This is a genomic window from Boseongicola aestuarii (genome assembly GCF_900184815.1).
GTDB classification, from domain to species: domain Bacteria; phylum Pseudomonadota; class Alphaproteobacteria; order Rhodobacterales; family Rhodobacteraceae; genus Boseongicola; species Boseongicola aestuarii.
This window is the reverse complement of sequence record NZ_FXXQ01000009.1, coordinates 56,807-112,633: the sequence shown is the minus strand read 5'-3', so window position 1 is coordinate 112,633 and position 55,827 is coordinate 56,807. Positions and strand designations below refer to the sequence as shown.

The window sequence follows — 55,827 nt, the reverse complement described above, 5'->3', positions numbered from 1 at the left end:
TCTTGCCGCCAAGGCCCGGCTCGATCGGTCGCACGGTCCCACAAGCCTTCGATAAACCCCAAGCGACCCAGCGTCACCCTTGCCTCCAACTGTCTGTTCCCGCTACGTAAACCAAAGTCAGGAAGGGGTCCCCATGTATACGCCCATCATCACAGGCAGCGGTGTCTTCACGCCGGCGAACGTCATTACCAACGACGAATTGGTCGCCAGTTTCAACGCCTATGTGGATCGTTTCAACTCCGCCCACCAAGACGAGATAGTCAAAGGAGAAATCGCCGCGAGGGTTCATTCCAACGCCGATTTCATCCGAGACGCCAGCGGCATCGAACAACGCTATGTCATTGATAAAACGGGCATCCTCGACCCGACCCGCATGTCTCCCCGTTTCGACGCCCGCCCCGACGAGGCACCGTCTCTCACAGCCGAGATGGGCGTCGACGCAATCCAAAAAGCCCTTACCCAAGCCCGCCGCGCCCCTTCCGATATTGACCTCATCTTGTGCGCCGCCTCGAACCACGAGCGTGCGTATCCTGCAATTGCCGTGGAAATTCAACAGCTTCTGGGTGCTGGCGGCTTCGCATATGACATGAACGTCGCCTGTTCCTCAGCCACATTCGGCCTGCAAACTGCAGCCGATATGGTGCGCACCGGTTCGGTCAAATGCGCCGTCGTCGTCAGCCCCGAGATCTGCTCCGCCCACCTTGAATGGCGCGACCGCGACTGCCATTTCATCTTCGGCGACGTTGCAACGGCTATCCTGATTGAGCGGGAATCTGATGGCATGACAGGTTTCCGCGTTCTCTCAACCCGTTGCGCAACGACCTTTTCGAACAATATCCGCAACAATAACGGCTATTTACGTCGTGCCCACGATCAGATGGAAGATCGCCGAGACATGCAGTTTATGCAGGAAGGCCGTAAAGTTTTCAAAGAAGTCCTGCCGTTGGTTTCACGCCACATCGCGGATCATCTCGACGCCGAGAAGCTTGAGGCCGGCGATCTGAAACGGCTCTGGCTTCATCAGGCCAACAAGACGATGAACGACTATATCGGCAAAAAAGTCCTCGGCCGCGAACCCGCCCTTGGCGAACAGCCCAATATTCTGCAGGACTATGCGAACACCTCTTCGGCGGGTTCGATCATCGCTTTCTCAAAGTATTCAGACGACCTGAACTCCGGCGACATGGGCCTCTTGTGTTCGTTCGGCGCAGGCTATTCCGTCGGGTCGGCTGTCCTGAAAAGGGTCTGAGACACGGTTAACGCGTCCGTCAGAACTCGTTAACGAATTTGGGTTATACAAGGCTTTGACACCTCTTGTTCAGATGCCCCGCCCGCGCTAGGCCGTTTGTATGGCAAAACTGTATTTTCACTATTCCACAATGAACGCGGGGAAATCGACGCTGCTTTTGCAGGCGTCGTACAATTACCGCGAACGTGGGATGCAAACCTATCTTTTGACTGCGGAAATTGACGGTCGCGCAGGTTCATCGATTATCGGCAGTCGGATCGGCATCAACGCCAAGGCCGACACTTACAATCCGCGCTCTGACTTGTTCAAGATGCTAAGCCGGAGACAGAAAAAAGGGCCTGTCGCATGCGTGTTTATCGACGAGGCGCAATTCCTGACCAAGGATCAGGTTTGGCAACTGGCGCGTGCCGTGGATGATCTGAAACTGCCAATCATGTGCTACGGGCTGCGTGTCGATTTCCGCGGCGAGCTTTTCCCCGGATCAGCCGCCCTTCTTGCTCTGGCTGATGAGATGCGCGAAGCTCGGACCATCTGCTTTTGTGGAAAAAAGGCAACGATGGTCGTGCGTCAGGACGAGGACGGCAACGCTATGGCGGAAGGCGAACAGGTGCAGATCGGCGGAAATGAAACCTATGTTTCGCTGTGCCGCAAACACTGGCGCGAGGCCGTCGGCGATCGTTTGACCAAGCCTTAACCCAGGCTATTCGGTGGCGTCTCGCTTGCAATCCATGCATTCAGATTCGCCACTGCCATAAGCCCCATGTCAATCCGGACCTCAAGCGCGGCCGTCCCTAAATGAGGAAATAAGGTAACGTTTTCAAGCGCTTTCAAGGCATCGGGCACGATCGGCTCGCGTTCGTAGACATCAAGCCCGGCGCCCGCAATCCGACCCGCTTGTAAAGCAGCGATCAGTGCCGCCTCGTCAATCACGTCCCCTCTGGCGATGTTCACAAGGACACTGTGAGGCTGCATTTTCGCAAGCAAATCCGCATTCACAAGGTGCCGTGTTTCGGGCGTAGCAGGAACGGCCAGAACAATGACGTCAGCCGTTGAACAGACTTCGGCCAATGTCTCAAGTTGCCGCGCCGGCACACCAAAATCCGACACCTTTGAGCGGTTGAAAAACACCACATCCATGTCGAAACCAAGCCCCGCACGCTTGGCAATTGCCTTGCCGATCCGACCCATCCCGACGATTCCGATCGTCTTGCCCGTAACATGCATGCCCAAAAGCTGGGTCGGATGCCAACCCTCCCATGTGCCTGCTCGCACGGATCGTTCACCTTCACCCGCACGTCTGCAGGTCATCAACATAAGCGTCATCGCAATATCGGCCGTCGCATCCGTGACAGCACCGGGCGTATTCGTCACCAACATCCCGGCTTCGCGCGCGGCGGCAACATTGATGTGGTTATACCCCACGCCAAAATTTGCGAGTATTTTGCATTTTGTATCAGACGCTTCGCGAATGACTTCGTCCGACAACGGATCCCCTAGGGTCGGCAAAATCGCATCATACTTGCCCAAAGCATCCGTCATCTCGCTCGGTGTCAAAGGCAGCGTTTCCCGCCGAACATCGACGTCGAAGCCCGCGTCGACGGCGGCGAGGACGGCGTCCGGGAGCGGGCGGGTAATCAGAAGCCTCTTCATCAGTACATCCGTGCGCCGACGGGCACGTCCATATCGGGTTTCAGCAAGACAACTTCACCGTCCTCATCCGGCACACCAAGTACCAAAACTTCCGACATGAACTTGCCGATCTGGCGGGGAGCAAAATTGACCACAGCCAACACCTTGCGCCCGGGCAGCGTCTCGACATCGTAGTGCCGCACGATCTGGGCCGAGCTTTTGCGCTCGCCAATCTCCGGACCGAAATCAAGATACAGCTTGATCGCAGGCTTGCGCGCCTCGGGAAACGGCTCGGCACGCAAGATTTCGCCAACCCGAATATCGACCTTCATGAAGTCCTCAAATTCAAGCGTCATACCCCAAGCTCCCGACTGCGGTCTGCGGCGGCCGCCACGGCGCGTTTCATCAAGGATGGAAACCCTGTTTCCGGATCCATCAACACCTCAAGTGCGGCCTGCGTCGTGCCGTTTGGGCTTGTCACGTTTATCCTCAGTTGCGTGGCGCTCTCGTCCGAGGACGCAGCCAAGGCTCCTGCTCCGGCAACTGTCGCCACGGCCAGTTCCATGGCCATTTCGTCCGACAGCCCTTGCTCCACACCCGCCGCTGCCAGCGCTTCGATCATGTGAAACACATAAGCCGGACCCGAGCCAGAGACGCCCGTGACCGCATCGATCTGATCTTCGCTCTCAAGCGCAACCGTTTTTCCGACCGCCGACAAAAGTGCCCGCGACAATTCAAGTCGCGCATCGCTGACATGCGCGTTGCGGCAATACGCCGTAATGCCCTGACCAATGGCAGCGGGCGTGTTTGGCATGGCGCGTACGACTGGCGTCTTGGCCCCGAACGCCTCCTCGAAGGCCGAGATCTTCGTGCCTGCGGCAATCGACAACAGCACGGTTTCGCCATTTCCATATGCCTTGATGGCCGGCAAAGCATCGCCCATCATTTGCGGCTTAACCGCTATGATTACAATCGACGGGTCCTTTGGAAGCACCCCGTTCACGTGCACGCCTCGCGCGGCGGCCCACATCGGAGCGTTAGGGTCAATCACATGAACACAGCTAGGGGGCAGCCCTCGGGTCAACCAGCCTTCCAGCATTGCGCCCCCCATCTTGCCACAACCAAGCAGAATCAATCCCCGCTGGGGCAAATCGCCGAAGTCCATGCACTCTCTCCCGTTTTGACCTTGAATACGGCAAAGGATCAGGCAGGAACAACCGCCTTTGAAGCCCCGCGCGCGGCACGTTCATTCTTCTTAAGTTCTTCAAGCACAAACTTTCCGAGAAACGCGCACCAAAAAAAACCGGGCCGCGCTGGCGACCCGGTCTCTTTGCTTGGTCCACTGGCCAGGGGGATTGACCGGTTTACACGTGAACCCAAGCAGTCTTGCCCCTGAAATCAGGCCGTGCCGTAGGCCTCGGCGATTGCCATGTTCATCGCCTCGGCGGGCGTCTCATCGCCCCATGCCACCAGTTGAAACGCCGGATAGAAGCGTTCGGCTGACAAGACGGCAGCACGGATCATGGTGTCGATTTGTTCAGGACCGGCCATCTGTCCACCTGCAAGAACGAGGCCATACCGCCACACCATGAGTTTTTGCGCTGCCCAATAGGAGAAAGCCCCCGCCCAGCACATGTCATTCGTCGCATTCAAAGTCTCATACAGCGCCCCCAGCTTCTCTTTCGGCGGGTCCATGTCGAACGTACAAATAAGCCGCAACGTCTCGTCATGAGACGACCACGCCAATGTGATGGAATACGTCCGCCACTGGCCTTCGACCGCCATTGCAATCTGATCGTCGGCGACGCGATCGAAGTCCCATTCGTGGTGTTCAGCCAGGTGTTCGACAATGTCGATTGGATGGAGTTCGTCTGTGGAAAAATATTGCTCGGAAAGTGACATTCGCGGCCTCATCTGCTCTGGCTGCGTGGCGTCTTCCGGCCACCACAGCTTGGTGCCTGCTCAAGGTACGGTGGATTAACCCACCATCCTTACGATATATGGTGTGCGCTATGGCAGAATCTGTAAAGGACTTTTTTGCGAAATAGCCGTGGATAAACCGCTATGCGGAGAATTTTCTGGGGATAACTCTGTCGAGGAATCAAAACGGGCGGCCAGGTGGCCACCCGTCATTCAAGGCATCCTCGATCCATCAAGACATGCCGAATGGAACGTTCAGGACTTGCCCGCACCTTCCAGTGCATCAAGCCGCGCCTTCAGCGCCTCGTTTTCTTCTCGCGCTTTTTGCGCCATGGCGCGCACGGCATCGAATTCTTCGCGGGTAACGAAATCGCGGTCGGCCAACCAGCGATCCACAAGCCCTTTCACGGCGGTTTCTGCCTCGTCGCGAGCCCCTTGAGCAACGCCCATGGCGTTCGTCATCAACTGCGATAAATCGTCTACAATCTTGTTGCGCGTCTGCATGGTGCCTCCGGGAAATGACTATGTGTCTCTATATGGGCAACACCTGCGCAATCGCAAGGTTGACGTCCCCGCCGTCCGCTGCCACTTCGTAAAAATCATGTTGCTCGCGATCCCGTTTCCAGACCTGTCACCAACGCTGATCGAAATCCCTCTGGGCCCGATCACCTTGCCTATTCGCTGGTATGCACTGGCCTATATCGCGGGGATCATCCTCGGGGTTTGGATGGCAGGCCGTGCTTTGGCCAGACCTACGATCTGGCAAAACGAAACACCCGCCATGACCAAAGAGCGGCTGGAAGATTTCACGACGTGGCTCATCATCGGCATCATTCTCGGAGGTCGGCTTGGCTACGTGCTGTTCTACGAACCTGTCTATTTCATTGAGAATCCTGGGGATATCTTGCGCGTCTGGACAGGTGGAATGGCCTTTCATGGCGGCTTCCTCGGCGTTCTTTTCGCGGGCCTGATCTTCGCGCGAAGACACAGCATTCCGATTCCCAAACTGGCCGACCTCGCCGCACTTTGCGCCCCGCCTGGCATTCTATTCGGACGTGTCGCTAACTTCATCAACGCCGAGCTTTGGGGCCGCCCGACAGACGCGCCATGGGCGGTGATTTTCCCCGGAGCGCGCGCTCAGGACTGCCCCGGCGTTGAGGGCGCTTGCGCCCGGCACCCATCGCAACTTTATGAAGCCGGATTGGAAGGCCTCGTGCTTGGAGTTGTCCTGATCTATCTTGCATTCGCACGCGGATGGCTAAAAACACCCGGCGCAATCTGTGGGCTTTTCCTCGCAGGCTATGGTGCCGCGCGCTTTTTCGTGGAGTTTTTTCGCGTCGCCGATGAACAATATATCACGCCGGAGAACCCTTTGGGCCGCGTGCTGTTTGTTGGCGATTTCGGACTGTCTATGGGTCAACTTTTGTCGACGCCGATGATCCTCGTGGGTCTGGTCTTCATTGTACTTGCCCGCCGCCGCGCATGACCCTGCTGGCCGACCGTCTTGCTCAGTTGATCCGGCAGAACGGGCCTTTGACCGTGGCTGATTACATGCGCCAGTGCTTGCTTGATCCGAACTTCGGATATTACACGACCCGCGAGCCCTTCGGCGCCCAAGGTGATTTTATCACCGCGCCCGAAATCAGCCAGATGTTCGGAGAGTTGATCGGCCTTGCACTGGCACAGACATGGCTCGATCAAGGTGCGCCAAACCCTTGCGCTCTTGTCGAACTTGGTCCCGGACGGGGCACGCTGATGTCCGATATCTTGCGTGCGACAAAGGGCGTGCCGGGATTTCTCGATGCTATCGATGTCCATCTGGTCGAAGCCTCACCAGCACTTCGCGCTATTCAAGAACAGACGATTACCACCAGGATTCACCATCACGATACGGTAGCGACGCTTCCGGACACGCCGATCCTGCTGGTCGCAAACGAGTTCTTTGATGCGCTGCCGGTGCGCCAATACGTCCGCAGCGGAAATGGCTGGAGAGAGCGCGTAATCGGCCTTGTCGATGGAGCACTGGCTTTTGGGCTTGCCGATCTTTCACACCCGCCCGTTTTGAAGCCGCGCCTGAGCGATACTACAGACGGTGACCTCATCGAGGTCTGCCCGTCAGCCGCTGCCATAGTCCGCGATATCGACTCGCGGATCGCGCAACATGGGGGCGTTGCCTATGTCATCGACTACGGCGACTGGCGGTCCTTGGGTGACACGCTCCAGGCGGTCCGCGCGCACAATAGGGAACCGATTCTTGAACGTCCCGGTTTAGCGGACCTGACAACCCACGTGGACTTCGAGGCCCTGTCGACTGCCGCAACGGGAACCAAAAAGTCACGTCTTTGCCCACAAGGTGTCTTCCTTGAAAGACTTGGCATCGCCGACCGCGCCCGCGCTCTTGCGCGGAACCTCGCAGGTGCGGCCCTCGATCAGCACATTGCCGCACATCGGCGCTTGACGCACCCCGACGAAATGGGAACCCTGTTCAAAGTGATGACCTTGTCGCCGATTGATGCCCCCCTCCCACCGGGAATGACCACGTGACGCTGGAAATACTGACATCGGATATGATCGCTCCAGTACAGCACGGGTTTTTTACCCGCCGTGGCGGCGCATCCTCCGGAGTATTCTCAGGCTTGAACTGTGGACAGGGCTCATCCGACCAGACCGAGATCGTGAGGATCAATCGAGCGCGCGTGGCCGCAGCGATGGGTGTCGAACCCGACCAATTAGCAACGGTCCATCAGATACACTCGGTAATTGTCGCGACGATCACCAATGCATCTGACACAAGAGGCATACAGGCGGACGCCATGGTCACGGCGACACCGGGACTGTGCCTGTCGGTTCTGACCGCGGACTGCCAGCCTGTCCTGTTCGCAGACACCAATGCGGGCGTCATCGGGGGGGCTCATGCTGGCTGGAAAGGCGCACTGAACGGCGTCTTGGAAGCCACTATAGAAGCCATGGTGGCACTCGGCGCAAGAACTGAGAATATCCGCGCAGCGATCGGGCCGTCTATCTCTCAGGCCGCATACGAAGTCGGCCCGGAGTTCTTTGAAACGTTCCTAGATGAAGCCCCCGAAAACAGCCGCTTCTTTGCGGGCGGAGATGGTAATCGGATGCACTTTGACCTGCCCGCCTATGGGCTGCACCGAATGCGCAAGGCAGGCTTGCGTGACGTCGAATGGATTCGGCATTGCACGTATGCCGATCCCGACCGCTTTTATTCCTATCGTCGCAGCGTTCACTCACAAGAAGCAGACTACGGTCGGCTGATCTCGGCGATCAGACTTTAACAATCGGTCCCAAACTACCCTGAATCTGCCACGCGATTGCCCCATTGCAGGCTGACACTGTTTTCAAATCAGCGGCGTCTGCGCATCGCTGACATAAGACGGAGACGGAACAATGAAAACCAAACCACGTTGGATGAAAAGCGTGATCGCAACTGCCGAGCAATGTGCCGTTTCGGTTTCATCGCGCGACCAGAAGATCACTGCCAAACCCAACCCTCGGCCAATACCATCCAAACACTCCTGACCCGGTTTGCGCCCAAAATGTGGCGCGGGCCTCGCACGACCCACAAATAACAAGACCGCTGCCAAAAGGTTGAAACATGAGCTATACACCGCCGACGCTGCCGCCATTTCCCGGAGAGACCCCTACACGCCGCGTCCACTCGGAAGCGCGCTGGACAGCCCGTCGGATCACCCGACCACGTTCGCAGTCCTTGTCGACCAAGCTCACGCGGCGCTTCGAGGTTGAGTGGCTGGCGGAAAACGGCATCCAGTCCGCGGTGCGCGTCGCGCCCGCGCTACCGGTCTTCGAGCAGGCCTTTGGTGCATTTGCACACGGCATTCTGGTTCAGACCACTCAAGGCCCTGTCGCCGTAGAAGATCTTGCTCCGGGTACGATGCTTGAATGCGCCGGCGGCCACACTGCACAGCTGTTATGGAAAGGCGCGATTACGCTTGTTCCCGGTGCGCCGTCCATGTCCGAATTGCCTGATCGCCTTTATCGGGTGATGCCAGATGCCTTCGGTCTTGGGCGTCCATCCCAAGATCAGACGTTTGGCCCCCACGCTCGCCGCTTCAACCGCGATCCGAAAGTGCGGGCAGCACTTGGTGCAGATACCGCTCTCGTGCCGCTCTCTGCCGCTGCCGACGGGATGTCCGTCATTGAAGTGAACCCGGTTGCTGCGACACGCGTTTACCATTTGGCTTGCGAGAAACACGAAACGATCTTCGCCGCCGGCATGGAGGTTGAAACCTATCACCCGGGGCCGGACGCGGCTCTGTCGCTATCAGACGAAATGATGCAGCATTTTCTGATGTTCTTTCCGTATATCCGCAATATTCGCGATTTCGGACGCCTGACGGCACCCAGAATATCGGCTGCGGAACTGGCGGCTATCGGCTAGGCCTTCTGGGCCAGTCGCTCTTCCAGAATATCAAACGGCACGCCCGGTGCGTCTTTCGCATCGCGGATCACCAGAGATGTCTTCACGCTTGCGACATTCGGTGCCGATGTGAGGGATTCCGTCAGGAATCTCTGAAATGTCGACAGGTCCGGCGCGACACACTTCAGGACGAAATCCACCTCTCCATTCAGCATGTGGCACTCACGCACCAGGGACCATCCCTTGCATAAATTCTCGAAGGCGACCAAGTCCGCCTCGGCCTGGCTTTGAAGACCGACCATGGCGAAAACCTGCACTTCAAACCCAAGCGAGCGCGCATCGACCGCCGCGTGATAGCCCTTGATAAAGCCCTGCTCTTCAAGCGTGCGCACACGTCGCAGACACGGCGGAGCGGAAATCCCGACACGCGACGCCAACTCGACATTGGTCATACGGCCATCGGCCTGAAGCTCGGCTAAGATCTTGCGATCAATTGGATCGAGTTTGACGCCGGGCATAGCCCCTCCTGATTTTCCATTATTTAGGCGCATACACGCCCTGTACGCAATAATATTTCAAAAGTGAGTAATTTTTTTAAAGGATACGGTCAAGGCGGTCAACTGTGTGCGATGCCTCTTTCGGTCTTCTGCCTGCACGTTTATATCGTTCGTGGTGCCATTCAAAGGGGATAGACATGGGCGATCAAAAGCACAGCCGCGTTCTGATTATCGGGTCCGGACCAGCGGGTTATACCGCTGCCGTATACGCCAGCCGCGCCATGTTGGAACCCGTTCTGGTACAGGGAATTCAGCCCGGCGGGCAATTGACGATTACGACCGAGGTCGAGAACTGGCCTGGCGACATCGAAGTGCAAGGGCCTGACCTTATGGTGCGCATGGAAGCGCATGCGAAAAGCGTTGGCACCGAGATTATTTCTGACCACATTCAGTCGCTTGACCTGTCAAAACGTCCCTTCACAGCCATCGGCGACAGTGGAACAACTTACAAGGCTGAAGCGATCATTCTGGCAACTGGCGCGCAGGCAAAATGGTTGGGCTTGCCGTCCGAGGAGCACTTCAAAGGCTTCGGCGTCTCGGCCTGCGCAACTTGCGACGGCTTCTTTTATCGTGGCCAGGAAGTTGCGGTGGTTGGTGGCGGCAACACAGCCGTAGAAGAAACGCTATTTCTCACGAACTTTGCTTCCAAGGTCACGCTCATTCATCGGCGGGATTCACTTCGCGCCGAGAAAATTCTTCAACACCGCCTATTCAAGAACCCGAAAATCGAGGTCATCTGGGATCACGAGATTGAAGAAGTCGTCGGTGCTAGCGACCCCCGCGGCGTTGAAGGCCTGCGCTTGAAACACGCGAAAACCGGCGAAATCAAAGAGATATCGGTTAGCGGCTTCTTCGTGGCGATTGGCCATGCGCCATCGTCCGAACTGGTAAAGGATCAATTGGAACTTCACAGCGGCGGGTATGTCGTGACAAAGCCGGACTCAACTGCCACGTCGATCCCCGGCGTTTACGCGGCGGGAGACATCACCGATCACGTTTACCGTCAGGCCGTTACATCCGCAGGCATGGGTTGCATGGCCGCGCTTGAAGTCGAGCGCTTCCTTGCCGAGCAAGGCGAAGACGAGACCGCCAACGCCGGCGAAAGCGTTCCTGCAGAGTAGCTTGGGTCAAAAGCAGGCGTCTTGGACCCTCGGCTTGTCATTCCGCTGATAAATTTTCGAAGATTAATGAAATCAAAACCGATTTGAAATTAATTGCTGACTTAACTTGAATTCGACGAACTCAAAGCGCTAGGTGCGCCCAGTCGGTTCTTTGGCAAAGCGAAAACATGCAAATCCCAAACCATGTCCCCGTACCCGAACTCTATGTTTCTTACGAAAGCGCGCAAAAGCTGAAGGCTGACGCAGGCGACATGCCTTCGTGGGACTTATCCCCCCGCCAGATTTGCGATCTTGAACTGCTAATGAATGGCGGTTTCAACCCGCTGAAGGGTTTCCTGAGCGAGGACGATTACAACAGTGTCGTCGACAACATGCGGCTTGCCGATGGCACGCTATGGCCCATGCCGATTACACTGGATGTCAGCCAGTCCTTTGCGGACAGTCTAGACGTCGGACAAGACATCGCCCTGCGCGATCAGGAAGGCGTCATTCTTGCTATTTTGTCGGTAAGTGATCGTTGGACGCCAGATAAATCTCGCGAGGCCGCGCAGGTTTTCGGCGCCGACGACAGCGCACATCCGGCTGTGAATTATCTGCATAACACTGCGGGGCCAGTCTATTTGGGCGGCGCGATCACGGGTATTCAACAGCCTGTTCACTATGACTTCAAAATGCGACGCGACACCCCGAACGAATTGCGCGCGTACTTCCGCAAACTCGGGTGGCGCCGCATTGTTGCTTTTCAGACCCGCAACCCCCTGCATCGCGCGCATCAAGAACTGACGTTCCGCGCCGCAAAGGAAGCACAGGCAAACCTTCTTATCCATCCGGTCGTCGGCCTGACAAAGCCCGGTGATGTGGATCATTTCACTCGTGTGCGGTGCTATGAGGCTGTGCTAGACAAATACCCGGCGGCCACAACGACGATGAGCCTTCTGAACCTGGCCATGCGAATGGCCGGGCCGCGTGAAGCGGTGTGGCATGGGCTGATCCGTCGCAATCATGGTTGCACCCACATGATCATCGGGCGCGACCACGCAGGCCCCGGAAAGAACTCGGCCGGCGCCGATTTCTATGGGCCCTACGACGCGCAAGACCTTTTCCGAACCCATGAGAGCGAAATCGGCATCGAAATGGTCGACTTCAAGCACATGGTCTATGTTCAGGAACGTGCACAATACGAAGCTGCCGACGAGGTGGCCGATGGCTCAACCGTTCTAAACATATCGGGGACCGAATTGCGCCGTCGCCTGCGCGAAGGTCTTGAGATTCCAGAGTGGTTCTCGTTCCCGGAGGTAGTCGAACAACTGCGCCGCCGCTATCCACCCCGCGCGCAGCAGGGCTTTACCGTCTTTTTCACCGGGCTGTCCGGTTCGGGAAAATCAACCGTGGCGAACGCGCTTATGGTCAAGCTGATGGAAATGGGTGGGCGCCCTGTGACGCTGTTGGACGGCGATATTGTGCGTAAGAACCTGTCGTCCGAGCTTGGCTTTTCCAAGGAGCATCGCGACCTCAACATCCGCCGCATTGGCTATGTCGCCAGTGAAATCACCAAGAACGGCGGTATCGCAATTTGCGCTCCGATTGCGCCCTATGAAACAACGCGCCGCGCGGTGCGCGAAGACGTCGAAACCTTCGGGGCCTTTGTTGAGGTGCATATCTCGACACGCCTTGAGGAATGCGAACGGCGCGACCGCAAGGGGCTCTATAAACTGGCCCGCGAAGGAAAAATTAAGGAATTCACCGGCATTTCAGACCCCTATGACGAGCCAGTGAACCCCGAACTTCGCCTGGATACCGAGAACTCTGAGGTCGACCACTGCGCCCATCAGGTTCTCTTGAAGCTTGAACAGATGGGCTTGGTGGCCGGCTAAATCGTCCCGTCGGGTGCAGTGATCGTGTCACGCACCATTTGCCAACAGTCTTCGGATGTTGCCACAATCAGACGGCCCTCTCGTTGAGTTGGGCGATACGGTTCACCGGTCAGCAGGCGCGCGATCCCGCCTGCTTCTTCGACAATCAGGCAACCCGCCGCGTGGTCCCAGGGGTTCAACACGGGCGAAACGCAGAAATCGACGATGCCGCGCGACAAAAGCCGGTACTCGTGCGCCGAGCATCGAAGGGCGTCGGTCTTGTGGAAATCAGCAAGTCGCGAAAACAGTCTCTGCCGTTCATCGCCATGAAAGAGATAGCTATGCACATAGCCCGTCGCCATGGCAGCTTTTGGCGCGCCGGCTTGTGAATATTGCAGGCGTGTTTCCGTCCCGTCGGCCTTTGCAAGACGCGCGCCCTGCCCGCGCGTTGCAATCGCCCAGTCATCACCGAGCGGATCGTAGATCATGCCCCAAACGGTTTCACCATTGTGGGAAATCGAGAGAATAACCGCGAAGGTCGCCAGTCCATTCGCAAAATTCCAAGTCCCATCCACGGGGTCAATAATCAGGCAGGTGCTGTGGTCGATTGCGTCCCGCACTTTGGCGTCTGCAGAAACAGCTTCTTCTCCAACCACGACCACATCCGGCAGGAGCGTGGCCGCAACCTCGGCCAGGCGACGCTCGGCTTCCCGGTCCGCGACCGTAACCAGATCGTCCATCCGTGACTTCGTTGCAATGTCCCCTTCGTTGAGGGATCTGAAACGCGGCAAGATTTCTTCGGCGGCGATCTGTCGGACTGCGGTAATCAGCTTTGACTCTGTCGTGGGCGACATGATCATGCCGCAAGCCCTCGCCCTTTCAACAAAGCTTCCGGCCCCGGCATCTTGCCGCGAAATGCTTCATAAAGCTCGGCTGCGTCTCTGGAGCCACCAGCGGAGAGGACATATTCCTCCAATCTTGCAGCAACGCCCGCGTCAAACGGGTCGCCCGCTTCGCGGAAGGCGTCGAAGGCATCGGCATCCATAACCTCGGACCACATATAGCTATAATATCCGCTGGAGTAGCCGTCGCCGGCAAACACATGCGCGAAATGCGGCGTTGCGTGACGCATCGCAATAGCGGACGGCATCCCTATACGGTCAAGGACTTCTGCCTGTCGCTGCATCGGATCAGTTGCCGGCTCGCCTTGATGAAAATCGAGGTCCACAAGCGCAGATGCAACGTATTCGACCGTCTGAAAACCCATGTCATAGGTTCCCGCAGCCAAAAGTCGCTCAAGCATCTCGCCAGGCATCGGCTCGCCCGTTTCAGCGTGAGTTGCAAATTCTGACAAGACTTCAGGGACTTCAAGCCAATGCTCAAAAAGTTGACTTGGCAGCTCGACGAAATCGCGCGCAACACTGGTGCCGGAGATCGTTTCGTAAGTGACGTCGCTCAGCATCTGGTGCAGGGCGTGCCCGAATTCGTGAAACAGCGTGCGCGCATCGTCGTAGCTGAGCAACGCAGGACGTCCTTGGGGCGGTTTTGCAAAATTGCAGACATTAATGACGACAGGCGCGACGTGCCCACCGAGTTTCCGTTGCGATCTAAGGGCCGAACACCACGCGCCGGACCGTTTCGAGCTTCGGGCGAAATAGTCGCCGATAAATACCGCCAAATGCTCGCCATTTCGAAGAATTTCCCACGCGCGCGAATCGGGATGATTGAGCGCAGCGTCTTTAAGCGGACGTGCTTCAATCCCAAAGAGGCGGTTCGCACACGCAAAGGCGGCCTCGATCATCCGGTCAAGCTGAAGGTATGGCTTCAGTTCACTTTCATCCAGATCGTGTTCTGCGGAACGGCGCTTTTCGCTGTAGTATCGCCAATCCCATGGCTGCAAATCGTCGTCAATTCCATCGGCTTGAAGCATTGCACGGAGGAGCTTTGCATCGAGCAAAGCGCTCTCGCGCGCGGGGGCCCAGACCTGCATCAACAAGTCCTGCGCAGCTTTTGGTTCCTTCGCCATTTCCGTCTCAAGCTTGAACGAGGCGAAATCCGCATACCCCAACAGATGCGCACGTTCAGAGCGCAGCCTCAACGTCTCGGCCACCCGCGCGCGATTGTCGGTCTCTCCGCCATTCGCGCAGCGTGACGTCCACGCGCGCCAAGCCCTTTCGCGCAACTCGCGTCGGGGGGAAAACTGCAAGAAGGGCACAATCAACGATCGAGACAATGTGATAACCGGACCGGATCGGTCTTTCTCAGAACCTGCAGCCGTTGCGGCATCTACCAGAAAATCGGGCAGTCCAATAAGGTCACTATCCGCAAGATCCATCACCCAACTGCGCTCTTCTGCAACAATGTTCTGTGTGAACTCAGTGCCAAGCGTCGCAAGTCGAGATTTCACTTCGGCCAGACGATCGCTTTCCGCCCCCTCAAGCCGTGCCCCTGCCCGAATGAAACTGCGGTGCGTCAGCATCAGGACGCGGTGCCGTTCTTCCGTCAACTCCAGCGAGTCCTTTGCTGCCCAGATGGCTTCGACGCGCTGAAAAAGTGCGCGATTGCGCGTAATTTCGGACGAGTACTCCGAAATTAGCGGCGAAAAACTGCGCTGAAGCGCCTCACGTTTTGGGTTCGCATCAGTCCCCGCGAGATTATAAAACACAGACAGCACGCGGCCCAGCGTCTCATCCGCCAGTTCAAGCGCTTCAATGGTGTTTTCAAAGCTGGGTTCATCCGGATTTTCAGCAATTGCCGCGATATTTGCGCGCGATTCTTTAAGTGCGGCCATCAAAGCCGGCTCGAAATCTTCGTCCGATATCACATCGAAGGGTGGCAAGGCGAAGGGTGTAGACCACTCGGCCAGAAGGGGGTTTGGCATTTTGACTCCTATCGGGTGTAGCCTGACGAATGGACATAATGATAGCTGTCACGCCGCGCCAGTGTTCTCACTTTTATTACCGCAAATCTTGCAGTCGTCCCGCCGATTGGCGCCAATGATCCGTGTTTCTGCAAAGAGAGCATCATAGATCAAAATCCGGCCCAAGAGCGTCTCGCCCGCGCCCGCAAGGAGCTTGATCGCCTCTACCGCCATCATGGATCCGATAACGCCCGGAAGCGGCCCCAGAACACCACCTTCGGCACAGGATGGTGCAAGACCTGCCGCCGGCGCCTCTGGGAAAACACAGGCATAGCAAGGCCCATCTCGCGACGGATCAAATAGGCTAATCTGTCCTTCCCATTGGGTAATAGCCGCCGAAATCAGCGGGACTGTCAAAGTGACCGCGGTTTCGTTGACCAGATACCGTGTTTCAGCATTGTCGGAGCCGTCCAAAATCAGATCGTATTCCGAAAAGAGATCCTGCGCGATTTCCGGCGTCAAGCGACGCTGATAGGGGCGTACTTCCACGAATGGGTTTTGCGCGCGCATGGCCTGCTCGGCGGAAAACACTTTCGGCATACCGATCCGCTCATCAGTGTGGATAACTTGGCGTTGCAAGTTGGAATTCTCGACCACGTCGTCATCAATCACGCCGATGGTGCCAACGCCAGCCGCGGCTAGGTATTGCAGCGCGGGGGAGCCCAGACCACCCGCGCCAACCACCAAGACACGTGCAGCCTTTAGCCGTTTCTGACCCGGACCCCCGATTTCGCGCAGGACAATATGGCGCGCGTTGCGCTCAAGTTCGGAACTGGTAGGGGCTTCTGTCGATTTCGGCTGATTTTCAAGGCGAACGCGGCTTCGGAGTTTCTTCAAGGCAATGGAATAAAGCCACGCGATACCCACAAGAAAACCGAGCGATACCCATTCGTTTATGGTCCCGCCCAGAGCGTCGCGCAAAGGGTGGCCATCCGGGAATACCGTGTGGACCAGCAGAACACCAACGTACAAAAGCACGATCATCAGGAACCGTGCATTGGTCGGCATACGTAGCATGTGTCCGATGCCCCAAAGCATTGCAGCCAATGCAAGAACCAGCGTCATCAGCTCTGCCCCGTCGAGCCAAAGCCACCTGAACCACGTAGCGTCTCGCTCAGAGTTTCAACGTTTTCGAAACGTGCCTGAACGACGGGAGCTATGACCATCTGCGCAATGCGATCACCATTCGAGATCCGGAAGTCGACCTGACCAAGGTTCACTAGAATAACTCCGACGGGCCCCCGATAATCGGCGTCTATCGTCCCCGGAGAGTTCACGAGACTAACGCCATGCGTCAGCGCCAAGCCCGAACGCGGACGTATCTGTGCCTCATAGCCTTCCGGCAAAGCCATCGAAAAGCCAGTAGGAACCAGCGCACGAGCGCCGGGTTCCAGAACGATTCCCCCCCGGCTTTTCAGTGGGAAATTTGCACGAATATCCGCTCCGGCCGCGTCTGCCGTTTCATAGCGCGGCAGGGCCACGTCAGCATCGAAGCCTTCAAGCCTCTGGATTTCCACGACGACATGCATATCACGTAAGTGCCTCGGCAATCCTTTGTGCCAAGCGACGTGCGACGTCATCTTTCGTGGCACGCGGCCAGCTTTCCGCACCGTTCGCATCAATGACGGTCACGGCATTCTCACTGCCACCCATGATTCCGGTTCCTTCAGAAACATCATTCGCCACAATCCAATCACACCCCTTACGCTCGCGTTTGCGCGTGGCATTTTCGACGATGTTATCTGTTTCAGCAGCAAACCCTACAACAAGTTCTGGGCGACCCTCGCTCATCTGCGAAACAGTCGCCAAAATATCCGGGTTTTCGGTTAGCGTCAGCGACGGAGGACCCTCGCCCTTCGCTTTCTTGATTTTTCCCGTCGCCGCTTCGCTCATCCGCCAATCCGCGACGGCGGCGGCAAAAACGCCGATGTCTGCGGGCAAGGCCGATGTCACCGCATTCAGCATCTCTTGCGCGGTTTCGACCTTTACGACGGTGACGCCCAATGGCGGCGGTGTGATTGCCGGACCGGTGATGAAGGTCACGCGCGCGCCCAAGCCCGCCAAAGCTGTTGCAATCGCATTACCCTGTTGGCCGGACGATCTGTTTGCGATGTATCGAACGGGATCAATCGGCTCGTGCGTCGGTCCCGAGGTGACAATTGCGTGGCGGCCCGCAAGAGGCCCATCTACCAGTAGCGCTTCGATCTGCGCGTAAATTTCCAACGGCTCGGCCATACGGCCCGGTCCGAATTCACCGCAGGCCATATCGCCTTCATTCGGGCCAATTCGGTGAATGCCGTCTGCTTGCAGAGTGGTGATGTTGCGCTGATTTGAAGGGTGAAGCCACATGCGCACGTTCATCGCGGGAGCGACGAGAACCGGCGTGTCGGTTGCGAGCAGAAGTGTGGAGGCCAGATCGTCGGCTTGTCCTGTTGCCATCTTCGCCATCAAATCCGCCGTGGCGGGCGCGACAACGACCAAATCAGCCGACCGACTAAGCTCGATGTGCCCCATCTCTGCTTCGTCTGTCAGATCGAACAGATCCGTATAAACCTTGTTTCCCGCCAGCGCCGAGACAGACAGCGGCGTCACGAATTGCTGGGCTGCGCGTGTCAGAACCGGTGTCACCTGGCCGCCCTCACGTTTGATCTGGCGGATCAGCTCCAGCGATTTATAGGCCGCTATGCCGCCACCGACGATCAGAAGAATACGTTTGCCTTGTACCATCTGCGCACTCCGCGTTTTGCCGGCCAAGTGATACGGGGGCGCGTTGAAAGGAGCAAGTCATGACGCAATCGATAAAAAAGGGGCCGGCAATGAGCCGGCCCATAAACGAGGAAATCGTCAGATGTCAGACAAAGAACTCGAAAACTTCCTTGGATTGAGCTTCAAGGTTCTTGCGCATTTTGCCGAAAGCCGCGGCTTCAAGCTGTCGTACGCGCTCTTTTGAGAGTCCGAGTTCGTCGCCGAGGCTTTCCAGCGTGCGAGGCGTGTCGCGAAGCTTGCGCTCGCGGACAATGAACCGTTCGCGTTCGTTCAGAGCCGACATCGCCTCAACCAGCCAGGTGCGCAGCGTTTCAATGTCTTTCTTATGCTCGACGCGCGCAGACTGCTGCGCATCTTCATCTTCAAGTGTTTCAATCCACTCGCGGCCTTCGTCATCCGAGGACTGGGTGGCGTTCAGCGAGAAATCTGAGCCGGCCAGACGGCCTTCCATCATCTCGACATCATGCAGCGGGACGCCGACTTCGGTTGAAATCATCTTCCGCATCTCATGGCGATCAAGCGCCTCGCCACGGGCGGCGGCTTCACGCTCCAAGCGGGCCTGAACGCGGCGCATGTTGAAGAACAACGACTTTTGCGAGCTTGTCGACCCGGTTCGCACCATGGACCAGTTCCGCATGACATGGTCCTGAATCGACGCTTTTATCCACCATACCGCATAGGTGGAAAAGCGAACGCCACGGTCAGGATCGAACTTTTCGGCGGCCTTCATCAAGCCAAGGTTGGCTTCCTGGATGAGATCGTTCATCGGCGCGCCATAGCGTCGGAATTTTGACGCCATCGAAATCGCGAGCCGCATGTAGGCCGTGATCAGCCGATGAAGGGCTTCTTCGTCGCGCTGGTCGCGCCACGCATAAGCAAGCTTCAGCTCGGTTTCGGCGTCCAGCAATTCAGCCTTCATCGCCTTACGTGAGAATGATTGATCGTTGAACCCGTCCAGCGCCATTCCAGTTCTCCCAGTATGCCGGTCACAACATGATGACCTGGTCTATTTGTCTCTATTTACGGCTCGATTTGCGGGTCGGATCACTTTTGGACTGAAATTGTTTGCAGGCCCTGAACAATTTGCATCGAAATTCGTCACTGGATTTTACGGGTAATTAACCAAACCACGGTCATATCGACGGCGGTCCTATTGATGATTGCCCGCTCCTATACCGTTGCCTTTGAAGGCATCGAAGTCCGCACAGTCGAGGTTCAATGTGCGCTGTCGCCCGGTGTTCCCTCATTTTCGATCGTCGGCCTTCCAAGCAAGGCCGTGACGGAAGCACGCGAGCGGGTGCGCGCCGCGCTGACCAGTCTCTCGATTGCACTTCCCCCAAAGCGCATCACCGTGAATTTGTCACCGGCCGACATGCCAAAGGAAGGGTCCTATTTCGATTTGCCGATCGCACTGGCACTTCTTGCGGCCATCGGCGTGATCCCGAACGACCAGGTCGAAGGACTGGTGGCGCTTGGCGAGCTTTCTCTGGACGGCGGTCTTGTCCAGGTCGCTGGGGCCCTGCCCGCAGCGCTGGCGGCAGCAGAAGCGGGTCGCGCGCTTATGTGCCCGAAGGCATCCGGTCCCGAAGCGGCCTGGGTTGGCGATGCCGCTGTCTATGCGCCCTCTACCCTTTCCGAGGCCATCGCTCATCTCAGCGGCAGTCGCCCGCTGGCTGTCGCCAAACCCGGCGAGATCACCGCCGGACCTGCACCGTTGGATTTGAGTGATGTCCTCGGTCAGGAGCGCGCCAAACGTGCGCTGGAAATCTCCGCCGCGGGTCGCCATCATCTGTTGTTGGTCGGCACACCGGGATCAGGGAAATCGATGCTGGCGGCAAGGCTACCCGGCATTCTACCCGCGCTCAGCCCCTCCGAGGCCCTTGAAACCTCCATGGTCCACTCTCGCGCAGGCATGATTGATGCCGGCGGCATTTCCAGACAACGCCCCTATCGTTCGCCGCACCATACAGCATCGATGGCCGCGATTGTCGGGGGCGGGAAAGGCGCACTTCCAGGAGAGATCAGCCTTGCGCACAATGGCGTGCTTTTCTTGGACGAGTTGCCTGAATTCCCCGGCAGCGTGCTGGAAACACTTCGCCAGCCCATCGAAACCGGCGATGTAACCGTCGCGCGTGCCAACGCGCATGTTAAGTATCCATGCAAATTTCTGCTGATCGCTGCCGCCAACCCCTGCAAATGCGGATACCTGCCTGATCCCGCGCGCGCCTGTGCCCGTGTGCCAGTCTGTGGCGAGGACTACCTTGGTCGTATCTCGGGACCATTGATGGATCGTTTCGATCTGCGGGTCGAAGTGCCACCAGTCTCATTCACGGATCTCGGTCGAGATGTGCCGACGGGCGAACCGTCCGAAGTCGTGGCTGCGCGGGTTGCTGCGGCACGGATGCGGCAGACTGCACGCTACGCCAACACGGATTTGCGCGTGAATGCCGATCTCAGCGGTGACTGGCTTGATGCAGTGGCAAAGCCGGAGAAGGAAGGTCAGGAATTCCTGCAACAGGCCGCTGAAAAGCTGGGCTTGTCAGCGCGCGGGTATCACCGGGTGCTGCGCGTCGCCCGAACCATTGCCGACCTTGCGGACGCAGGCGACGTGTCGCGCAAACACGTCGCTGAAGCCGTGGCTTTCCGGCTTGTCGGGCAACCGATCTAGGGTCCGAGTTCAGCTTCTTCGCGCTTCGATCGCATCCCAGATTGCGCCGGCAACGTTGATACCATCAAACCGCTCAAGCTCCTGGATACCGGTTGGAGAAGTTACGTTGATCTCGGTCAGGTAATTGCCGATGACATCGATACCAACGAAGATCTGACCCTTTTCCCGCAGTAGCGGACCAATGGCAGCGCAGATTTCACGGTCACGCGTTGTCAGTTCAATCTTCTCGGCGCGACCGCCGACATGGAGATTTGATCGCGTTTCGCCCTCGGCGGGCACGCGGTTGATCGCACCGATCGGTTCCCCATCGACCAGGATAACCCGCTTGTCCCCGTTTGAGACGTCCGGGACGAATTTCTGAGCGATCAGCGGCTCGTTGTTCATGCTGGTGAATAATTCGTGCAGGCTGACAAGGTTTCGGTCATAGGGTTCAAGTCGGAAAACTCCTGCGCCACCGTTGCCATAGAGCGGCTTCAAAATCATATCGCCGTGCCGATCCCTGAACTCGCGAATCGTGCGCAAATCTCTGGCAATCGTGGTGGGTGGCGTGAGATCCGCGAAATTCAGAACAAGGAGCTTCTCGGGATAATTCCGCACCCAGAACGGATCATTCACGACCTGTGTTGAGGCGGGAAGACGCTCGAGTATGTGAGTCGTCGTTATATAGCCCATATCGAACGGTGGGTCCTGACGAAGCCAAACAACATCGAAATCTGCCAGATCGACAGTCTGTTCCGGCCCAAGTTCCGCGTGATTTCCAACTTGTCGCCGCACCGTCAGTGGATGCCCGCGCGCAGTGACTCGCCCCTCATCGAGCGACAAGGCGTCGGGCGTATAATAGAAGAGCTCGGCGCCACGCGCTTGAGCCTCTTCCGCCAGACGGAAGGTGGAATCTGCATTTATGTCTATCGGACCGATTGGGTCCATCTGGATTGCGACGCGCATGGGAAGGCTTTCTCTGTGACCGTTGCGCCGCCTTCTTGACCGATCCGAGCACACACTGCAACGCACAGTCACTCTGCGCTCAGAGCGAGACGTTCTCTATGATCTCGCTCTCGCCGGATTCATTCACCAATGCCACGTCAATGCGGATTTCGGCGCCATTGCCCAACGGTATCGATGCGCAGAATTCCTCGGCTGCGCGTGCGATGCGCTGCATTTGTCGATCACTGAGACGCATTGCGGCCGTCGCAAAGTCACGGGCTTTCTTCACTTCAACGAAGACGAAAAGCGCACCCATCTGAAAGATAAGATCGACCTCTCCCGATTTGCTCCGCCACCGCCGTTTCACGACCTTCGCGCCGGCGTCACAGTAGACCCGTTCAATGCAATCTTCTGCAGCCAATCCGTTCATATAGTTGGTAAGTCTGCGCGCCTGAGCACTCATCAGGTTCCCCTTTGAGACACTGATTAGAGGCGTTATGACAAATTTCGGTTAATCCGGGGCCTGAAGTTCAAGACCAAGCTGATAGAGATCGCGTTTGGACAGTCCAAAGCGTTCGGCCACATCATTTGCCGCCGCCTTCAGTTTCTGCGTTTTCATCGCTTCGATCATCGCAAGCCGGACCTGCTCGGGATCGGCATCGGTCGTCCCTTTCGCAATGCAAACCACGATCTCGCCCTTTGGCACGACACCGTCGAAGTGTTCCACCAGAGTTCTCAATGTACCGCGTCTGACTTCCTCAAATCGCTTCGTCAACTCGCGACAAACGGCCGCTTCGCGGTCCGGCCCCAAAACATCCGATGCGGCTTCCAGCAAGGCCGAGACGCGCCGCGGGCTTTCAAAGAGAATCAACGTTCCGGCAACGTCGCGGAAGCTATCGAGAAACGCGCGACGCGCGGATTTGGCCGTCGGTGCAAAACCCGCGAAGACAAAGCAATCGCTGGGTAATCCGCTGAGGGACAACGCCGCCAGCGCTGCGGATGGTCCGGGCGCGGTTGTGACGGCAAGCCCGGCGTCAGCCATAGCGCGACCAAGCGAGTACCCAGGGTCCGCCACCAACGGCGTACCCGCATCTGACGCGTAGGCCACGGATTTGCCTTCCCGCACGGCTTCCAGCAATCGCGGGCGCATCGCTGCCCCGTTGTGATCGTGATAGGCCAGCACACGTCGTGCGCCGAGAGGCACTCCATGAATTTCCATCAGGCGGCGCAGAGTACGCGTGTCTTCTGCCACCAAGACATCTGCGGACATAAGAATATCAAGCGCACGTAGCGTGATGTCACGGGCATTTCCTATCGGCGTCGCCACGAAATAGAGCCCCGGCGAAAGCGGCACTTTCTGCCCGTTCCCTACCATGTGAGCCTCTGCGATTTACTTGATCGCCGTTTCTGCATAGGGTCGCGCACAATATTTCCACCGTTTTGGAGAACCTGTTCCATGGTCGCTTTTTTGGCTCTTCGCCGCAAGTTACTCTCCGGCTTTGTCGGGCTTTTGGCAATCGGCGCACTGATGGCCTGCGATGCCTCGCTTGGTTCAGGTCCGCTGATCAATACGTCGCGTCCGGTTCCGGTCGCGTTGCTTGTCCCAAAATCCTCGGGAACAGCAGCCGACTTGGCACAATCCCTTGAAAACGCAGCACGTCTTGCGGCCAGTGATCTTCAAAGCGTCCAGATTGATCTGCGCGTTTATGACACCGCCGGCACAGCTGAAGGCGCAGCATTGGCCGCAAATCAGGCCGTTGGCGATGGCGCGCGCATCATCGTGGGCCCGCTGTTCGGACAAGCCGCGTCGGCCGCGGGTCAGGCGGTCGCCGCGCGGGGCGTCAATGTGCTGACGTTCTCGAACAATCCGGCCATTGCGGGCGGCAACGTCTTCCTTCTTGGAAACACGTTCCAGACGTCAGCCGATCGCCTTGTGCGGTATGCGGCGTCGCAAGCAAAGGGCGATATCTACATTGTGCATGCCGATGACGGTGCCGAGATCACCGGCCGGGATTCCATTCAACGTGCGATCGCCGCAAACGGTGCCCGCCTTGCCGGAACGTCGTCGTTTCCTCTGTCTCAACAAGGTGTAATTTCCGAGATTCCGAACATTTCGCGCGCCTACCGGGAATCCGGTGCATCGTCGATCTTCGTGACTTCCGGCACGTCCGGCGCGTTGCCTTTTCTGGCGGAACTACTTCCGGAAAACGGAATTGATACCGAAGTCGCGCAGTTTATCGGATTGCAGCGACTGGATATCCCGACAAGCGCGCTTTCGCTGAAGGGTTTGCAGGGGGCCTGGTTTGCACTTCCTTCTCCGGACCAGACAGCGCGGTTCAATGCAAGGTATCAGGCCGCATTCGGGTCGCTACCCTCGCCGGTTGCAGGGCTGGCCTATGACGGCGTTGCAGCAATCGGAGCGCTTGTCGCCCAAGGCAACAGTGACGCTCTGACGCCTTCTGCGCTGACACAAGGTGCGGGTTTTGCTGGCGTATACGGTCCTTTCCGGTTCTTTCCGAACGGCACAAACGAACGCGGCCTCGCGGTCGCTCAAATCCAGAATAATCAGGTGATTGTCATTGACCCCGCCCCCAGAAGCTTTGGAGGCGCCGGTCTCTGACCAAGCGCCAGCGCCCGATGTAATGGCGCGAGACGACCTGATTGCGCCCGCTTCGGAGATCTTCAACGAGGCGGCTGTGCTAGCAAAGATCTCCAAGGCGCTTGAAGAGCGCGCCGATGGGGCGACCGTGCGTCAAGTCACTGTCACGACACTGAAGGCAGAAATATCCCACGGCCGCACCCTGATCGAAGATGCGTTCGAGCGCGCGCCCCTTGCTGCGCGGCCTGCGGTGGTGTCTTATGCCTATCTGACCGATGGTGTGATCCGGACGGTCCTGCATGTTGCGCAGACCTATCTTCATCCAAACCCCAACCCCACCGAAGGAGAGCGGATCGCCGTAATGGCGGTCGGAGGATACGGGCGTGGGGAAATGGCGCCATATTCGGACGTCGATCTCTTGTTTCTGAACCCATGGAAAATAACACCTTGGGCCGAGAGCCTGATCGAAAGCATGCTTTATATGTGCTGGGACCTTCACCTGAAGGTCGGCCATTCCAGCCGCACAGTGAAAGACTGCATTCGGCTTGGCCGGGAAGACTATACGATCCGTACTGCTCTGCTGGAGCACAGGTTCCTCGCTGGTGACCCGGGCATCGCCGATAAGCTTGCCAAGAAGCTCAAGTCGGATCTGTTCAAGAACACTGCCTCGGACTTCATTGAGGCCAAGCTTGCCGAACGCGGAGAACGTCACCGCAAACAGGGCGGTCAGCGGTATATGGTCGAGCCGAACGTCAAGGAGGGCAAAGGCGGGCTGCGTGATCTTCAGACACTGTTCTGGATCGGCAAATACATCCACGGCGTCCAGGATGCGGCTGACCTGGTGAAGGTCGGCTTGCTGCGCCAAGACGAATACGATGACTTCTTAGCGGCTGAAACTTTCCTGATGGCGATCCGCAATCATCTCCATATCGCTGCCGGGCGTGCGATGGATCAACTGACATTCGATATGCAAGTCGAGGTGGCCAGGCGGATGGGCTATGTCGATAAAGCCGGCCGTCGGGCGGTGGAAATCTTCATGCAGGATTACTTTCGCCATGCCACGACCGTTGGCGAACTGACGCGGATTTTCCTAACCGCGCTGGAAGCCAAGCACGTCAAACAAGCCCCCTCACTGGTCAATCTGTTTCGCCGTCGGCGAAAGGTGAACCCGCAATACTCGATCAAACAAAACCGCCTTACGGTCACGCGTTTGAAACCATTTCTGGCGGACAATCTGAACCTGCTGCGCATCTTCGACGAGGCGCTGCGAACGGGTTATCTCTTGCATCCCGATGCCATGCGGCTGATCTCGGCCAACCTGCATCTGATCGACGACACAATGCGGGCGTCGCCGGAAGCGAACCGGATATTCCTGGATATGCTGTTGAAGCGCGGCAATCCCGAGCGGGCTTTGCGGCGAATGAACGAACTTGGCGTACTGGCGGCATTTGTGCCCGAGTTTGCCCCGGTCGTCGCGATGATGCAGTTCAATATGTATCACAGCTATACGGTGGATGAGCATACGATCCAGTGCATCTCGACGCTGGCTCAGATCGAACGCGGCGAATTGGTCGAGGAATTGCCGGTCGTCAGCGGCATCCTCAAGCGCGGCGTGAACCGCAAGGTGCTTTATCTGGCCATGTTCCTGCATGATATCGGCAAGGGCCGGCAAGAGGATCATTCAGTCCTTGGCGCAAAGATTGCGCGGCGCGTTGCGCCTCGTCTGGGGCTCAAAGCGGACGAGGTGGAAACCGTCGAATGGCTCGTGCGCTATCATCTCTTGATGTCCGACATGGCTCAGAAACGGGATATTTCCGAACCGCGGACCGTGCGGGATTTTGCCAAGGGCGTGAAAACGCAAAAGCGACTGGATCTGCTGACGGTGGTGACGGTCTGCGACATTCGCGGGGTCGGCCCAGGTGTCTGGAACAACTGGAAGGCACAACTCATTCGCGCGCTGTACCGGCAGACGTCCTCGGCGCTTGAGCATGGCCTTGAGGCGGTGAACCGTGAGGCGGCCGAAAAAGAGGCCAAGTCCGCACTTCGCGCCGCTCTGGGCGACTGGGATACCAAGTCGCTTCGCATTGAAACTTCGCGCCACTACGGCCCCTATTGGCAAGGGTTGCCAAGCGAGGCGCATGTGGTGTTCGCAAATCTTCTGAAGGATATCGCCGACGACGAAATTCGTATCGACATCAAGCCTGACGAAGATCGCGACGCCACGCGGGTGTGTTTCGCGCTGGCGGATCATCCCGGCATCTTCTCGCGGCTTGCAGGGGCCTTGGCACTTGTCGGCGCAAACGTCGTCGATGCGCGTACCTACACTTCCTCGGATGGTTATGCGACGGCGGCATTCTGGATTCAGGACGCCGATGGCGCGCAATATGAATCCGCGCGTCTGCCTCGCTTGCAGGCGATGATCTCGAAGACCTTCAAGGGCGAGGTCTTGCCGCGCAAGTCGCTGATCGATCGCGATAAGCTGAAAAAGCGCGAAAAGGCCTTCAATGTTCCGACCTCAATCACTTTCGACAATGAAGGCTCGGATATCTACACCATCATCGAGGTCGACACACGCGACCGCACCGGGTTGCTCTATGATCTGACACGCACGCTGGCGGAAGCGAACGTCTATATTGCCAGCGCCGTGATCGCGACCTACGGAGAGCAGGTCGTCGATACCTTCTACGTCAAGGATATGTTCGGATTGAAGTATCATGCCCTCAGCAAGCAGAAGTCCTTGGAGATGAAGTTGCGCAATGCGATCCTCGAAGGCACGAAACGGGCACTCGACAAATGAGCCTGCGCAATGACTGGTCGGTAGGACGGTGAAACCCATTCGCCTCATCTCCGGGGTGCTGACGGTCGGCTTCTGGACCTTGCTCAGCCGAATTTTCGGGTTTGTCCGCGATATTCTGATTGCTGCATGGCTTGGCACGGGGCCTGTCGCCGAGGCGTTTCTGGTCGCTTTTTCGCTGCCGAATATGTTCCGTCGGTTCTTTGCCGAAGGCGCTTTCAACATGGCCTTCGTGCCACTTTTCTCGAAAAGACTCGAAGCCGATGACGGTGCGGAACCCTTTGCGCGCGACGCATTCGCCGGACTGGCCGCGATCTTGGTGGTGTTCACCGTATTGGCGACGGTTTTCATGCCATGGCTGGTTTTGGCGATGGCATCTGGATTTGCGGGAGACGAGCGGTTTGACATCGCTGTGACGCTTGGTCGGATCGTTTTCGTCTATATCCTGTTCATTTCGCTTGCGGCGCTCTTGTCGGGGGTTCTGAACGCCAGCGGTCACTTCATCGCGGCGGCGGCGGCACCGGTTTTGCTGAACATCATTCTGATCGCGGCGCTGATGGCCGCCGAAACAGGAGTGATCACGGCGAATGTGATCGAGGCGTCGGACGGACGCGGTATCCACGGAACGCTACTCTCTTTCGGCGTCGTGTTGGCGGGGATCGCGCAACTGGCCTTCGTGTGGGTCGCTGCGCGCCGCGCTGGATTCGATCTGCGACCCAAGTGGCCCGTCTGGACGCCCGAGTTGAAGCGACTCGCGATCATCGCGGCCCCCGCCGCACTGGCGGGCGGTGTGGTTCAGATCAACCTCATCGTAGGCCGCCAAGTTGCCAGTTTCTTTGATGGAGCAATCGCCTGGCTATCTTATGCGGACCGACTTTATCAGCTTCCGCTTGGCGTCGTCGGCATCGCCATTGGGATCGTCCTTTTGCCGGATCTGTCGCGACGCCTTCAGGCCGAAGACACGACGGGCGGTCAGTACGCCTTCAGCCGAGCTGCCGAGATGTCTTTGGCTCTTTCTGTTCCCGCAGCAGTTGCCCTGTTCGTCATCCCTGTGACGCTGGTTGGCATCCTGTTCGAGCGTGGCGCCTTTGGTCCGGATGACACGGGCGCGACCGCTCTGGCGACAGCCGTTTATGGGTTGGGCCTGCCGGCTTTCGTGATGCAGAAAGTCCTGCAGCCGCTTTATTTCGCGCGCGAGGATACAAAACGTCCGTTTTATTTCGCGGCCGTCGCCATGGTTGTGAACGCGGTGCTGGCCATTGGATTGGCCCCTGTCATCGGCTTTATCGCGGCCGCTATTGCCACCACGGTTGCGGGCTGGTCGATGTTTGCCTTGTTGTGGTGGAAAAGTCGCTCGATGGGCGTTGCAAGCCAGTTGGATGCGCGCGCGAGAGCGCGGATCGGACGGATCGTGCTGGCAGCCATTGTGATGGGGCTTGGGCTTTGGAGCCTTGAGCAGTTCATCACACCCGAGATGCTGATCGGGGGTCTTCAGTTTGCAATTCTGGGTTTTCTGGTCCTGTTCGGCATGGGGCTTTATGCTCTGGCGGGATTCGGTTTGGGCGCATTCAAGCCCGGAGACCTGAAAGCGGTCTTTCGCCGTCAGCGCTGACGTATCCGCGCAAAAAGGCGACGCAAGCCGCCGCGTGCAACGAAGGGCGCGACCAGAAAGCCGATGACGAACCCTGCAGCCTCGGCGATCCAGTCGCTTGAGCCGCCAAAAAAGACGCCGAAGAACAACTGAATTCCCAAGAGCAACCCGATGAGGGTGAACGCCTGATACTGGTTCTGCCCGGTCTGGCCGTAGCTGACCCAAAGAATGAACGTGTAGGTCCCGATCAGTCCGTAAACCGCCGGATACCCGCCCACCAGAGGACGTGGATCACCGCTCACGCCTGCAAAGATAAAGGCCCCGAAAATGGCCGAGATAAAAAACGTCGCAATGACCGCGAAGCCTCCGAGGACTTCTCCGACAAGCTTACCAAGGGCAAGAAGAAACACGAGAACGAACAGGACATGCGTGAAGCCAAGGTGGATAAAGGGATAGGTGACAAAGCGCACCAACTCGGGCGTGGTCCACATCTTTTGCTGGACGATGAACTCAAGCAGTGGCGCGAAAAAGCCATAGCTTTGGATCGCCTCGACACGCCAACCGGCGCCTGCGTCTCCTCCGATAATCCCACGCGTCCCGGCGCTGAGCAGCACCTCGACTGCAAAGATCGCCAGAGCCAGAGCTACAACGACGGGAGGAAGGGGGTTTACGACCGGCGGAAGGGGCTGAGGATCATCGCTCACGGGGTGTTTGCCTTTCTTGACGGGACTGTTCCCTCTCGGTAAGCCGCGTGGACGCGAAAATCCACCTCTTGAAAGGGTACAACATGACGAATGCGGCGTTCACCCCGCGCGTCTTCTCAGGCATCCAGCCTTCGGGCCGCCTGACGCTTGGAAATTACCTCGGCGCATTGAAGCGTTTTGTGGATATTCAGAATGAAGGCAAATACGAGTGCGTATATTGTCTTGTCGACCTGCACGCGATCACGGTCTGGCAGGAGCCAAATAAGCTGCGCGACAACACGCGTGAGCTTGCGGCGTTTTTCATTGCCGCTGGGATCGATCCGGAGAAGTCGATCCTGTTCAATCAAAGTCAGGTTCCGGCGCATGCGCAACTGGCGTGGATTTTCAACACCGTCGCCCGTATGGGGTGGATGGGACGCATGACCCAGTGGAAAGACAAAGCTGGCAAGAACAGCGAGAATGCGTCGCTTGGTCTGTTTGCTTATCCTGCGCTGATGGCGGCCGATATTCTTCTCTATCACGCGACACACGTGCCTGTAGGTGATGACCAAAAGCAGCACCTGGAGTTGACGCGCGATGTCGCCGCAAAATTCAACCATGACTACGGTGTGGATTTCTTTCCGATTACCGAACCGGTGATCAAAGGTCCGGCGACCCGCGTGATGTCGCTGCGCGATGGCACCAAGAAGATGTCGAAGTCCGATCCGAGCGACATGAGCCGGATCAACATGAGCGATGACGCGGACACACTTGCGCAGAAGTTCCGCAAAGCGAGGACCGACCCAGAGCCTTTGCCGGGAACCTATGCCGAGCTGAAAGATCGCCCTTCTGCGCGCAACCTGGTCGATATCTTCGCGGCGCTGTCCGAGCGCAGTCATGACGATGTGATAGCCGAGGTTGAGGGCATGCAGTGGGGGACGTTCAAGCCGTTGCTGGCTGATCTCGCAGTCGAGAAACTGTCGCCCATTTCCGGTGAAATGAAGCGTCTCATGGCCGATCCCGCCGAGATCGACCGTATCTTGGGTAGAGGGGCGGAACGGGCGGATGCGATAGCGTCGCCGATCCTGCAGAAAACCTATGATCTTGTTGGAATGGTGTCGTCGCGCAGCTAGGTTGCGCGATGGCTTTACGCTGGCCTGACACCTCGTTAGACCTGTGCAGTCAGATGTGGAGAGTGTGATGGCGAACGATCTTTTCAATTCCTTCATGACCGGCCCCGATGAGAACGGGCGTTTCGGGGATTTCGGCGGGCGTTTCGTGTCAGAGACATTGATGCCGCTGATTCTTGAGTTGGAAGCGCAGTACGAGCACGCCAAGACCGACCAGAGTTTCTGGGACGAAATGAATTTCCTTTGGACGCATTATGTCGGTCGTCCCTCGCCGCTTTATCACGCGGAACGTCTGAGCGAGCATCTTGGCGGTGCCAAGGTCTACATGAAGCGCGACGAGTTGAACCATACGGGCGCGCACAAGATCAACAACGTGCTGGGCCAGATCATTTTGGCACGGCGCATGGGCAAAACGCGCATTATCGCGGAAACCGGTGCGGGGCAGCATGGCGTTGCAACGGCGACTGTTTGTGCGAAATTTGGCCTGAAGTGCGTGGTTTACATGGGCGCACACGATGTCGAGCGTCAGGCCCCGAACGTATTCCGCATGAGGCTTTTGGGCGCAGAGGTCGTGCCGGTCACTTCGGGACGCGGAACGTTGAAAGACGCCATGAACGACGCGCTACGCGATTGGGTAACCAATGTACACGACACGTTCTATTGCATCGGAACGGTCGCGGGGCCGCATCCTTACCCTGCGATGGTGCGAGATTTTCAGGCGATCATCGGCAAGGAAACCAAAGAACAGATGATGGCTGCCGAGGGCCGTCTGCCGGATACGATCATCGCCGCAATCGGTGGTGGGTCGAATGCGATGGGGCTGTTTTACCCATTCCTGGACGACAAGGATGTGTCGATCATCGGCGTTGAAGCAGGTGGCAAGGGCGTGAATGCGAAGATGGAGCACTGCGCGTCGTTGACTGGCGGACGTCCCGGTGTTTTGCACGGGAACCGGACATATCTGTTGCAGGATGATGACGGGCAAATCCTTGAAGGGTTCTCGATTTCCGCCGGTCTCGATTATCCCGGAATTGGTCCCGAGCACTCGTGGCTGCATGAGATCGGGCGGGCGAAGTACGTAGCGATTACTGACGCGGAAGCCTTGGAGGCTTTCAAGCTTTGCTGTGAGATGGAAGGGATTATCCCGGCGTTGGAGCCAAGCCACGCGCTTGCGCATGTCATGAAAATTGCGCCGGAATTGCCGAAGGACCACATCATTTGCATGAATATGTGCGGGCGAGGCGACAAGGATATCTTCACCGTCGCCAAGGCGCTTGGGGTCGAGATGAACTTGGGCGCCTAGCGTCCGGGTAAAGTCAGTTTTCCTCGTAGGCGTGCTCCATCAGCACGTCCAGCGGGACAATATCCAGAGTTTTCGAGTGTGTCGCTTCGAGGCAAATCCGTGGGCCTGCGCCCTCTTCGGCGGCTTGTAGAAAACGTGACGCGCAAAGGCACCAGCGGTCGCCGGGTTTTAGTCCGGGAAACATGAACTCGGGGCGTGGTGTTGAAAGGTCGTTGCCGAGGTATTTCGAGAACGCCAGAAATTCCGCCGTCAGAATCGCGCAAACCGTGTGTTGGCCCGTATCTTCGGCGCAGGTGTTGCAGGCCCCGTCACGGAAAAAGCCTGTAACCGGATTGGTTGAGCAGGACTTCAGAGGTTCCCCAAGAACGTTGATCGCCGGGTCTTTTTTCATTGGCAGGCTCCCTTGAGGGAGGATCTAGCACGGCTTAAACGCCGGTCCAGTTCACCCAGCGTCCGTGAAAATCTGCGCGGGCGATTTCCTTCGTCTCGCCGCCTGGCCACATCGTCAAAGTGACAACAGCTCCAAGGCCGCCGTCTGCTTCCATTCCCAGATGAGCGAAGGGCATCAGCGGCGTTGCGGTCGCCCCGGCCCTTGCGAGGGCTGTGGTGACTTTTGCTTTTGTCGCTGCAGGAAAATATTGGGCGGCAATTGTGTGAAATACCACGCGACCCAAGCCGGAAGGGGCGTCAAGGACGTCAGTTAGCCAGTCCCCCGCATCAGCCTGGTCGATCTGCGCCGGAGCCGTCATGGCAAGATCAATCGCCGCGCTTGTGCGCTCAAGGCGATCCGGTTGATCGGGCCAAAGGTAGGCCAGAAGGCGGAGGCGGTCTTGCGGGCGGGTTGGATCGAGCGGGTTCAAGTCAACGCCGCGCCGGGACGCGACCGTTGGCAGCGCGGTCGGAGGTGTCGGACCTGTCCAGTCGGGACAAAGGCGCACTTTGGCTTCGGGGGGGCCAATTTCAGCGTTTGGAAGTTGCAGGTGGAACTGATCGGCAAAGAGATTGAGACCCCCGCTAGCTCCTAGTTCGAGAACCTCGATAGGCCTATTGAACCGAGCCTCGACAACGGCGAGTGCCGGAAGAAGAACCGCAGAGCGGCGCACTTCATTGGTTTGCGGCGCGCTTTCCAACCAGTTCAGGATGCGATCCGGGAACGCCTCCAGCGTTCGGTTGATCTCGTGCCAAAGATCGTCGTCATCGACCGTGTGAGGTGGATAGACGGTGTCCAGCGCCAGCCCTTCGATCCGCAAGGCATGAAGTGCCCCGGCCAATCGCAAGGGCACGTTGTCGCTTTGCGGGCGTGGGTCGCCGGTCCAGCCGAACACACGGTCGGCGACGGGCGTACCCGGCGTCAGGCGTTCCGCGAAGAGCAGCATCAGACGCTCCATGAATGGCGAGCCGAGTTTGGCGCAGGCGACCGACTGCGCGCGAAACGCACGCGGGATGTCGTACGTCACCGGAATCTATCGACCAGGCGCTGAAGAGGTGATTTGGCGTCTTCTGCGGGCGCGGGGTCCGCTGTCGCCGGTTTCGGTTTCGCGGCTGCGGGTTTCACGGTTGTGGAAGACCTTGGCGGGTTCAGACGAAGGGCGACTGCGTTCTGGAACCGGCCCGCATCACTTTCGGCAAGGTGCGGCGCACCATCGGAAATGCCACGCAACATGTCGTCCAGCCAATCCTGATCTGCCTTCGCGAAGTCCTTCAGAACATACCCCGGAACGGCGTCCTTGTGCCCGGGATGCCCGACACCCATGCGCACGCGCTGATATTCTGGCGTGATGTGCTGATGCAGTGACCTGAGGCCATTGTGACCAGCGTGGCCGCCGCCTTGCTTTACCTTCAGCTTGCCGGGCGCGAGATCAATCTCGTCGTGGAAAACGGTGATATCGGCAGGCGTCAGTTTGTAAAAGCGCATGGCCTCGCCAACCGATTGCCCGGAGAGGTTCATGAAGGTTTCGGGTTTGAGAAGGATGACTTTCTCACTGCCCAATTTGCCTTCCGAGACCGCGCCCTGAAACTTGCCACGCCAGGGCGCGAAGCCGTGATCGGACGCAATGCGATCCAGCGCCATAAACCCGATGTTATGGCGATTTTGGGCGTATTTCGCGCCTGGATTTCCAAGGCCAACAAAGAGCTTCATTGCGGCCAGACCCTAGCGATCTGCTTTCAGGGCCGCAAGTTCAGCGCGCAAGGCACGCACCTCTTCAAGGATCGCCGCGCTTTCGTTTTTCATGGCTTCGCGTTCGTCATGTGCGTTTTCGGCGTTTTCGGACTGCATGGCGTCGACGATCACACCGATGAACAGGTTCAAAACGGCGAAAGCAGTCAGAATAATGAACGGCACGAACAAGAGCCAAGCCATGGGAAAAATCTCCATGACGGGGCGCACGATGCCCATAGACCAGCTTTCCAGTGTCATGACCTGAAACAGCGTATAGGCCGAGGCCCCCAGCGAACCGAACCATTCAGGAAAAGCTTCGCCCAGCAGCTTGGTGGATATCACGCTGAACACGAAGAAAATCAGTCCAAGCAGTGCTACGATCGATCCCATGCCGGGAAGCGCGGTCAAGAGGCCCGCCACCACGCGCCGCATCTGTGGCACCGCTGAAACCAGTCGCAGCACACGAAGAATACGGAACGCACGAAGCGCCGAAAGCGCGCCGGTTGTCGGGACGATGGCGATTGCAACTACCAGAAAATCGAAGATCCGCCAGGGATCACGCCAGAATCCCCGGAAATCATGGAACATCCGTAAAATGATCTCGACAACAAAAATCCCCAGAACGATCTTGTCCAGCGCCAAGATCAACGGACCGGCAAAGGCCATGATGGTCGGGCTTGTTTCAAGGGCCAGTATGATCGCGTTAAAGATGATCAACGCCATGATGACAGGTTCAAACAGGCGGTGATTCAGCAGACGGGAAAGAGCGGTGTTCACGATAGCCTCGGGTCTTAGGGTCACACGGCAAGATGTGGTCTAATCCTGCCCAGACAAGTGACTATCGCCCGACACTATAAAATTCTCGTCTCTGGTCAGGTCCAAAGCCCAGCCAGCCCCGCATGACGGCCTCGAGATGCGCCACAACGCGCGCGCGCTGGGTTTCACGATTGATCGCGGCGGCAATCGCTGCGATGCCAACATAGGCTTCCAGATCCGCCGAAATCTTCTCGCTCGAGACAAGCGCCTCTCCGGTGCGGGCGTCAAACACGCTGAGTACGAAGCGTATGTTGTGAACCGCCGCGGGCGCGCGGGCGACAGCGGCTGGTGTAACCCCGTGGAACGTCAGAACGCGGGCGGTCATCGTGACTGCCCGGTTACCACGCAGTGAGCGTGTGCCCCGTGTCAGACCTTCGTCGAGAACCGCCGCCACCTGGGCACGGCGGTCTCCGAACGGTTCGCCATGCCAGACGATATCGGCTTGGGGGGCAAAAGTATTGTCGTTGGACACGGTTAGTGTGTCGGGCACCACTGTCACCACATCGACGACGCGCCAGGCCTTGGTCACATCACTACCGGGCGGGTCGTCATAGGCGACTTCCCAGGTTCCGGCACATCCAGCCAGAAGCATCAGCGTAAGCGCGACTGCAAAAGAGCGCCTGTTGGTCATAAAGTCCCGTGTCGTCCTTTCCATGCCTGGTGTCAGGCACGTCCGTAAGGTCTCGCCGCTCCTTATTGTCATAGAAATTGGCAATTTAAAGGCAATGTGCGCCGATTGTTTCCCGATAGTAACAGGATCAGGCGCGCAAATCCTTGGGAGATCCCATCACGACATAGGAAGTAATCGCCGTAACTTGCGGCAGTGTGCCCAAAACTTCGGTATGAAATATCTTGTAGGCTGCAAGGTCAGCGGCCTCGACGCGCAAAAGGTATTCAACCGTGCCCGTGACGTTGTGGCATTCGATCACCTCGTTTGCGCGCGATATCGCCTGTTCGAAGGCTTCCTGACTGGCTTTGGTGTGATTTGACAGACCAACCATGATGTAGGCCGTGAAGCCAATTCCGAGGCGCATCGGATCGACCTGAACGCGATAGCCGGTGATCACGCCGGATCGCTCAAGCTCTTGAACGCGTCTGAGGCACGCCGAGGGGGACAGCCCGATACGATCGGAAAGCTCGAGATTCGAAAGCCGCGCGTTGCGCCCAAGTTCGCGCAATATTTTCTGGTTTATGGCATCCATGGCCACCCATTATTGCGCAAACTCCAGCCGGACAAGCAATTACGCAATTTCATGCGATCGGTATTCGTCAATAGTTGCGCCATGTGGACCGAAACGCTTCTCGCCCTGATAACTTTCGCCTTTGTGACCTCCATCACGCCGGGCCCGAACAACCTTATGCTCATGGCATCAGGGGCGAATTTCGGGTTTCAACGCACGATTCCGCATATGCTGGGGGTCGCGCTTGGGTTCGTGTTCATGGCGTTCCTGATGGGCCTTGGGCTTGCCCAGGCGTTTGAAAGGTGGCCTTGGCTGCGGGACGTGCTGACCGTGGTCAGTGTCGTTTACATGCTTTGGCTGGCATGGAAAATTGCGAACGCCGCCGCGCCAAAAGCAGGAGTCGAGGCGGGAACGCCGATCACTTTTCTGCAGGCCGCCGGGTTTCAGTGGGTGAATCCTAAGGCATGGTCGATGGCGCTGACCTCGGTGACACTTTATGCGCCGAACGACAGTGCCTTGGCGATGTTGTTCGTGGCGGGTGTGTTTGGAGCGGTGAATTTGCCGTCCGTAAGCGTCTGGTGCCTGCTGGGCCGAGAAATGCGGCGCATCCTTACCAATCCTTTACGGTTGCGCCTGTTTAACTGGGCCATGGCGGGGGTTTTGGTTGCTTCGCTCTATCCCGCGGTGATGTAGGACCTGCGAAAAAGTCTCGCGCTGGAGCGCGGCGTGTGGCAGACTTTCAGGCAGCAGAGCGTGGGGCAATCACGCCGCGAGGCAGAAACATAATAGGAAGCACCATGAAACGTATTGCGTTAATTGCTGTGATTTTGAGTGGTTTTGCAGGGGCCGCACAGGCGAATCTGATCAAGAACGCCTGTATGGGATCGGATCGGGCGGACGGGAATTACGCGCTTTGCGGGTGTATTCAGGATGCCGCAAACCGGACTCTGACGCGCAGCGATCAACGACTTGCAGCAACGTTTTTCAACAATCCGCAGCGCGCGCAGGAAATCAGACAGTCCAACCGACGTTCGCACGAGGTTTTTTGGGAGCGGTACCGGAATTTTGGCAACGCCGCCGAGACGTTCTGTCGGAGTTAAGGCGCAAGGGACGCGATCAGACCGTCTGATGCGCGTTCGATCAGGTCTAATGCGCCTTCGAAATCGCGCGTGAAATACGGATCCGGGACAGCGGTTTGGCCGGTTTCAGGGGCATAATCGAGGAACAGACGAAGCGTGGCGTGGGCTTTTTCAGGCTGAATTCGCTTCAAATCCGCGAGATTATCCTCGTCCATCGCCAGAATCAGGTCGAAATCCTGAAAATCCTGAGAGTGAACCTGTCGCGCGCTTAGAGATGATAGGTCGTAATTGCGCAATGCAGCGGCAGCGATCGCGGGGCCGTAAGGGGGTTTGCCTATGTGCCAGCCCGCAGTGCCAGCGCTGTCAATCTTCAGGTGCGGTGCCTTGGCGCGCAGGACCGCCTCGGCTGTGGGAGAGCGGCAGATATTTCCAAGGCAAACAAAGAGTATGCGGCGCATCGCGGGCTTTCTTGCTGTGTCCCGCGACGTTAGCATTCGGGGAAGACATGAGGAAGCAAATGAAGATCGTGATCCTTACAGGGGCTGGTGTGTCGGCGGAAAGCGGTCTTGGCACGTTTCGCGACAAGGACGGGCTTTGGACGCAGTATGACCTGTCGGACGTCGCAACACCCGAAGGGTTTGAGCGCGATCCGGTCAAGGTCCATGATTTCTACAATGCCCGCCGCGCGAATGCGGCCCAAGCAGACCCGAACGCAGCGCATTTTGCCTTGGCGCGACTGGCGGAGAGACATTCTGGCGAAGTCGTATTGATCACTCAGAACGTCGATGGATTGCATGAACTTGCCGGACAAGAGGCGATTCACATGCACGGGGCGCTTTCACGGGCGAAATGCGCGGTTTGCGACGCGAAATGGGATGCGCCCCTGCGTATGACGGCAACGGATCCCTGCCCGTCATGTTCGAAGCCGGCGACGCGCCCGGATATCGTCTGGTTTGGGGAGTTTCCTGAATATATGGATGAAATCGAAGCGCATCTGATCAGCGCAGACCTGTTTGTTGCCATCGGAACCAGCGGTCAGGTCTATCCGGCTGCGGGATTTGTCGCCAAGGCCGCGCGGGCCGGTGCAGCAACGCTTGAGATAAATCTCGAGCCGTCGGATGTTTCGGGGCTGTTCGACGATCATCGGCATGGTTCGGCCAGCGAAATCGTCCCGATCTGGGTCGATGAGGTGCTTGGCCCGCCGGATTCCTCAGGCTAAACGCGAAAAACCCCGCCGCTGAGGACGGGGCATTCCGGCAATTTCACAAAAAGCGGATCAGGCCGTGGCTTGCGCTTTGGCGATCGCCTTTTTGACCTTCAGCGCGTTTGCGGAAAGGTCTGCGTCTTTGGCTTTATCCAGAAACGCGTCCAGCCCACCACGGTGGTCGACGGTACGCAGCGCAGATGTCGAAACCCGCAGGCGCACGGTGCGGCCGAGTGTTTCGGACATCAGCGCTGTCTCGGTCAGGTTCGGCAGGAACCGACGGCGCGTTTTGTTGTTGGCGTGGCTGACATTGTTGCCAGACATCGGGCCCTTTCCGGTCAATTCGCAGCGGCGCGACATGGGCTTTCCCTCAATCTCTTGTCTCAGTCAAGAAGACCCCGCGAGGGCCTTCACAATACACACGGACAGCGCCATCGGCCCTGCCCAAGAATCCGTTTGCGGTGGATAGGAGGAAACCGCGCGGGCGTCAAGCCACTGTGACGCAAAGAAAGCCCCGTTAGTCGGTGTCCGCGTCAAGCTGTTGAAGCACATCTGCGGCGGCGGAACCGGGGGCGCGGCGGCCCGAGGCGACGTCTTCGGCTAGGCGCGCCATGGCGGCTTCGGCGTTCGGGTCCTCGGCAAGGCGGCGCAGAAGGCCTTGACGGACTTCGTCGGCGAACCACCCGCGCGCCTGTTCGGCGCGTCTGAGGGCCCAAAAGCCTGTTTTCTTACGATATTCGGCGAGATTTTGCATTTCGGCCCATGCTTCGGAGAGGCCGGTTTCGTCGAGGGCGGAAACGGTCATTGCCTTGGGGAAAACTTCGGGATCGCCTTCGCGCTTGCGCATCAGGCGGAGGGCGCCTGCGTAGTCGGCAGCGGTGCGTATGGCGGTTGATTTCAGGTCTCCATCGGCCTTGTTGACCAAAATGAGGTCGGCGATTTCCATGATTCCACGTTTCACGCCCTGCAATTCGTCGCCGCCAGCAGGCGCCAGCAGTAGCACAAAGAGGTCCGACATCTCGGCCACGATCGTCTCGGACTGGCCGACGCCGACCGTTTCGATGAGAACGATGTCAAAGCCTGCGGCCTCGCAGAGCGCCACAGCGTCCCGTGTACGGCGTGCGACGCCCCCAAGGTGGGTTTGGCTGGGTGAGGGGCGGATAAAGGCGTTGGGCTGGCGTGAGAGGCGTTCCATGCGGGTCTTGTCGCCGAGGATCGAGCCGCCGGTGCGGGTTGAGGACGGATCGACGGCAAGGACGGCGACCTTGTGGCCCGCGTCTGTCAGTTGGCAGCCCAAGGCTTCGATAAAGGTCGACTTGCCGACGCCAGGGGTCCCGGAGAGGCCGATGCGCATGGCTTGTTTGCCGGAACCTGCGAGAGCTTCGAGGAGGGCGTCCGCTTCGCCGCGATGATCTCTTCGGGCGCTTTCTACAAGCGTGATGGCGCGCGCCAAGGCGCGGCGGTCGCCGGTCTTGACGGCTTGGGCCAGTCGGTCGGTGTCTGTCAGGCGCGGGTCGGTCATTTGGCGCGACTTTGGCGCGGCGCGCGCGGGGTGTCCAGTGGGGCTTTCGGTTGCGCGTTGGCCTTGCGATAAGCGGAGCATGACGAGCGCTTTGCCCATAGACCACGTGCTGCCGGAACTGATGGCGGCGTTAACCACGAAGGGCCATGCCGTGCTGCAGGCGCCACCGGGGGCTGGCAAGACGACGCGGGTGCCCTTGGCGATGCTGGAAGCCGGGTTGGTGACCGGGCGTATTCTGATGCTGGAGCCGCGTCGGCTGGCAGCGCGGGCGGCTGCGGAGCGGATGGCTTTGAGTTTGGGTGAGCGCGTGGGCGAGACGGTTGGATACCGTATTCGGGGCGAGGCGAAGGTGTCCCGCGCGACCCGGATCGAGGTCGTGACTGAGGGTATTTTGACCCGGATGATCCAGGGAGATGCGGGTCTTGAGGGTGTCGGAGCGGTGATTTTCGATGAGTTCCACGAGCGATCCCTGAATGCGGACTTGGGGCTGGCTCTGGCGCTGGACATTCGCGAGGGGCTGCGGGACGAACTTATTTTGCTGGTGATGTCGGCGACTTTGGACGCCGGCCCGGTGGCCGCGTTGATGGGTGATGCGCCGGTTGTGACCTCGGCGGGGCAGAGCTTTCCGGTGGAGACGCGGTGGTTGGACAAGCCAACGCCGAAGGAGCAACGGTTGGAGGCTGCGGCGGCGGCGTTGATTACGCGCGCAGCGGGCGAGACGGACGGCGGGATCTTGGCGTTTTTGCCAGGGGAACGCGAGATAAGGCAGGTTGCGTCGGCCTTGGCGGGGCGGTTGTCGGGCGTCGAGGTTTTGCCGCTTTACGGGTCACTGCCGTTCAAGGAGCAACAGCGGGCTTTGAGGCCTTCGGGCGGGCGGAAGGTGGTGCTGGCAACGGCGATTGCGGAAACGTCGTTAACCATCCCGGACATAACTGTTGTGGTGGACGCAGGCCGGGCGCGGCGGGCGCGGTATGATCCGGGATCGGGAATGTCGCGGCTTGTAACAGAGCGGGTGACGCGAGCGGAGGCGGATCAGCGGCGCGGGCGGGCCGGGCGTGTGGCGGCTGGAGTGTGCTACCGGCTTTGGACGAAGGGCGAGGAAGGGGCTTTGGCGGCGTTTCCTCCTGCCGAGATCGAGACGGCGGATTTGGCCGGATTGGCGCTTGAGTTGGCGGATTGGGGGACTGCGGATGTGCCGTTCTTGACGCCACCGCCGAAGGGCGCGATGGCGGAGGCCGAGGCGCTTTTGACTGGCTTGGGGGCGCTGGATCAGGGGCGGATTACCGAGCATGGGCGGGCCTTGGCGAAGATGCCTTTGCATCCGCGATTGGCGCATATGATCGCCGTGGCCGGAGCGGATGCTGCTGATTTGGCTGCTCTTTTGGGGGATCGCGATCCTCTGCGCGGGGTGGGCGTGGACCTTGGGTTGAGGCTTCGGGCGATGAGGGACGGCAGACGAGAGCCGGGGTTGGAGCGCATTCGGTCGGAAGCGAAACGGTTGCGGTCACGGGCCGGGACCACGAGGCGGCGCGATCCAGCGGAACAGGCGGCTTTGGCGTTTCCGGATCGGGTCGGATTGCGGCGACCGGGGGAGGATCCGCGCTGGCTTTTGTCGGGGGGCAGGGGCGCGAAGATGGATGCGGGGGATGACTTGGCGGGATCGCGACTTTTGGTGGTGACGGATACGGATGGCCATCCGCGTGAGGCGATGATCCGGACGGCTTTGCCGATTTCCGAAAGCGCGTTACGTGACGTTATGGGGGATCAGATCGAAACCGTGGAGGCCGTCGAATGGTCGCGTCGGAAGGGGCGTGTGGTTGCGCGGATTGAGGAGCGGCTGGGCGCAATCGCTTTGACATCAAGGGCTTGGACGGAGGCGCCGGAGGCTCTGATTGCCGCCGCGATGTTGGAGGGTGTGCGGCAGTTGGGATTTTCATTTTCGCCTGCGGCGGAACGGTTTCGCGCACGAGTCGAGATGGTACGGACGGCGGGGTTCGAACTGCCCGGTATGGACGATGCGGCGCTGATAGAGGATTTGGAGGACTGGCTGCTGCCGCATTTGGGGCGGGTGAAAAATGCCAATGATTGGAAGGGGTTCGACCTTTTGCCCGCGCTGAGGGCGCGGCTGGATTGGGGGCAAATGCAGGTTCTGGATCGGGAAACGCCGGCGCATTTCGAGACTCCGCTGGGACGGAAAATTCCGATTGATTACGGGCAGGAAGCGCCGGAGATTTCGCTGCGATTGCAGGAGATGTTCGGAGTGACGCGGCATCCGACGGTGGCGGGACGACCCTTGCGGGTGACGCTTTTGTCGCCGGGGCAGAAGGCGGTGCAGACGACGATGGACATCCCCGGTTTCTGGGTAAGTTCTTATGAAGACGTCAGAAAAGACATGCGGGGGCGGTATCCGAAACATCCCTGGCCAGAGGACCCTACAGTTGCAGATCCGACTTTGCGGGCGAAACCGCGCAGGTCTTAACGCAGGGTGCGCGAGAAAGGTGTTGCGCGGGCGTTTTGGCGAAGATTAACAGGAAAATCATGGCGTTAACCGGCAATTTGGTGACGTCGGTATCGCGTCGGTATGACGTCGGTATCACGTCGGTGCGACCGTACGCACGTGAAGTCATTTGCGCCCAATACGCACCGCGCGTTCATAAAGATGAACAGGTTCTTAGGGTTTGTGCAGTTTTGCGTGAAGGTCTCGGGTCAAGGTGCTGGTGGCGCAAACGAAAACGCCCCGGTGTGAACCGGGGCGCCTTTGTCGTGATTTATTAACTACGATATGGACGCGATTAGCGCAGATCGAAACAGCATTCTTCGCGGAGACGCGTGGAGGTGCTGAACTCGCCACCCATTGTTCCCCGTTCACTGTACCGGCGATACCACCAGCCAAAGTTTGCCCTGATCGCCAAAGAAGGCGCCCAGCATATCAAGTCCACCCGATATACCATCGCCACTGATGTCGACGACGCCCGCCATGCGGCTTCCCACAACTGTTCCGGTGATTGAGCCGATGTAATCGCCGCCAACCTCGACGCTGCCATATTCACCAGACATCAGGCCGACGAGACCGCCACTTGCGAAGTCGACACCAATCGTCAGAGCGCCTTAGAGTCCGGACTCTTCTTTGCCTGCGTAGGCGTAGCCCTGATAGCGTGTGATACCATTCAGAACCTCGGCTGGGGCTTCAATGCCATATTGGCCGTCGCCCGAGACGTTTTCGTTTCCGAAATAAACTTAGTTGCTGTCAGACCAGTAGTAGTAAAGATCGGCGAATTCCGTTCCTGTTGAACAGTAATCGTAGTCCACGTCACAGTCGGCGAAACCTGCGGATATTTCGTCGCTCGGGGCATCGGTGATCGATGTTTCGCCATCGGCGATGACGGGATCATAGATGGCGGCTGCCGAGAGTATTTCAGTAAGCGTTGCTTCTTGTTCTGCTGTCGTACAAGCGGCCAGCAAAACGACGCCGCCGAGGGTGAAGAGTTAAGTGAATTTGGACAAAGATCTTCTCCGGTTGGTTGTGTCTGAAACCGGATTAGACGTTGAGCTTTGGCGGGATTTGGCGCGGGGCGCGTCTTATTCAAGGTCAACCTATCGTCAAGCGATTTTGTTAGACTTATTTTGAATCAGATACTTAGACGGTCACCAACGTTTCAGGGCGTCTTCGTCGGTATCTTTGGCGTCGACCCACGTCTGGCCGTCCGCACCAAGTTCCTTTTTCCAGAACGGCGCGCGGGACTTGAGGTAGTCCATGAGGAATTCTGCGGCCTGAAAAGCGTCCGAGCGGTGACGGGATGCGGTGGCGACCATCATGATTTGCTCGCCGGGCTTCAATTGCCCGAAGCGGTGGATGACCAAGGCGTCGGTGAGGGACCAGCGGGTGACGGCCTCTGCCCGTATGGCTTCTAGGGCTTTTTCGGTCATGCCGGGGTAGTGTTCGATCTCCATCTCGGTGAGCGTGCCGCCTTCGTCGCGCACGAGGCCTGAAAAGGTGACGATGGCCCCTGCCCCGGTGGCGGTCTTGGTGAAGGCCTGGACCTCGGCGCCCATATCGAAGGGCTGGGACTGGACGCGGGTTGTCATCAGCCACCCGTCATGGGCGGGAAGAAAGCGACTTCGCGGGCATCTTTCAGAGAGGCGTCAAGGTCGGTCAGTTCCTGATCGACGGCGACGCGAACCGATTTCATGTCCGAAAATGCAAGCGCGTGGGCATCGCTTTTGGCCGCGAGTTCGGTGACAAGATCGGCGACGGTTTCGGCGTTTGTTTCGACGCGTTCTTTCGGCGCTCCAATGCGCTCGCGCAGCCATGCGAAGTAGAGGACATCGATCATGGCTTGTCTCGAAGGTAGGGCAGCGATTTTTTCAGGTAGTCGTAGCCGGTGATGATGGTCAGCGCGGCAGCGGCCCACAGCAGGCCGACGCCGATCCACCATGTGTACCAGTAGGTTTTACTGATGAGGCGGATGTGCACGGGGTCGTCGCCGCCCATCATGATTTCGGAAACCACGTCGCGGTCCATACCGACGGTGCGTTCGATCCACATGTGCTGAAAGATGCCCGTGGCGAAAAGGACGGCGATGGCGACCATCTGCGCCGTGGTCTTCCATTTGGCGAGGTTGGTGACTTTGAGCGTGCCAGCGGTGTCGCCGAGGAATTCGCGCAGGCCCGAGACGAAAACCTCGCGGAACATGATGATGGTGGCAGGCAGCAGGATCCAGGGGTCCATGCCGGCGTATCCCGTAATGACGAGGAGTGCGATCACGACCATGGCCTTGTCGGCGATGGGATCGAGCATGGCACCAAGTTTGGTTTCCTGTTTCCAAGCGCGGGCGAGATAGCCATCGATCCAGTCCGTGAGGGCTGCGGTGACGAAGAGGAACAGGGCAAACCAGTCGGCGTAAGGTCGGGTGAAATAGAGGAACATGATCACAAGGCCCGGGGCTGCGATCAGGCGAAGAAGCGTCAGGATATTTGGCAGGTTCCATGTCATGTCACTGGCTTACTGCCCCAACGCGGAAAGGGAAAGTGCCGTTAGGGTAGTGTTGCGAGAAAGCAAAAAGCGGCGCACGGTGGAGTCATATGCGAGTCACAAAGCCAATATATGCCCAGCCCATGAACATTTTGTTGGGCAGACAGTTGGGTTACACACGGTCCGAATATCTTTCGGATCTTGCGGTGCATATCCTTGGGATGGTGGTGGTTCTGACTTGTGTGCCGGTGTTGATCGTTTTGGCGATACTGTCAGACGGGGGGCCGGCGACGATTGTGGGGATGGGTCTTTACGGGTTGAGCTTTGCGGCGATGATCCTGTGTTCCGCCGTTTACAACATCTTCCCGCATCCGGACTGGGAGTGGCTGTTCAAGCGGCTGGATCATTCGGCTATTTATCTCAAGATCGCCGGGACGTTTACCGGGTTTGCGATGCTGGCGGGTCAGGGGGTTTTGGTGGTCGGCGCTTTGTGGGCGGCGGCAGCGGCGGGGATATCATTGAAGATGTTCTGCCCGTTCCGGTTTCGGCGCACGTCCATTGCCTTGTATCTCGGGATGGGCTGGTGCGCGGGGTTGGTGGCGTTCGGAATATTCGCTGCATTGCCGCCGATGACGGGTATTCTGATTGCGGCGGGTGGTTTGCTTTATACGGTAGGGATTGGCTTTTATCTGGCAAGGCGCGTGCCGTTTCACATGACGATCTGGCACGGGTTCGTGCTGGTCGCGAGTGTGACGATGTATGCCGCGGCCGTGGTTGCGGTCGTCGCTTAACTGCCGTGGAAATGATCGTAGATCGTTTCGGCGATTGCGTCCGAGATGCCGTCGACGGCTTTCAGATCATTCAGGTTTGCGCGGCCCACGGCCTTGGCTGAGCCGAAGTGTGCGAGAAGCGCGCGTTTGCGGGTAGCGCCTACGCCGGGAACCTCATCGAGCGGGGTGGCGCCGACGGCTTTCGAGCGCTTGGCGCGGTGGGCTCCAATGGCGAAGCGGTGGGCTTCGTCGCGCATGCGCTGGATGAAGTAGAGCACCGGGTCGCCGCGCTGAAGCGCGAAGGGGCGTAAACCGGTGCGGTGGAATTCCTCTTTGCCGTGGTCACGATCGACGCCCTTGGCGACGCCGACCATGGGGACGTCTTCGACGCCCAACTCGGCCATGATTTGCCGCACGGCGCTGACCTGCCCTGCCCCGCCATCAATCAACAGGAGATCGGGCCAGTTTTCGGTCTGACGGTCGGGGTCGTCTTTCAGAAGGCGCTTGAAGCGGCGTGTCAGGACCTCTTTCATCATGCCGAAGTCGTCGCCGGGCGTGATGGTCGTGTCCTTGATATTGAACTTGCGATACTGGCTTTTGATGAAACCGTCCGGGCCGGCGACGATCATCGCTCCGACTGCGTGCGCGCCCTGAATGTGGGAGTTGTCGTAGACTTCGACGCGCTGGGGCGGACCGTCGAGGTCAAACGCATCGGCGAGACCGGTGAGGAGTTTCGCCTGTGTCGCGGTTTCGGACATTTTGCGCGCGAGGCTTTCGCGGGCATTTCTGAGCGCACCTGCGACCAGCTCTTTCTTCTCGCCGCGCTGGGGAACGAGGATTTCGACTTTGCGCCCAGCTTTTTGGGCAAGGGCTTCGGCCATCAGGTCGCTGTCTTCAATGGCGTCTGAGAGCAGGATTTGGCGGGGAACGTCCTTGTTGTCGTAGAACTGGCCGACGAAGGCCTGCATGATTTCGCGCGCGTCGGCGCCAGCCCCGGTTCGGGGGTAGTAGTCGCGGTTGCCCCAGTTCTGGTTGGCGCGGATGAAGAAGACCTGAACGCAGGCCTGCCCGCCTTCGACGTGAAGGGCGATAACGTCGGCTTCGGACACGCCTGCCGGGTTCACGGACTGGCTACCTTGTACGAAGGTCAATGCGCGCAAGCGGTCGCGCAACGCGGCCGCGCGTTCGAATTCCATAGCTTCGGAGGCATTCTGCATTTCGGCGGCAAGGGTTTCCTGCACTGCGGTTGTGCGACCGCGCAGGAATTGCTGGGCGTCTTTGACGAGGCTTGCGTAGTCGCCTTCGGAAATGAGGCCGACGCAGGGACCGGCGCACCGCTTGATCTGGTATTGTAGACACGGGCGTGTGCGGGCCTCGAAGGTGGCATCGGTGCAGTTTCGCAAGAGGAAGACTTTTTGCAACTGGTTCAGCACGCGATTGACTGCACCGGCGCTGGCAAAGGGGCCGAAGTAGTCGCCCTTTTCCTTTTTCGCGCCACGGTGTTTCTTGATTGCCGGAAAGTCGTGTTCGCGCGAGATCAGGATGTTCGGGAAGGATTTGTCGTCCCGAAGAAGGACGTTGTAGCGGGGCTTTAGCTGCTTGATGAGGTTCTGTTCAAGGAGGAGCGCTTCGGTCTCGGTGCGCGTGGTGAGGAACATCATTGAAGCAGTGTCGCGGATCATCCGGGCGATGCGCGGGCTGTGGCCTGTGGGGCGGGCGTAGCTGGAGACGCGGGCCTTGAGATTGCGCGCCTTGCCGACGTAAAGCACCGCGCCCTTTTCATCGAGCATGCGATACACGCCGGGCGAGCCGTCAATGGTCTTGAGGTAACCCTGGATCACCTCGTGACCTGCCGGTTTGGGTTTACGGTTGGTATCTGACATCACCATTCGCTCTTAAACGATTCTCGGACGTGCTGCACCGCCGCAAGGGCAGGAGCAAGAGAAAAGGCGTCCACTTAATCTGTGGATAACCTTAGGGACAAGTTGTGAGCGATCCGAAATTTCCGTTTGAAATTGAGCCATTCTAGGGAGTGCCTAATTTTTAGGCAGAATTGCATCTGGTTGAAATTAAACACTATTTTTTTGTGGATGGCGCAACTCACTGAAAACATTACCATTTTCTTAACAGAAATGTAACAGGACCGCGAGCGGTGCAAAACTTCCGTGCCGGCATCGGTTCCGGCGCTATTCGACGCCCTGCACATCGGGTGTCAGCCAACCGAGATGTTGACCTCCATCGACACAAATGAGCTGCCCGGTGACCGCTGGCGCGTCAATGAAATAGTCGAGCGCCTGCGTGATCCCCGAAGGGTCGGCGCCGCGTTCCAGGATGGTGGAAGCGCGCTGTGCGGCGAAGTGTTCTCGGCTTTGACGTGCGCCTTGCATCGTCGGACCGGGACCGATCGCGTTGACGCGCACCTTGGGGCCGAGCGCCTGCGCCGAGGTCTGGGTCAGAGCCCAGAGGCCCATCTTGGCGATGGTGTACGTCATGAATTCGGGCGTCAGTTTGCGCACGCGCTGGTCGATCAGATTGACGACGAGGGCCTGGGCGGTGGCGTCGTTCCATTCGCCTGCGATTTCGGGTTCGGGGGCCTGGGCGGCGAAGTGCTGGGTCAGCACGAAAGGGGCGCGCAGGTTGGATTCAAGGTGCCGGTCCCAGCTGTCGCGGGTGGCGGTTTGGATGTTATCGTATTCAAAGATGGACGCGGAATTGACGAGGAGGGTCAGTGGTTTGCCGAGGGCCGCGGCGGCTTGGGGGACGAGGCGCTGCATGTCGGTCTCGATTGTGAGGTCGGCCTGTAGCGTGACGGCGTTCTGGCCCATGGCGCGAATCTGCGTCGCGACGTCTTCGGCGGCTTCAGCCGAACCGTTGTAGTGCACGGCTACGTCGAAGCCGCGTTTTGCGAGGGAGAGCGCCATGGCGCGTCCGAGCCGTTTTCCGGCGCCTGTGACGAGGGCAGCTTGGGTCAATGTATAAGCATCCAGATATAGCCAAAGTAGGCGGCGCAAAGTGCTGCCCCCCAGCGGCGGGTCATGTTGCGGGTGTTTGAAAAGACGAAGGGCGCAATCAGGAGCGAGGCGCCGAGCATCACCCAGAGGTCGAAGGTCAGGAAGGACGTATCGACAGGGATATCCCCGAAGATGCTGGCGACGCCGATGATGCCCAGAAGGTTGAACATGTTCGATCCGATGACGTTGCCAAGTGCGACGTCTGCCTGACGCCGGATCGCGGCCATGACGGTGGTCGCCAGTTCGGGAAGCGAGGTGCCGAGCGCGACGAGAGTGAGGCCGATGACACTGTCGGAGACGCCGAAGTTCTTGGCGATGATCAGCGAGGCATCGACGAAGATGTCCGCGCCCAGTGGCAGACCGATGAGGCCGAGGACCAGAAAGATGCCGATCTTCCACCACGGCATATCGGGGTCGACGCCTTCGAGGTCCTCTTCCATCGCCGCCAGCGAGCGGCGGTGGGCCAGTGCTTCGCGCGCCTGATCCCCAAGGATCAGCGCCAAGAGCGTCAGAAGGATGACGCCGTGGACCCATGTAAACGGGCCAACAAAGGCCATGGCGATGAAGATGACGCTGGCCAGCAGCATGGTGACATAGCTTTTGCGGGTATTGCAGTCGGCGGTGTCCAGCGTTGAAATGATCGCGGGCACGCCGAGGACTAGCAGGATATTGGCGGTGTTCGAGCCGACGACGTTACCAAGGGCAAGGCCTGCGGCGTCGTACTTGATTGCCTCGATCGAGATCAGCAGTTCGGGGGCCGACGTCCCGAAGGCGACGATCGTCAGACTGACGATCAGTGCAGGCAGGCCAAGGCGCAGCGAGGAATTGACGGCTCCGCGCACCAGAAGGTCACCTGCGAGAAGCAGGATCAACAGTCCGATCGCCGCGAAAAGAAATTCCATGCGTCAGGCTTTCCCGCAGGGGCAAGGACTTTTGCCTATGCGATGGCGACCGCAATGTCTGCATTTGTCGCTGGCCAGACGGTTCTTCCACGGCAGGATCCAGCGGAGTTTTCCAAACATGCCTAGGACGGCGATGACGACGAGGAAGAGTGTGACGATCTTGAGTATCATGCTGGCGCTCAGAGTCCGAAGCGCGCGTATGCGAGGCGATCTTCAACAGCACTGAGGGCGTCGTCGGTGACCTGTGCACCTAGGCGGCCGAGCAGCGGCTTTTTCTGTTGATAGACGCGGAATTTCACCTTGTCGCCGAACACCTCTTTCATTTTCGGAACGACGTGGCCCACACCGTCGATGAGGCCTGTTTCAAGGCCGCTGTCTCCGACCCAGATGTCACCGGCGAAGAGTTCGATCGCGGTGTTCAGACGCGCACCGCGGCGGGTTTTGACGTGGTCAATGAAGCCCAGGTGGATATGTTCCTGAAGGGCTTTGAGGCGTTTGACGTCATCGGGGTTTTCGGGGCGGAACGGGTCGAGCATGGATTTGGATTTACCTGCCGTATAGACCCTGCGTTCGATGCCGTAGCGTTGGATCAGGTCGGTGAAGCCGAAGCCAGCAGAGATCACGCCGATGGAACCGATGACCGAGTGGCGGTCGACCCAGATCTCATCGGCGGCCGCTGCGATGTAATAGCCGCCCGACGCCGCGACGTCTTCGACGAAGGCGTAGGTCTTGACCTTCTTTTCCTCGGCCAGACGGCGGATGCGGGCGGCGATGAGCGAGGATTGCGTTGGGCTGCCACCCGGAGAATTGATCAGGAGCGCCACGGCGTCGGGTTTGCCTTTGGTGAAGGCCTTTTCGATCATGCTGGCGAGGCTGGCGTCATTCAGAGCCGCCCCGCGCGCCTGAGCGGCGATGATCCCCTGCAGGCGGAGCACCGAGACCGTGGGCGACGATTTCATGAAGGGGATAAATCTTTTCATGAAAGGCGATGTAGGACGTCCGATGGGCGGCAACAAGTGACGATGGTGTGTTGAGTGGGTTAATGTGGCAACTTCGGACGCCGCTGGTGGGGGGGCATCCCCCCCGGCTGACGCCTCCCCCCCGGGATATTTGGACCAAGAAGAAGCGGCTATTTTTGGCTATTAGTCAGGTAGATGCGTCAGGCTTTGAGGCGGTAGCCGGTGCGGAAGATCCACCAGACGATGGCAAGGCCGAGGGCTGTGAAGGCCGTGATGGCGATAAGGCTGGCAACGACCGGGACATCGGATGTGCCGAAGAAGGACCAGCGGAAGCCCGAGACGAGGTAGAGCACCGGATTGAACAGCGAGATCGTTTGCCAGATCGGAGGCAGCATGGTGATCGAATAGAATGAGCCGCCGAGGAAGACCAGAGGTGTGACCACCAGAAGCGGGACGAGGTTCAGTTGTTCGAAGCTTTTCGCCCAGATGCCGATGATGAAGCCCATGAGCGAGAACGACACGCAGGTAAGCATGAGGAAGGCGAGCATCCAGAACGGGTGTTGGATCGATATGTCGACGAAAAAGAACGAGGTGCCGAGGATTATGGAGCCAATGAGCATGGCTTTGGTGGCGGCGGCGCCGACGTAGCCGATCACGATTTCCAGAGACGAGATCGGGGCCGAAAGGATTTCATAGATCGTGCCGATGAATTTCGGGAAATAGATGCCGAAGCTGGCGTTTTGCAGGCTTTGCGTGAGGACCGACAGCATGATGAGGCCGGGTACGATGAACGCGCCGTAGCTGACGCCTTCGACCTCGTCGATGCGGCTGCCGATGGCGGCTCCGAAAACGACGAAATAGAGTGAGGTCGACAGGACCGGCGAGACGATCGACTGGATGATTGACCGGAAGAAGCGCGCCATTTCAAAGCGGTAAATTGCGCGGATGCCGTTCCAGTTCATGTCGGTCACGTTCATGGAGTAGCCTCCTGCACGAGGGTAACGAAGATGTCTTCGAGCGAGCTTTGGTTGGTCTGGATGTCCTTCAGGCCGAGGCCCGCGGCCTGAAGATCCTTGAGAAGCGAGGTGATGCCGGTGCGTTCACCACGAGTGTTATAGGCGTACACAAGGGCTGCGCCGTCATCGACGCGGGTCAGATCGTAGCTCGCGAGGCTATCGGGAATTTGGGCGATTGTTTCGGTGAGTTCGATGCGCATTTCCTTGCGGCCCATGCGCGAGATCAGGTCTTTCTTGTCCTCGACGAGGAGGATTTCGCCCTTGTTGATGATGCCGACGCGGTCGGCGATGGCCTCGGCTTCTTCGATGTAGTGGGTTGTCAGGATGATCGTCACGCCGTCCTGCCGCAAGCGGTCGACCAGCGCCCACATGTCTTTTCTGAGTTCCACGTCGACGCCTGCGGTCGGTTCATCGAGGAACAGAACGCGGGGTTCGTGGGCAAGTGCCTTGGCGATGAGGACGCGGCGTTTCATGCCGCCCGAGAGCGCGGAGATGCGGGAGTCTTTCTTGTCCCAGAGCGAAAGGTCGCGCAGGATGCTTTCAAGTAGCGCATCGTTGCGGGATTTGCCGAAGAGGCCGCGCGAGAAGCGCACCGTATTGATCACGAATTCGAAGGGTTCGAGGTTGATTTCCTGCGGGACGAGGCCGATGAGTTTGCGCGCTGCGCGGAAGTCGGTGACGACATCGTGGCCGCCGACGCGGATCTGGCCGGAGGTGGGCACGGAGAGGCCGCAGATCGTCGAGATCAGCGTGGTCTTGCCAGCGCCGTTCGGCCCGAGCAGCGCCAGGATTTCGCCCTCTTCGATTTTGAGGCTGGTGTCTTTCAGAGCCTCGAAGCCGCCCAGATAGACTTTCGTGACATTTTCGACTTCGACGATTGTGGACATGGTGTTGCTTCCTCTTCGGCTGACCCTAGCGGGGAAAGCCTGCGGGTAACATGGCGGAAATTTGAACAGGTCTCATACAGGAATGTTGGAATTCCACGCAATGACCAAAAAAAACCGGCGCGAGGGGGCGCGCCGGTTTTCACAGTGACCCGAGGGTGGGCTCAGTTGGCTTTTTGTGCCGCCAGTGCCGCCGCGTATTCAGGGCCGAGCGCTGAGATACCTTTAAGGATATCAACAGCATAGGCCAACTGGTAATCCAGTTCACGCAAGTTGGCCGAAGCTTCGGCCTTGGCGCGATCCTCTTCGATCAGGCGGCGTTCTTCTTCGGTCAGACTGTCATTGCCGAGGCTGCCGCGCAGATCCGCTTCGGAACGGGCACCGCGCTGAGGCGTGTCCTCTTCTTCTACTTCGCGCTGCGGGGGCTGGGCGACGATGATGTCTGGCGAAACGCCCAGCGCCTGGATCGAGCGACCCGACGGCGTGTAGTAGCGCGCGGTTGTCAGGCGCATCGCACCTTCGCCCCGAAGCGGCATGACCGTCTGGACCGAGCCTTTGCCGAAGCTTTTGGTGCCGACGACGATGGCGCGGCGATGGTCCTGAAGCGCGCCTGCGACGATCTCGGAAGCCGAGGCAGAGCCGCCGTTGATCAGCACGACCATGGGTTTGCCTTTGGCCAGATCGCCTTCCTGTGCGTTGAAGCGATCACCGTCTTGCGGGTCGCGGCCACGGGTTGAGACGATTTCACCGGCGTCAAGGAAGGCGTCGGAGACCATCACGGCCTGATTGAGAAGGCCGCCCGGATTGTTGCGCAGGTCGATGACGAACCCGTTCACGTTGTCAAAGCCGCCGAGTTCGTCGACGCGCTCTTGGAGTTGTTCGGCCATGGATGGGTAGGTCTGGTCGCTGAAGGTCGACAGGCGCAGCACGATGGTTTCGCCGACGATGCGTGAGCGCACGGCTGTCAGAGTGATGATGTCGCGGATGATCGATACGTCGAAGGGTTCAGGCGAGCCTTCGCGCACCACGGTGATGATGATCTCGCTGCCAACGGGGCCGCGCATCATTTCTACGGCCTGATCGAGGCCGAGGCCAAGCACGCTTTCGCCGTCAACGTGGGTTATGAAGTCGCCCGCTTCGATTCCGGCCTGATCGGCGGGGGTGTCGTCAATGGGCGAGACGACTTTCACAAAGCCCTCTTCCTGGGTGACTTCGATACCGAGGCCGCCAAATTCGCCACGGGTCTGCACGCGCATGTCGGCGGCATCATCGGGCGACAGGAACGACGAGTGCGGATCGAGCGATGTGAGCATACCGTTGATGGCAGCTTCGATCAGCTCGGCCTCGTCGACTTCTTCGACGTATTGCGCGCGGATCCGCTCGAAAATGTCGCCAAACAGGTCAAGTTGCTCGTAAACGCTGGCTTTTCGGTCGGCTTCCTGAGCAAGAAGCGGTCCGGCGACTTGCGTCGTGACAACAGCGCCAAGCATGACGCCGGTTACGGACGCTAGAAAGAATCTTTTCATTTCAGTTCCTTAATCTGTCTGACCAGTGAACCGGGACCCAGGGTCAACGGCTTCGCGGCCTTGTCTTAACTCAATATAAAGCGTTTCGCGCCCAAGTTGACCACCGCCTTGTTCCGTTTCGATCAATTTCTCTTGTTCACGTGCAAAATCACCGCCCATAAAGCCGATTGGTTCGCTTTCAGCGAGGATTTGACCGCGGGTGACGAAGAGGTCGTCGGCTCCGGCGAGGATCAGGAGTTCTCCGGCGCGGGGTTCCAGGATGACGACGCTTCCGAAGTCGGGAAGGTTTCCTGCGAAGCGCACGGTCGCCGGGGCGGGTGTTGTTACGATGGCGCCTGCTTCTGTCGCCAGCACCCAACCGGGGCGGCGCACACCGGCGGCGTCGGCTTCGTTGAAGCCGAGCAGGATGCGGCCCGCGACGGGGAGGCTCCAGCTTGTGTCTGCCGGGGTCGTCACAGGCGGTTCGCCCGCAAAATTGTCGGCAAAGGCGGCCAGCGTTTCGGAGGAATTGATTAGCGCCTCCATGGTCGCGGCATCGGTCGAGGCCGCTTCGGGCAGGTCGGTGCGGTTCGACACGGCTTGGGACAAGGCGAGGCGCGCGGCGCGGATACCGGCGAGGCCGTCTTCGAGTTGTTGTTTTCCGGCGGTTTGAAGCGCGATGATGTCCTGCACGCCGGATAAGTCGCGGGCAACGACTTGTGCGCGGCCGTTAAGCGCCGGGACAAGTTCGCTGGCGAGCATTCCCGTACGAATGGCAGGGAGCGGTCCATCGGGGTGGAGGATTTGGGCCGCACCGCCGCTGCGTTCGATGCTTTGAAGGGCCGTGAGGAGTTGCATCAGTTCGGCATCGCGAGTGGCGAGGTCTGAGCGGATCGCGCGCTCTTCAAGGGCGGCACGGCGGAGGCCTTCGCGCATGGCGGTGAGGCCTCGCTCGTAGGCTTGTACGGTTGCGGTCAGTGCCGCAATGCGGTCGCGCGACCCTTCGGCCTCGGAGAGCGCGAGGGCGGCCTGGTTCAGAAAATCGGATGCCTCGCGGGCGATGTCGCCGGGTGACCCTTGGGCATGGGCCGCAGGTGCGATCAGGAGGGTCAGGCAGAGCGCGAGGTGCTTCATCGGTCGATCAGGCTTTTCCCGGTCATTTCGGGCGGCAGGTCGAGGCCGAGGAGGTCGAGGAGGGTCGGTGCGAGGTCAGCGAGGCGACCATCGTGGAGGGTTGCGCCTTTGGGGGCGCCGACCACAGCGACGGGCACGGGGTTCGTCGTATGGGCCGTGTGGGGGCCGCCGGTTTCGGGGTCGACCATGGTTTCGCAGTTGCCGTGGTCTGCGGTTACGATCATCGCGCCTACGGCTTTTTCCAGCGCGGTCAGAACACGCGCGAGGCCTTGATCCACAGCTTCGCAGGCGGCCATGGCGGCTTTAAGATCCCCGGTGTGACCGACCATGTCGGGGTTGGCGTAGTTTACGATTATGAGGTCATAGCCGTCTTCAATGGCTTTGACGAAGTGGTCGGTGACTTCGACCGAGGACATCTCGGGCTGCATGTCATAGGTCGCGACTTTGGGCGACTTCGGCATGAAGCGGTCTTCGCCGTCTTCGGGTGTTTCCTTGCCGCCATTGAGGAAGAAGGTGACGTGCGGGTATTTTTCGGTCTCGGCGAGGCGGAATTGTTTGAGGCCGTGTTTGGCGGCCCATTCGCCCAGCGTGTTAACCAGTTT

59 protein-coding genes (1 of these 59 running past the window's edge) are annotated in these 55,827 nt (G+C 58.7%); 19 read left to right on the top strand and 40 right to left on the bottom strand.

Going from position 1 to position 55,827, the window contains the following annotated elements:
* Positions 1-133: 133 nt before the first annotated feature.
* Complete coding sequence (locus BOA8489_RS13480; RefSeq protein WP_093974632.1) at positions 134-1,249, top strand: beta-ketoacyl-ACP synthase III; 1,116 nt, start codon at positions 134-136, stop codon at positions 1,247-1,249.
* Positions 1,250-1,349: 100 nt separating this feature from the next.
* Positions 1,350-1,943 (top strand): thymidine kinase, encoded by a 594-nt coding sequence (locus tag BOA8489_RS13475; protein ID WP_093974630.1) that lies wholly within the window; start codon positions 1,350-1,352, stop codon positions 1,941-1,943.
* Here BOA8489_RS13475 and BOA8489_RS13470 read toward each other — a convergent pair.
* From BOA8489_RS13470 to BOA8489_RS13450, 5 genes are all read right to left on the bottom strand, one after another.
* A complete protein-coding gene (locus BOA8489_RS13470; protein ID WP_093974628.1) occupies positions 1,940-2,899 on the bottom strand; it encodes a 2-hydroxyacid dehydrogenase in 960 nt (319 codons plus the stop codon). The two genes, BOA8489_RS13475 and BOA8489_RS13470, sit on opposite strands and share 4 nt — an antisense overlap.
* A complete protein-coding gene (locus BOA8489_RS13465) occupies positions 2,899-3,234 on the bottom strand; it encodes a tRNA-binding protein (protein WP_093974626.1) in 336 nt (111 codons plus the stop codon). The genes BOA8489_RS13470 and BOA8489_RS13465 overlap by 1 nt, the downstream gene beginning before the upstream one ends.
* Complete coding sequence (proC, locus tag BOA8489_RS13460; RefSeq protein ID WP_093974624.1) at positions 3,231-4,043, bottom strand: pyrroline-5-carboxylate reductase; 813 nt, start codon at positions 4,041-4,043, stop codon at positions 3,231-3,233. Before proC ends, BOA8489_RS13465 begins: the two co-directional genes overlap by 4 nt.
* Positions 4,044-4,276: 233 nt before the next feature.
* Positions 4,277-4,780 carry a type III secretion system chaperone family protein gene (locus BOA8489_RS13455; RefSeq protein WP_093974622.1) on the bottom strand — a complete coding sequence of 168 codons (504 nt, stop codon included), beginning with the start codon at positions 4,778-4,780 and terminating at the stop codon, positions 4,277-4,279.
* 273 nt (positions 4,781-5,053) lie between these two features.
* On the bottom strand, positions 5,054-5,302 hold the full coding sequence (locus tag BOA8489_RS13450) for an accessory factor UbiK family protein (RefSeq protein WP_093974620.1): 249 nt from the start codon (positions 5,300-5,302) through the stop codon (positions 5,054-5,056).
* Positions 5,303-5,399: 97 nt separating this feature from the next.
* On the opposite strand from BOA8489_RS13450, the gene lgt reads away from it, so the two are divergent.
* From lgt to pgeF, 3 genes are read left to right on the top strand one after another with little or no spacing between them, the layout of a single operon-like run.
* Entirely contained in the window at positions 5,400-6,284 is an 885-nt protein-coding gene (gene lgt / locus BOA8489_RS13445) for a prolipoprotein diacylglyceryl transferase (protein WP_176440309.1), read from the top strand.
* Positions 6,281-7,342 carry a class I SAM-dependent methyltransferase gene (locus BOA8489_RS13440; RefSeq protein WP_093974617.1) on the top strand — a complete coding sequence of 354 codons (1,062 nt, stop codon included), beginning with the start codon at positions 6,281-6,283 and terminating at the stop codon, positions 7,340-7,342. Before lgt ends, BOA8489_RS13440 begins: the two co-directional genes overlap by 4 nt.
* Entirely contained in the window at positions 7,339-8,097 is a 759-nt protein-coding gene (gene pgeF, locus BOA8489_RS13435; RefSeq protein ID WP_093974615.1) for a peptidoglycan editing factor PgeF, read from the top strand. Before BOA8489_RS13440 ends, pgeF begins: the two co-directional genes overlap by 4 nt.
* Positions 8,098-8,160: 63 nt before the next feature.
* On the opposite strand, the gene BOA8489_RS20485 is transcribed toward pgeF, so the two are convergent.
* Positions 8,161-8,304, bottom strand: coding sequence for a hypothetical protein (locus BOA8489_RS20485; protein ID WP_176440303.1), 144 nt, complete (start codon positions 8,302-8,304; stop codon positions 8,161-8,163).
* A 113-nt stretch (positions 8,305-8,417) separates the two neighbouring features.
* Here BOA8489_RS20485 and BOA8489_RS13430 point away from each other — a divergent pair, with 113 nt between their 5' ends.
* Positions 8,418-9,221, top strand: a complete 804-nt coding sequence (locus BOA8489_RS13430) for a Hint domain-containing protein (protein ID WP_093974613.1) — start codon at positions 8,418-8,420, stop codon at positions 9,219-9,221.
* On the opposite strand, the gene BOA8489_RS13425 is transcribed toward BOA8489_RS13430, so the two are convergent.
* A complete protein-coding gene (locus BOA8489_RS13425; RefSeq protein WP_093974610.1) occupies positions 9,218-9,718 on the bottom strand; it encodes an Lrp/AsnC family transcriptional regulator in 501 nt (166 codons plus the stop codon). The two genes, BOA8489_RS13430 and BOA8489_RS13425, sit on opposite strands and share 4 nt — an antisense overlap.
* Before the next feature lie 176 nt (positions 9,719-9,894).
* On the opposite strand from BOA8489_RS13425, the gene trxB reads away from it, so the two are divergent.
* Both trxB and BOA8489_RS13415 read left to right on the top strand, forming a co-directional pair.
* Positions 9,895-10,878 carry a thioredoxin-disulfide reductase gene (gene trxB, locus BOA8489_RS13420; RefSeq protein WP_093974608.1) on the top strand — a complete coding sequence of 328 codons (984 nt, stop codon included), beginning with the start codon at positions 9,895-9,897 and terminating at the stop codon, positions 10,876-10,878.
* A gap of 167 nt (positions 10,879-11,045) precedes the next feature.
* Positions 11,046-12,752 carry a bifunctional sulfate adenylyltransferase/adenylylsulfate kinase gene (locus tag BOA8489_RS13415; RefSeq protein ID WP_093974606.1) on the top strand — a complete coding sequence of 569 codons (1,707 nt, stop codon included), beginning with the start codon at positions 11,046-11,048 and terminating at the stop codon, positions 12,750-12,752.
* On the opposite strand, the gene BOA8489_RS13410 is transcribed toward BOA8489_RS13415, so the two are convergent.
* The 6 genes from BOA8489_RS13410 to BOA8489_RS13385 all read right to left on the bottom strand — a co-directional run bounded on the left by BOA8489_RS13410 (position 12,749) and on the right by BOA8489_RS13385 (position 19,381).
* On the bottom strand, positions 12,749-13,585 hold the full coding sequence (locus tag BOA8489_RS13410; RefSeq protein WP_176440302.1) for an inositol monophosphatase family protein: 837 nt from the start codon (positions 13,583-13,585) through the stop codon (positions 12,749-12,751). The genes BOA8489_RS13415 and BOA8489_RS13410 overlap by 4 nt on opposite strands.
* Before the next feature lie 2 nt (positions 13,586-13,587).
* The gene (locus BOA8489_RS13405) at positions 13,588-15,612 is read right to left on the bottom strand and encodes a M3 family metallopeptidase (RefSeq protein ID WP_093974602.1); all 2,025 of its coding nucleotides are present in this window, start codon (positions 15,610-15,612) and stop codon (positions 13,588-13,590) included.
* 48 nt (positions 15,613-15,660) lie between these two features.
* Complete coding sequence (locus tag BOA8489_RS13400) at positions 15,661-16,716, bottom strand: HesA/MoeB/ThiF family protein (RefSeq protein WP_093974600.1); 1,056 nt, start codon at positions 16,714-16,716, stop codon at positions 15,661-15,663.
* Complete coding sequence (gene dut, locus BOA8489_RS13395; protein ID WP_093974598.1) at positions 16,716-17,180, bottom strand: dUTP diphosphatase; 465 nt, start codon at positions 17,178-17,180, stop codon at positions 16,716-16,718. Before dut ends, BOA8489_RS13400 begins: the two co-directional genes overlap by 1 nt.
* 1 nt (position 17,181) lies before the next feature.
* Positions 17,182-18,378: a bifunctional phosphopantothenoylcysteine decarboxylase/phosphopantothenate--cysteine ligase CoaBC gene (coaBC, locus tag BOA8489_RS13390; RefSeq protein WP_093974596.1), complete on the bottom strand. Its 1,197-nt coding sequence runs from the start codon at positions 18,376-18,378 to the stop codon at positions 17,182-17,184.
* 124 nt (positions 18,379-18,502) lie between these two features.
* Entirely contained in the window at positions 18,503-19,381 is an 879-nt protein-coding gene (locus BOA8489_RS13385; RefSeq protein ID WP_093974594.1) for an RNA polymerase factor sigma-32, read from the bottom strand.
* Between the two features lie 192 nt (positions 19,382-19,573).
* Here BOA8489_RS13385 and BOA8489_RS13380 point away from each other — a divergent pair, with 192 nt between their 5' ends.
* Entirely contained in the window at positions 19,574-21,085 is a 1,512-nt protein-coding gene (locus BOA8489_RS13380; protein WP_093974592.1) for a YifB family Mg chelatase-like AAA ATPase, read from the top strand.
* Between the two features lie 9 nt (positions 21,086-21,094).
* On the opposite strand, the gene gshB is transcribed toward BOA8489_RS13380, so the two are convergent.
* The 3 genes from gshB to rsmI all read right to left on the bottom strand — a co-directional run bounded on the left by gshB (position 21,095) and on the right by rsmI (position 23,384).
* Entirely contained in the window at positions 21,095-22,030 is a 936-nt protein-coding gene (gene gshB, locus BOA8489_RS13375) for a glutathione synthase (RefSeq protein WP_093974589.1), read from the bottom strand.
* 79 nt (positions 22,031-22,109) lie between these two features.
* Positions 22,110-22,472 (bottom strand): YraN family protein, encoded by a 363-nt coding sequence (locus BOA8489_RS13370; RefSeq protein WP_093974587.1) that lies wholly within the window; start codon positions 22,470-22,472, stop codon positions 22,110-22,112.
* 48 nt (positions 22,473-22,520) lie between these two features.
* Complete coding sequence (gene rsmI, locus BOA8489_RS13365) at positions 22,521-23,384, bottom strand: 16S rRNA (cytidine(1402)-2'-O)-methyltransferase (RefSeq protein WP_093974585.1); 864 nt, start codon at positions 23,382-23,384, stop codon at positions 22,521-22,523.
* Positions 23,385-23,465: 81 nt separating this feature from the next.
* Here rsmI and BOA8489_RS13360 point away from each other — a divergent pair, with 81 nt between their 5' ends.
* Genes BOA8489_RS13360 through murJ form a run of 3 tightly spaced genes read left to right on the top strand, consistent with a single transcriptional unit; the run spans position 23,466 to position 29,014 of the window.
* Positions 23,466-24,629 carry a penicillin-binding protein activator gene (locus BOA8489_RS13360; protein ID WP_093974583.1) on the top strand — a complete coding sequence of 388 codons (1,164 nt, stop codon included), beginning with the start codon at positions 23,466-23,468 and terminating at the stop codon, positions 24,627-24,629.
* Entirely contained in the window at positions 24,589-27,405 is a 2,817-nt protein-coding gene (locus BOA8489_RS13355) for a [protein-PII] uridylyltransferase (RefSeq protein WP_093974581.1), read from the top strand. The genes BOA8489_RS13360 and BOA8489_RS13355 overlap by 41 nt, the downstream gene beginning before the upstream one ends.
* 28 nt (positions 27,406-27,433) lie before the next feature.
* Entirely contained in the window at positions 27,434-29,014 is a 1,581-nt protein-coding gene (gene murJ / locus BOA8489_RS13350) for a murein biosynthesis integral membrane protein MurJ (protein ID WP_093974578.1), read from the top strand.
* Here the strand turns inward: murJ and BOA8489_RS13345 are convergent.
* Positions 29,005-29,697, bottom strand: a complete 693-nt coding sequence (locus tag BOA8489_RS13345; protein ID WP_093974576.1) for a rhomboid family intramembrane serine protease — start codon at positions 29,695-29,697, stop codon at positions 29,005-29,007. The two genes, murJ and BOA8489_RS13345, sit on opposite strands and share 10 nt — an antisense overlap.
* 83 nt (positions 29,698-29,780) lie before the next feature.
* Here BOA8489_RS13345 and trpS point away from each other — a divergent pair, with 83 nt between their 5' ends.
* Both trpS and trpB read left to right on the top strand, forming a co-directional pair.
* Complete coding sequence (gene trpS / locus BOA8489_RS13340; RefSeq protein WP_093974574.1) at positions 29,781-30,809, top strand: tryptophan--tRNA ligase; 1,029 nt, start codon at positions 29,781-29,783, stop codon at positions 30,807-30,809.
* Between the two features lie 67 nt (positions 30,810-30,876).
* The gene (gene trpB / locus BOA8489_RS13335) at positions 30,877-32,109 is read left to right on the top strand and encodes a tryptophan synthase subunit beta (RefSeq protein WP_093974572.1); all 1,233 of its coding nucleotides are present in this window, start codon (positions 30,877-30,879) and stop codon (positions 32,107-32,109) included.
* A gap of 13 nt (positions 32,110-32,122) precedes the next feature.
* Here the strand turns inward: trpB and BOA8489_RS13330 are convergent, their stop codons facing one another.
* The 6 genes from BOA8489_RS13330 to BOA8489_RS13305 form a co-directional block, all read right to left on the bottom strand.
* Positions 32,123-32,500 (bottom strand): DUF2237 family protein, encoded by a 378-nt coding sequence (locus BOA8489_RS13330; RefSeq protein WP_093974570.1) that lies wholly within the window; start codon positions 32,498-32,500, stop codon positions 32,123-32,125.
* A 34-nt stretch (positions 32,501-32,534) separates the two neighbouring features.
* Positions 32,535-33,566, bottom strand: a complete 1,032-nt coding sequence (locus BOA8489_RS13325; RefSeq protein ID WP_093974568.1) for a DUF2332 domain-containing protein — start codon at positions 33,564-33,566, stop codon at positions 32,535-32,537.
* Complete coding sequence (gene pth, locus BOA8489_RS13320) at positions 33,563-34,249, bottom strand: aminoacyl-tRNA hydrolase (RefSeq protein ID WP_093974566.1); 687 nt, start codon at positions 34,247-34,249, stop codon at positions 33,563-33,565. The genes BOA8489_RS13325 and pth overlap by 4 nt, the downstream gene beginning before the upstream one ends.
* Positions 34,250-34,261: 12 nt before the next feature.
* Positions 34,262-35,047, bottom strand: a complete 786-nt coding sequence (locus BOA8489_RS13315; RefSeq protein ID WP_093974806.1) for an ion transporter — start codon at positions 35,045-35,047, stop codon at positions 34,262-34,264.
* Between the two features lie 61 nt (positions 35,048-35,108).
* On the bottom strand, positions 35,109-35,717 hold the full coding sequence (locus tag BOA8489_RS13310) for a DUF6778 family protein (RefSeq protein WP_245813835.1): 609 nt from the start codon (positions 35,715-35,717) through the stop codon (positions 35,109-35,111).
* A gap of 127 nt (positions 35,718-35,844) precedes the next feature.
* The gene (locus BOA8489_RS13305) at positions 35,845-36,288 is read right to left on the bottom strand and encodes an Lrp/AsnC family transcriptional regulator (protein ID WP_093974564.1); all 444 of its coding nucleotides are present in this window, start codon (positions 36,286-36,288) and stop codon (positions 35,845-35,847) included.
* 51 nt (positions 36,289-36,339) lie between these two features.
* Here BOA8489_RS13305 and BOA8489_RS13300 point away from each other — a divergent pair, with 51 nt between their 5' ends.
* Positions 36,340-36,960 carry a LysE family translocator gene (locus tag BOA8489_RS13300; RefSeq protein WP_370807208.1) on the top strand — a complete coding sequence of 207 codons (621 nt, stop codon included), beginning with the start codon at positions 36,340-36,342 and terminating at the stop codon, positions 36,958-36,960.
* Between the two features lie 104 nt (positions 36,961-37,064).
* Positions 37,065-37,367 (top strand): hypothetical protein, encoded by a 303-nt coding sequence (locus tag BOA8489_RS13295; protein ID WP_093974562.1) that lies wholly within the window; start codon positions 37,065-37,067, stop codon positions 37,365-37,367.
* Here BOA8489_RS13295 and BOA8489_RS13290 read toward each other — a convergent pair.
* Positions 37,364-37,804 carry a low molecular weight protein-tyrosine-phosphatase gene (locus tag BOA8489_RS13290; RefSeq protein WP_093974560.1) on the bottom strand — a complete coding sequence of 147 codons (441 nt, stop codon included), beginning with the start codon at positions 37,802-37,804 and terminating at the stop codon, positions 37,364-37,366. The genes BOA8489_RS13295 and BOA8489_RS13290 overlap by 4 nt on opposite strands.
* 59 nt (positions 37,805-37,863) lie before the next feature.
* Here BOA8489_RS13290 and BOA8489_RS13285 point away from each other — a divergent pair, with 59 nt between their 5' ends.
* The gene (locus tag BOA8489_RS13285) at positions 37,864-38,565 is read left to right on the top strand and encodes an NAD-dependent deacylase (RefSeq protein WP_245813833.1); all 702 of its coding nucleotides are present in this window, start codon (positions 37,864-37,866) and stop codon (positions 38,563-38,565) included.
* Positions 38,566-38,622: 57 nt separating this feature from the next.
* Here BOA8489_RS13285 and rpmB read toward each other — a convergent pair whose 3' ends face one another.
* Together rpmB and meaB are read right to left on the bottom strand one after the other, a co-directional pair.
* A complete protein-coding gene (gene rpmB, locus BOA8489_RS13280) occupies positions 38,623-38,910 on the bottom strand; it encodes a 50S ribosomal protein L28 (RefSeq protein ID WP_093974556.1) in 288 nt (95 codons plus the stop codon).
* 157 nt (positions 38,911-39,067) lie between these two features.
* Positions 39,068-40,072, bottom strand: a complete 1,005-nt coding sequence (meaB, locus tag BOA8489_RS13275) for a methylmalonyl Co-A mutase-associated GTPase MeaB (protein ID WP_093974799.1) — start codon at positions 40,070-40,072, stop codon at positions 39,068-39,070.
* Between the two features lie 79 nt (positions 40,073-40,151).
* Between meaB and hrpB the strand changes: the two genes are divergently transcribed.
* On the top strand, positions 40,152-42,551 hold the full coding sequence (hrpB, locus tag BOA8489_RS13270; RefSeq protein ID WP_093974553.1) for an ATP-dependent helicase HrpB: 2,400 nt from the start codon (positions 40,152-40,154) through the stop codon (positions 42,549-42,551).
* A 386-nt stretch (positions 42,552-42,937) separates the two neighbouring features.
* On the opposite strand, the gene BOA8489_RS13265 is transcribed toward hrpB, so the two are convergent.
* From BOA8489_RS13265 to pgsA, 5 genes are all read right to left on the bottom strand, one after another.
* Entirely contained in the window at positions 42,938-43,129 is a 192-nt protein-coding gene (locus tag BOA8489_RS13265) for a hypothetical protein (protein ID WP_093974550.1), read from the bottom strand.
* Between the two features lie 180 nt (positions 43,130-43,309).
* On the bottom strand, positions 43,310-43,534 hold the full coding sequence (locus BOA8489_RS13260; RefSeq protein ID WP_093974547.1) for a hypothetical protein: 225 nt from the start codon (positions 43,532-43,534) through the stop codon (positions 43,310-43,312).
* Positions 43,535-43,717: 183 nt separating this feature from the next.
* Entirely contained in the window at positions 43,718-44,158 is a 441-nt protein-coding gene (locus tag BOA8489_RS13255) for a molybdenum cofactor biosynthesis protein MoaE (RefSeq protein ID WP_093974545.1), read from the bottom strand.
* Entirely contained in the window at positions 44,158-44,406 is a 249-nt protein-coding gene (gene moaD, locus BOA8489_RS13250; protein ID WP_093974543.1) for a molybdopterin converting factor subunit 1, read from the bottom strand. Before moaD ends, BOA8489_RS13255 begins: the two co-directional genes overlap by 1 nt.
* Complete coding sequence (pgsA, locus tag BOA8489_RS13245; protein ID WP_093974541.1) at positions 44,403-45,065, bottom strand: CDP-diacylglycerol--glycerol-3-phosphate 3-phosphatidyltransferase; 663 nt, start codon at positions 45,063-45,065, stop codon at positions 44,403-44,405. The genes moaD and pgsA overlap by 4 nt, the downstream gene beginning before the upstream one ends.
* Positions 45,066-45,187: 122 nt before the next feature.
* Here pgsA and trhA point away from each other — a divergent pair, with 122 nt between their 5' ends.
* A complete protein-coding gene (trhA, locus tag BOA8489_RS13240; RefSeq protein ID WP_093974538.1) occupies positions 45,188-45,835 on the top strand; it encodes a PAQR family membrane homeostasis protein TrhA in 648 nt (215 codons plus the stop codon).
* Here the strand turns inward: trhA and uvrC are convergent.
* From uvrC to gpmI, 9 genes are all read right to left on the bottom strand, one after another.
* Positions 45,832-47,697 carry an excinuclease ABC subunit UvrC gene (gene uvrC, locus BOA8489_RS13235; RefSeq protein ID WP_093974797.1) on the bottom strand — a complete coding sequence of 622 codons (1,866 nt, stop codon included), beginning with the start codon at positions 47,695-47,697 and terminating at the stop codon, positions 45,832-45,834. The genes trhA and uvrC overlap by 4 nt on opposite strands.
* Positions 47,698-48,000: 303 nt before the next feature.
* Positions 48,001-48,825, bottom strand: coding sequence for an SDR family oxidoreductase (locus BOA8489_RS13230; RefSeq protein WP_281256197.1), 825 nt, complete (start codon positions 48,823-48,825; stop codon positions 48,001-48,003).
* Positions 48,783-49,727: a calcium/sodium antiporter gene (locus tag BOA8489_RS13225; protein ID WP_093974534.1), complete on the bottom strand. Its 945-nt coding sequence runs from the start codon at positions 49,725-49,727 to the stop codon at positions 48,783-48,785. Before BOA8489_RS13225 ends, BOA8489_RS13230 begins: the two co-directional genes overlap by 43 nt.
* A gap of 179 nt (positions 49,728-49,906) precedes the next feature.
* Positions 49,907-50,707, bottom strand: a complete 801-nt coding sequence (locus BOA8489_RS13220) for a S49 family peptidase (RefSeq protein WP_093974532.1) — start codon at positions 50,705-50,707, stop codon at positions 49,907-49,909.
* Between the two features lie 179 nt (positions 50,708-50,886).
* Entirely contained in the window at positions 50,887-51,648 is a 762-nt protein-coding gene (locus BOA8489_RS13215) for an ABC transporter permease (RefSeq protein ID WP_093974795.1), read from the bottom strand.
* Positions 51,649-51,659: 11 nt separating this feature from the next.
* Complete coding sequence (locus BOA8489_RS13210) at positions 51,660-52,589, bottom strand: ABC transporter ATP-binding protein (protein WP_093974530.1); 930 nt, start codon at positions 52,587-52,589, stop codon at positions 51,660-51,662.
* Positions 52,590-52,750: 161 nt separating this feature from the next.
* A complete protein-coding gene (locus tag BOA8489_RS13205; RefSeq protein ID WP_093974527.1) occupies positions 52,751-54,112 on the bottom strand; it encodes a S41 family peptidase in 1,362 nt (453 codons plus the stop codon).
* A 9-nt stretch (positions 54,113-54,121) separates the two neighbouring features.
* Positions 54,122-55,225 (bottom strand): murein hydrolase activator EnvC family protein, encoded by a 1,104-nt coding sequence (locus BOA8489_RS13200; RefSeq protein ID WP_093974525.1) that lies wholly within the window; start codon positions 55,223-55,225, stop codon positions 54,122-54,124.
* A protein-coding gene (gene gpmI / locus BOA8489_RS13195) for a 2,3-bisphosphoglycerate-independent phosphoglycerate mutase (protein WP_093974523.1) crosses the window boundary here: on the bottom strand, positions 55,222-55,827 show its final stretch. It continues 915 nt past the right edge of the window; 606 of the gene's 1,521 nt are visible here — the last part of the coding sequence; its start codon lies off the right edge, out of view — the gene reads right to left on this strand; its stop codon occupies positions 55,222-55,224. Before gpmI ends, BOA8489_RS13200 begins: the two co-directional genes overlap by 4 nt.

Coding starts and splice junctions, on each gene's coding strand:
- BOA8489_RS13480 (WP_093974632.1), top strand. CDS start 134: ATGTATACGCCCATCATCACAGGCAGCGGTGTCTTCACGCCGGCGAAC.
- BOA8489_RS13475 (WP_093974630.1), top strand. CDS start 1,350: ATGGCAAAACTGTATTTTCACTATTCCACAATGAACGCGGGGAAATCG.
- BOA8489_RS13470 (WP_093974628.1), bottom strand. CDS start 2,899: ATGAAGAGGCTTCTGATTACCCGCCCGCTCCCGGACGCCGTCCTCGCC.
- BOA8489_RS13465 (WP_093974626.1), bottom strand. CDS start 3,234: ATGACGCTTGAATTTGAGGACTTCATGAAGGTCGATATTCGGGTTGGC.
- proC (WP_093974624.1), bottom strand. CDS start 4,043: ATGGACTTCGGCGATTTGCCCCAGCGGGGATTGATTCTGCTTGGTTGT.
- BOA8489_RS13455 (WP_093974622.1), bottom strand. CDS start 4,780: ATGTCACTTTCCGAGCAATATTTTTCCACAGACGAACTCCATCCAATC.
- BOA8489_RS13450 (WP_093974620.1), bottom strand. CDS start 5,302: ATGCAGACGCGCAACAAGATTGTAGACGATTTATCGCAGTTGATGACG.
- lgt (WP_176440309.1), top strand. CDS start 5,400: ATGTTGCTCGCGATCCCGTTTCCAGACCTGTCACCAACGCTGATCGAA.
- BOA8489_RS13440 (WP_093974617.1), top strand. CDS start 6,281: ATGACCCTGCTGGCCGACCGTCTTGCTCAGTTGATCCGGCAGAACGGG.
- BOA8489_RS13430 (WP_093974613.1), top strand. CDS start 8,418: ATGAGCTATACACCGCCGACGCTGCCGCCATTTCCCGGAGAGACCCCT.
- BOA8489_RS13425 (WP_093974610.1), bottom strand. CDS start 9,718: ATGCCCGGCGTCAAACTCGATCCAATTGATCGCAAGATCTTAGCCGAG.
- trxB (WP_093974608.1), top strand. CDS start 9,895: ATGGGCGATCAAAAGCACAGCCGCGTTCTGATTATCGGGTCCGGACCA.
- BOA8489_RS13415 (WP_093974606.1), top strand. CDS start 11,046: ATGCAAATCCCAAACCATGTCCCCGTACCCGAACTCTATGTTTCTTAC.
- BOA8489_RS13410 (WP_176440302.1), bottom strand. CDS start 13,585: ATGTCGCCCACGACAGAGTCAAAGCTGATTACCGCAGTCCGACAGATC.
- BOA8489_RS13405 (WP_093974602.1), bottom strand. CDS start 15,612: ATGCCAAACCCCCTTCTGGCCGAGTGGTCTACACCCTTCGCCTTGCCA.
- BOA8489_RS13400 (WP_093974600.1), bottom strand. CDS start 16,716: ATGACGCTGGTTCTTGCATTGGCTGCAATGCTTTGGGGCATCGGACAC.
- dut (WP_093974598.1), bottom strand. CDS start 17,180: ATGCATGTCGTCGTGGAAATCCAGAGGCTTGAAGGCTTCGATGCTGAC.
- coaBC (WP_093974596.1), bottom strand. CDS start 18,378: ATGGTACAAGGCAAACGTATTCTTCTGATCGTCGGTGGCGGCATAGCG.
- BOA8489_RS13385 (WP_093974594.1), bottom strand. CDS start 19,381: ATGGCGCTGGACGGGTTCAACGATCAATCATTCTCACGTAAGGCGATG.
- BOA8489_RS13380 (WP_093974592.1), top strand. CDS start 19,574: ATGATTGCCCGCTCCTATACCGTTGCCTTTGAAGGCATCGAAGTCCGC.
- gshB (WP_093974589.1), bottom strand. CDS start 22,030: ATGCGCGTCGCAATCCAGATGGACCCAATCGGTCCGATAGACATAAAT.
- BOA8489_RS13370 (WP_093974587.1), bottom strand. CDS start 22,472: ATGAGTGCTCAGGCGCGCAGACTTACCAACTATATGAACGGATTGGCT.
- rsmI (WP_093974585.1), bottom strand. CDS start 23,384: ATGGTAGGGAACGGGCAGAAAGTGCCGCTTTCGCCGGGGCTCTATTTC.
- BOA8489_RS13360 (WP_093974583.1), top strand. CDS start 23,466: ATGGTCGCTTTTTTGGCTCTTCGCCGCAAGTTACTCTCCGGCTTTGTC.
- trpS (WP_093974574.1), top strand. CDS start 29,781: ATGACGAATGCGGCGTTCACCCCGCGCGTCTTCTCAGGCATCCAGCCT.
- trpB (WP_093974572.1), top strand. CDS start 30,877: ATGGCGAACGATCTTTTCAATTCCTTCATGACCGGCCCCGATGAGAAC.
- BOA8489_RS13330 (WP_093974570.1), bottom strand. CDS start 32,500: ATGAAAAAAGACCCGGCGATCAACGTTCTTGGGGAACCTCTGAAGTCC.
- pth (WP_093974566.1), bottom strand. CDS start 34,249: ATGAAGCTCTTTGTTGGCCTTGGAAATCCAGGCGCGAAATACGCCCAA.
- BOA8489_RS13310 (WP_245813835.1), bottom strand. CDS start 35,717: ATGACCAACAGGCGCTCTTTTGCAGTCGCGCTTACGCTGATGCTTCTG.
- BOA8489_RS13305 (WP_093974564.1), bottom strand. CDS start 36,288: ATGGATGCCATAAACCAGAAAATATTGCGCGAACTTGGGCGCAACGCG.
- BOA8489_RS13300 (WP_370807208.1), top strand. CDS start 36,340: ATGCGATCGGTATTCGTCAATAGTTGCGCCATGTGGACCGAAACGCTT.
- BOA8489_RS13295 (WP_093974562.1), top strand. CDS start 37,065: ATGAAACGTATTGCGTTAATTGCTGTGATTTTGAGTGGTTTTGCAGGG.
- BOA8489_RS13290 (WP_093974560.1), bottom strand. CDS start 37,804: ATGCGCCGCATACTCTTTGTTTGCCTTGGAAATATCTGCCGCTCTCCC.
- BOA8489_RS13285 (WP_245813833.1), top strand. CDS start 37,864: ATGAAGATCGTGATCCTTACAGGGGCTGGTGTGTCGGCGGAAAGCGGT.
- rpmB (WP_093974556.1), bottom strand. CDS start 38,910: ATGTCGCGCCGCTGCGAATTGACCGGAAAGGGCCCGATGTCTGGCAAC.
- meaB (WP_093974799.1), bottom strand. CDS start 40,072: ATGACCGACCCGCGCCTGACAGACACCGACCGACTGGCCCAAGCCGTC.
- hrpB (WP_093974553.1), top strand. CDS start 40,152: ATGACGAGCGCTTTGCCCATAGACCACGTGCTGCCGGAACTGATGGCG.
- BOA8489_RS13265 (WP_093974550.1), bottom strand. CDS start 43,129: ATGTCTGGTGAATATGGCAGCGTCGAGGTTGGCGGCGATTACATCGGC.
- BOA8489_RS13255 (WP_093974545.1), bottom strand. CDS start 44,158: ATGACAACCCGCGTCCAGTCCCAGCCCTTCGATATGGGCGCCGAGGTC.
- moaD (WP_093974543.1), bottom strand. CDS start 44,406: ATGATCGATGTCCTCTACTTCGCATGGCTGCGCGAGCGCATTGGAGCG.
- pgsA (WP_093974541.1), bottom strand. CDS start 45,065: ATGACATGGAACCTGCCAAATATCCTGACGCTTCTTCGCCTGATCGCA.
- trhA (WP_093974538.1), top strand. CDS start 45,188: ATGAACATTTTGTTGGGCAGACAGTTGGGTTACACACGGTCCGAATAT.
- uvrC (WP_093974797.1), bottom strand. CDS start 47,697: ATGTCAGATACCAACCGTAAACCCAAACCGGCAGGTCACGAGGTGATC.
- BOA8489_RS13225 (WP_093974534.1), bottom strand. CDS start 49,727: ATGGAATTTCTTTTCGCGGCGATCGGACTGTTGATCCTGCTTCTCGCA.
- BOA8489_RS13220 (WP_093974532.1), bottom strand. CDS start 50,707: ATGAAAAGATTTATCCCCTTCATGAAATCGTCGCCCACGGTCTCGGTG.
- BOA8489_RS13215 (WP_093974795.1), bottom strand. CDS start 51,648: ATGAACTGGAACGGCATCCGCGCAATTTACCGCTTTGAAATGGCGCGC.
- BOA8489_RS13210 (WP_093974530.1), bottom strand. CDS start 52,589: ATGTCCACAATCGTCGAAGTCGAAAATGTCACGAAAGTCTATCTGGGC.
- BOA8489_RS13205 (WP_093974527.1), bottom strand. CDS start 54,112: ATGAAAAGATTCTTTCTAGCGTCCGTAACCGGCGTCATGCTTGGCGCT.
- BOA8489_RS13200 (WP_093974525.1), bottom strand. CDS start 55,225: ATGAAGCACCTCGCGCTCTGCCTGACCCTCCTGATCGCACCTGCGGCC.